Below are 56,185 nucleotides of genomic sequence, written 5' to 3'. Positions count from 1 at the left end.
GGGCATCGAGCCTTTGAACATCACACGCTTCCTTTCATGTCTGGTATCGCCGGGATCGGCGGAGGATCGCGACCCCAAGGGCCGTCGCCCGCCTATTGCCAAGTATGTGAGTTGCAAGCAAGGGCTGAGGCCCTATCCTTGTAGGATAGTTTGAAACCGGTGATCCGATGCGACAATTTCTATTTGCGATTTTCCTTACCTGCGCGCCGCTTCCCGCGCTAGCGACGCCCGAGGCCCTGGCTGACGCCATCGAGGCGCTTGGCGACCGGGACTACCCGTCTGCTGCCGCGGCACAAGCCCGCGTGACCGACCCTGCCGCTGCCGATGTGGTGACATGGATCAGGCTCAGGCAGGGAGAAGGCGATCTGACCGAGTATTTCGATTTCCTGGCACAGAACCCCGACTGGCCCGGCCTGCCCTACCTGATCCGTCAGGGCGAACGGAATATCGAAGAAAACACATCGGCTAGCACCGTCATTTCCTATTTCGAAGATCAACTGCCCCAGACTGGGTGGGGGTCTTTGCGCCTTGCCGCCGCCCTGTGGGAGTCGGACCGCCGCGAAGAGGCAATGGCAGAAGCAATCCGCGCATGGACCACCATGTCGCTGTCCGAGGCGGAACACGACCAGTTCATGATCGACTGGCCCCGCACCCTGCGCACCCATCACGAGGCCCGGCTGGATCATCTGCTGTGGGAGAACGAAGCCACACAGGCCCGGCGCATGTACCCGTTGGTTAGCGAAGGCTGGCAGCGGCTGGCCGAAGCACGGCTGTTGCTGCGCGCGCGCCGCCCTGGTGTGGATGCGGCGATTGATGCTGTCCCCGCCGCACTGCGCGCTCATCCCGGCCTGGCATATGAACGCTTTGTCTGGCGGATTCGCGAAGGATTGACCAGCAGTGCCACAAGCCTGATTCGAGAGACCTCCAGCTCTGCCGAGGCCCTTGGGCGGCCCTCGGAGTGGGCCAATCGCAGGCGGGCCCTGGCCCGCGATCTGATGCGTGATGGTGAATTTCAGGCCGCCTACAGTGTGGCTGCGAACCATCACATCGACCCCTCCGTCGACTATGTGAATTACTCGGATCTGGAATGGATCGCCGGCTACACCGCATTGCGTATGGGAGATGCCGCAACGGCGGCCGAACATTTTTCTCACTTCACCGAAGCCGTTGAATCCCCGATTTCGATGGGGCGGGCAGGATATTGGCTTGGCCGTGCACAAGAGGCACTTGGCAACCGCGATGCGGCGGCTGAGGCCTATGCCCTGGGCGCGCGGTTCCAATCCAGTTTTTATGGACAGTTGGCAGCCGAGCGTGGCGGGTTGCCAACCGATCCGGCCTTTCTGGGGCGAGAGGATTTCGGCGACTGGCGGCAGGCATCTTTCGTTCAATCAAGCGTGTTCCGGGCTGCTTTCCGCCTGCTGGAGGCGGGTGAGATTGCCCTCGCCGAACGCTTCTGGACGCACCTGACCGAAAGCCTGACCCGGCAGGAGGCCGGACAGTTGGCCGCAATGGTGCTGGAACTGAATGAGCCGCATATCGCCCTGATGATTGCCAAACGCGCCGCCACAATGGGCCACGAAATCATGCGCGCGTATTATCCCCTGTCGTCGGACCTGATGGCCTATGACTTGCCGGTGTCTGACCGCTTGGTGCATTCCATTGCCCGACGCGAGAGCGAGTTTGACCCAAGCGTGGTCAGCCATGCGGGTGCGCTTGGGCTGATGCAGGTGATGCCACGCACCGGGCGCGAAATGGCGCGACGCCTCGGCGTGTCATTCAGTGAAACCCGAATGCATGACGACCCGGAATTCAACGCCACGCTCGGTGCGGAGTATCTGGATTTTCTGATCGAAGAGTTCGGTCCAAACCCAATTCTGATCGCCGCCGCGTATAATGCGGGCCCCAGTCGAGCAGAGCGCTGGATGGAGGCCTTCGGTGATCCGCGCGACCCGGATGTGGACGTGGTGGACTGGATCGAGTCGATCCCCTTCCGGGAGACGCGGAACTACGTGATGCGCGTGACCGAAAGTATGCGGATCTACGATGCGCTGCTGACCGGACGGCTGCCGGACCAGACCCTGACCGAGCTACTGCGGCAGCGCTAGCTCAGGATAAGGCATTTCAACGTGCCGTCGAGATGTCGACCGGCGCGGCCCGTCTGGCCAGAGGCAACGGCGCGCAGGTCGCATCAGGTGCTCCTCTCAGGCGCGTTCCCAATAGAACACGCCTCTGAGAAGCATTTGAACCAAGAGGAACGGATCAGGAGGCTTCCGCTTCGCGCGCCCGTGCCCGCCAAAGAGTGAACAGCCCCGCCGCAACAACGATTGTCGCGCCAAGGACAACATTCCACTCGATCCCTTCCCCGAACACCACGATCCCGAGGGACGCTGCGAAGACAAGTTGCAGGTAGGCGAAGGGCTGGACCGCGCTTGCCTCGGCCACCTCGTAGCACTTGATCAGAGTGAAGTGGCCCGCCGCCCCTGTAATACAGAGCAATCCCATCCACGCCCAATCCGAGCTCGTCATCGGCTCCCAGAACCAGATGCCAACAGCCGTCATCGCCACTGATCCAACCGTGCCGGTCCAGAAAAAGCTGGTCGCCGCGCTGTCCTTGCGGGCTGCAAAACGGGTCAGCAGACCATAAAGCGCAAACATCAGGGCCGACGCCAATGGAACGATCGCGCGCGGATCGAAAACACCGAAACCGGGTTCAAGGATGATGATCACGCCAATGAAGCCAATCCCGATCGCCGCCCATCTGCGCCAGCCAACGGATTCACCCAGGACCGGCCCGGATAGCGCCGCGATCAGCAGCGGATAGCAGGCAAACACGGCGTGGCTTTCAACCAGGCCCAATAGCGTAAACCCCAGAACCATCACGCAGATTTCCGTCACAAGCAGAATGGCGCGGAAACCCTGCAGGAAAGGTTGCTGCGTTGCCGCCGCAGCCCTTAATCCGCCCGCCTTGCGTGAGGCCACCGTCATCACGAAGGCTGCGAAGAACCAGTAGCGGATCATCACCACCATGAGCACGTTGTATTCCCCCGCCAGGTGACGCGAGATTCCGTCCTGCATTGCGAAGATGAAGGTTGTCAGCACCATCAGCCAGATGCCTGTCCGCGTGTTCTGCTCGCTCATGTCAGCCTGCCCGTACTCATGTGCCTCTTGCGGCCGTAGCCGGATGCGCGGGTCACGTCGAACCCGGCAGCGACAAGTGCGCGTCGCACATCGCCTGCCGCAGTATACGTGGCAAAGCTTCCACCGGTCGCAGTGTGGCGGCCAACCTCCAACATCAGATCAGCCCCCCAAAGTTCCGGGTTCTTTGCGGGAGAGAAGCCATCAAGGAACCATGCGTCCGCCTGCCCATCCCACGCGGGAAGGGTGGCGCGCGCGTCTCCCACGATCAGGTATATCTCTATATCCTCACGGATCAGCGGGCGCTTTGGATCAGCCAGCAATGTCGCAGTGTCCTCGGCAAAGGCTGCGGCTTCGGGGAAGGCTGCCAGCGCCTGAAGCGCGTCCTCGGGCGGCATCGGGAAAGCTTCAAAACTGGTGTATCGAAGGGGCCCCGATATACCTGCCTCCCGCCAGGCCAAACGCGCTGCAATCAAGTTCAGCCCGGTGCCAAACCCCAGCTCTGCGATGTGAAACCCCGGTGCAAAGCGCGCGGGCAGGTCATTGCCTTCAAGAAACACATGCCGCGTCTCTGCCAGACCGTTGTCGAGCGAGTAATAGGGATCGTCAAAGCGTTCCGAGACGGGCACGCCATTGTCTTTCCACAGGGTCCGGTCTGTCTGGGCTTTGGTCATGTGCTGACCTATGAAGGGTTCTGTCAGGTTCGGCAAGCGGGGGCAGACATGGTGGATGTGACGGTCAGAGGGGCGGGTATCTTCGGGTTGTCCGTGGCCTGGGCCTGCGTATCGCGCGGGGCGTCTGTCCGGGTGATCGACCCAAATGGCGTTGCGGCCGGGGCATCGGGCGGCCTTGTCGGCGCGCTTGCCCCGCATACACCCGAACGTTGGAACGACAAGAAAGAGCTTCAGTTTCAAAGCCTCGACATGGCCGAGGCGATGTGGGCCGAGGTGGCAGAAGTTGGCGGCGAGGACCCAGGCTACGCCCGCACCGGTCGCATTCAACCTGTCGGAGTGCTGGAAATCGCCACCGAACGCGCCCGCAATGCCGAGGAACTGTGGCGCGGCAAGTACAGATGGGAAATCCGCGATGTGCGCGACTTCGGCCCATTCGCGCCGGTCACGGCCTCTGGCCTTGTAATCCATGATACGCTGACCGGCCGCGCCCATCCGCGCAAGGCAACATCCGCCCTCGCTGCAGCCCTGCGCGCAAAAGGGGTGGAGATCACGGATGATGCAAAAGAACACGGCAAGATTGTCCACGCCACCGGCGCTTCGGGGCTGATTGCCCTGTCCGAGGAACTGGGAAAACCCGTTGGCACCCCCATCAAGGGCCAGTCCGCGATTTTCGACTATGACGCACGGGAATGCCCGCAGATCTTCGTCGATGGGTTGCACGTCATTCCTCATGCCGATGGCACCACTGCCATTGGTTCGACAACAGAACGCGAATTTGCCGACCCCTCCCGATGCGATGGCGGGCTGGACGATATTCTTGGACGCATCATTCGGCTTGTCCCGGTTTTGCGCGAACGCCCGGTGCTGGAAAGATGGGCCGGCCTGCGCCCACGCGCCCGGTCACGCGCGCCGATGCTGGGGGCCTATCCCGGTCGGCCGGACCACTTCATCGCCAATGGCGGCTTCAAGATCGGCTTCGGCATGGCCCCGATCGTGGGCCAATTGATGGCCAACCTCATTCTCGACAAAGAAGACACCATTCCCGAAAGCTTCCGGGTCGACGCCTCAATGCCAGGCACCTGATCCTTCTTCTTTGCCCAAATACTCCAGCCGGAGGCAGTCCGCCCCCACCACCGGGCCACCACTCGGACCCGGTGAACCGACCTCTTCACTTGCCCGTGGCAACACGGCTCTTCGAGGCCTCCCGCGCAAGCGGGGGGTTGAGAAGGGGCGTTCGCGGGTCGGCGTCGAAGACGACGAAACCGCCGGGATCAAACCCGCTCAACGTCCTTTCGCAGCTCCTCCATTAGCTCCGTCAGAACCGCCTCGTAGCGCTCATTTATCAATCGCCCACCCTCATCGAACTGGCCCGAACAATTGCCCACCAGAACCTCCGGGCCCGTCAGCAGCCTCGGGCGAAACGGCGTCAGGCACAGGCGCAACGTCCATTGAGTCCGCTCCCCGCCGGCCCGGCCACCCGTCGCCGCCATGATCGCAATCGGCTTGTCCCGCCATGGGCTCCCCTTAGTGCGGCTGACCCAGTCGAGCGCGTTTTTCAGAACGCCGGACAGGCCCTTGTTATATTCCGGGCCCGAAATCACCACCGCATCCGCACCGGCAATCTGATCGGACAGTGCCTGAACTGAAGCGGGAATGCCTTCTCCCTCCTCAAGGTCGCCATCATAAAGCGGCAGACGCAGATCAGCCTCCACATATTCCGAGGGATCGTAAATCCGCACCGCCTCTCTCAGCAGTTTTCGATTATAGGACCCCGCCCGCAAAGACCCACAGATGCCCAATAGCTTGCCCGATGCCATGCTCGATACTCCAACTGATCAATACATCTTCCATGCAGAGTATCTAACGCGCAGGCAATGAATAGCCACAGGAACGCACAGGTACCTTGCGCAATGTCACTGGGCCTCAGGCAGCATCCGCACTTCACGCTGTGGGAAGGGGATGGAGATGCCATGCTCATGGAACGTGTCCCACAGGGCGAGGAACACATTGCCCCGGATATTGGTCAGCCCGCCGGTCGGATCCTGGATCCAGAAACGCAGCACGTAGTCCACCGAGGAATCGCCGAAGCCCACAATATGACAGACCGGCGCCTTGATGGTCAGCACCCGATCCACGCTCTTCGCCGCATCAATCGCCAGTTGTCGCACCTTGTGGGGGTCGTCGGTGTAGGACGTTCCAAAATGGATGTCGAGCCGCACATAGGCATCGGAATGCGACCAGTTCACGACCTGGTTGGTGATCAGATCTTCATTCGGGATCAGATATTCCTTACCATCCCGCGTCACCACGCTGGCATATCGGGCACCAAGCGTATTGATCCAGCCGAACGTGTCGCCCAGGCTGATCACGTCCCCGGGTTTGATCGACTTGTCCAGCAGGATGATGATGCCGGACACCAGGTTTGACACGACTTTTTGCAGACCAAAGCCAAGCCCAACACCAATCGCACCGGACAGGAAAGCCAGCCCGGTCAGGTCCACGCCAACAGCGTTCAGGCCAACGAACAGGGCAGCGCCGTAGAGCAGCACCTGCACCGCCTTGACCACAAGAACCCGCATCGAAGGCGATATGTCCTCGTTTCTCTGGATCCGCGTCGCGGTGGTCTTCGACAGGAACCGCGCCCCTATCAGCAGGGCCGAGACCAGCACGAAGCCCTGAACAACCAAGAGCAAGGACAGTCGCATCCCTTCGCCAAGGTCAAATCCGATGCTGTCCAACAGCGTCGCCGCCTCATCCGTCAGGCTGGTGATCGACAGCGTGACATAGATCCACGCTCCATAGCGCAGAATCGTTCGCATGATCGGGGAATGCACAAAGCGGGTCACAAAGGTAACGATCAGCCAGGCAGTGGCCAGCCGTGCGATAATGCCCAGAAGATAAGACCGACTCGGCCAGGTCATCTCTCGCATGATCCAGACGGTTGCCCAGATCAGCAGGACAAAGAAGATCCCCATGATCCGTTTGTGGATGAAGGCAAGGATTCGCATCCGCCACATCGGCCAGCCCTGTCGCGCTGCCATCCAGGCGCGAATCCGCGGCCCGAACACCTTGCGCAGCAGCCACGCAGCCAGCAAAAGTCCCGCCGCAATCGCCAGCTGATACGCATTCCAGGGGCGCAGCAGGCTTTGCAGGAACTCGTGCAGTTGTTCAATCAGGTTCAGCCCGATGTCGGTCACGCTGTCAGCCGCCACTGCCGGGGCGTCGTTGTCCGGTGTGGCTGGCAATGGCGGAACGGTTTCCTCGGGCTCCATGCCTGTCCTTTCTTGTTTGGGGAATCATGGGGCTTTGCGGCGCTTGGGGCAAGTGGAACACTTGGCAATTGGCGGTCCGGGGTGTATCTGCCGATGCGATGACACGGATTTTCGACATGGACGACCGGACACGCCTGCCCTGGCGGTTTCACGGTCTTTGCGCTTCGGGGCGGATCAGCGGCCTATCCGGCCTGTGACCCCCTTCCCCTGAACCGCAGTCCATACCCGTAAGAGAGATACCCAAATGACCGGCAAAACGCTCTACGACAAGATCTGGGACGCCCACCTGGCCCATGAGGCCGAGGACGGCACCTGCCTGCTCTATATCGACCGCCATCTGGTACATGAGGTGACCAGCCCCCAGGCCTTCGAGGGCCTGCGCATGGCTGGTCGCAAGGTGCACGCGCCCGACAAGACAATCGCCGTTCCGGACCATAATGTGCCCACCACCCCGGGCCGCGAGAACCCCGAGAACATGACCGAGGACAGCCGCATCCAGGTGGCCGCGCTTGACAGCAACGCCAAGGAGTTCGGCATTCACTACTACCCGGTGACCGATATCCGTCAGGGCATCGTGCATATCGTCGGGCCTGAACAGGGCTGGACCCTGCCGGGCATGACCGTGGTCTGCGGTGACAGCCACACCGCGACCCACGGCGCGTTCGGTGCGCTGGCCCATGGTATCGGCACGTCGGAAGTGGAACACGTTCTGGCAACGCAGACGCTGATCCAGAAGAAATCCAAGAACATGAAGGTGGAAATCACCGGCAAACTGCAGCCGGGCGTGACCGCCAAGGACATCACCCTTGCCGTGATTGGAGCAACCGGCACCGCTGGTGGCACCGGCTACGTGATCGAGTATTGCGGCGAGGCAATCCGCGACCTGTCCATGGAAGGCCGCATGACCGTCTGCAACATGGCGATCGAGGGCGGCGCACGCGCGGGCCTGATCGCGCCGGATGAGAAGACCTTCGAATACGTGAACGGCCGCCCCCATGCACCGAAAGGCGCTCAGTGGGAAGCTGCTCTGGCCTGGTGGAAGACGCTCTATTCCGATGACGACGCGCATTGGGACAAGGTCATCACGTTGAAGGGCGAGGATATCGCCCCCGTTGTCACCTGGGGCACCAGCCCCGAGGACGTGCTGCCGATCACGGCCACCGTGCCGAACCCAACCGACTTCAAGGGCGGCAAGGTCGATGCTGCGGCTCGCTCTCTGGAATACATGGGTCTGAAACCCGGAACCCCGCTGTCGGAAATCGAAATCGACACTGTCTTTATCGGCTCCTGCACCAATGGCCGGATCGAAGACCTTCGCGCCGCGGCGGCAATCCTCAAGGGCAAGAAGATCAAGGACGGCATTCGCGCCATGGTCGTGCCCGGTTCGGGCCTCGTCCGGGCACAGGCCGAGGAAGAGGGTCTGGCCGATATCTTCAAGGAGGCCGGTTTCGAATGGCGGCTTGCGGGCTGTTCCATGTGCCTGGCCATGAACCCCGACCAACTGGCCCCTGGCGAACGCTGCGCCGCGACCTCGAACCGCAACTTCGAAGGCCGTCAGGGCCGCGGTGGACGCACCCATCTGATGAGCCCCGGAATGGCCGCAGCCGCCGCCATCACCGGCAAGCTGACGGATGTGCGCGAGATGATGTAAGCCGCGTCCCGATGGAAGAGTAAGAAAACGCCACCCCCACGGGTGGCGTTTTTCATTGAGCACCCGCATCTCGCCCCTGCCCTGCACAAAATCGACAGCTTGCGTTCTTTCTGGTACCATCCGCGACGGCCTTACCGCCCAATGGAAAGGATGACGGCCATGCAGCAACTCTTTCGAATTGTCCTATTCGCAGTCCTTTGTTTTTTTGGGCATGGCAGCGCCGCTGAGGCGCAGGCGCAATTGGTTCAACGCGAATGCAGGCCGCAGGTGGTCAATACGCTCTCTTTCTCGATGAGCGTCCCGATCTTTCCCGAACTGTATAACGCATCCGCCGAAGAGGTTGCCTGATGCGACAGCGACGCCAGCAACGCCTTCACGGCGGGCTCAATCTATGTTCGGGTAGATCCAGGCCGGCGCGCAAGCGATCCACCGATCATTTGCGACGCCGGGACCGGGACATTGGTGGCAACCGATATCGCTGGCCCGGCCGCCCGCGACGGCGCGCCCTCCAGCTGGCCGACATACCGGCAGTCTATGTATTTCATGGCCGTTGACCGGCTGGCCGGGTGGGACGGGCAAACATTTGTCGGTGTTCAGCGGGGGCAGATCATCGAATATGCCTGCTCGGAAACGAATACCCGAAGCCTCAGGGTTGCGCTATTCAATTGCCCTTGCGGCGTGAACCCTGCGGGCCACTGCGAACCTCGCCCGTCCGGTCCGGGTGTCGTGCAACCTCCGACGGGGCTGGCGCCGGGACAGATTGGACAGGGACAGAGGCCGGGAAATGTCCAGCTGGTTCCAGGAAGCCCGATCGACCCCAATCGCTGATCCGAACCGGGCCTCGCAGGCATTTCGTCCATTGGGGCAACATACGAAAACAAACGGACTACCCGATTGGGTAATTGGCGCCATTTCCCATTTGCATAAATGAACCAAGGGTCCGGCATAAAAATGCCAGGTTTTCTTGTTTAATGGGGGTCGTCAATACAGACGCGGTGCCATTAACAAGACATGTCGAGCAGATCATGAAGAAAGTTGAGTTCTGGTTTTCAATAGGCAGCCCCTATACCTACCTGTCGGTCATGCGCCTGCCTCGGATCATTGCAAAGACCGGATTGCAGGTTGATTGGCGCCCGTTCTCGGCCAGACAGATCATGAAGGAACACGGCTTTCACCCCTATACGGACAAGCCCGTCCGCACTGCCTATATGTGGACGGATATCGGGCGGCAGGCAAAAAAGCTCGGGTTGTCCCCGCACCTGCCTGCTCCGTTTCCCATACTAGGATATGAAATTGCCAACCGTGTCGCAGTGCTGGCCGCTCAGGAAGGATGGGTCGCGGATTATCTGGTCCGGACTTACGCACACTGGTTTCATGACGGGCACCCTGCGGGCCAGGAACCCAATCTCAGCAAAACCCTGAGTGAACTGGGGCAAGAGCCCGAGCGTGTTATTGCCCGGGCTGAGGGCGCGGTGATCGGTCAGGCCTTCGAAGCCGCGACCGCAGAGGCGCGGGAAAGAGGCGTTTTTGACACCCCAAGCTTCGTGGTCGACGGCGAGGTCTATGTCAGCGATGACCGAATGCCCGATGCCTTGCGCCATGCCATTCCCGACCCGCGGGCACGGGTGATGAAGAAACCACCCGCCCCGGTCTCGGCTGCCCGCAGATCGGCCTGATCAGAAGAACACCCGCTCGATGGTCCACCATGCTCCGATCAAGCTGATGATGACCGAGCCGACAACCGACACAGCACGGTACATCACCTGCGTTTCCCGCACTGGCTGTTCCTCGTCCGGCAAGGGGGCCAGCGCAGCCAGGCGCGTTGCGATAAGGATCAGGGCAAGCGCCACAAAGATCACTGCAAGCTGACCGAATTCCACGCCGATGTTGAACCCGATGAGCGCCGCCGCGAAATGGCTTGCCGTGATCCCGAAGTCACCAAGCACGCTGGCAAAGCCAAGCCCGTGCAAAAGACCGAAAGCAAAGACAAGCGCCGTGCGTGCCTTCACATTCGTATGTCCGCGAATGTTCTCGACCCCCACATAGACGATCGACGCTGCAATCAGCGGCTCAACGATACTGGGCGATACGGTGACGATGCCAAGGCTTGCCGGGGCCAGCGTGATCGTATGCGCCAGTGTGAACGAGGTCACCTGAAACAGGATCGGCCGAAGATGCAGCGAGAAGAAGAACAGCCCCAGAACGAACAGAATATGATCGATGCCAAGCGGGACGATATGTTCGAAGCCAACCGGAATGTATCGCAGGAACACCGCCCCCGCGCCTTCGGTGCGGATCTCGATGCGAGACAGGGGCTCGGACAGGTCGCCGTCTGACAGGAAGGCCGTATAGGCATCCTCACCGCCGCCCGCCTGCCGCACGACAAGATCACCATAAAGCGCCGCCCACCCAAAGCGGACTGGGGCGTCGCCTTCCGGTAGGTCTGCGGCGATTGTGATGGTCGAGGTGCGGGCAAGCTCGAAATTTCCAACTTCGGGGATTGAAACGGCTGTTAGCTCTGGAATGATCCTGTCGCCGTCCACCTCAATGACAATCCGACGTGCCATGCGCGGCCAGAACTCGTCCAGGGCGATCCGCAATGCATCCGGCCCCAAGGCACGATACTCATCGTAGATCTCGGCTTCGGGCGCCAAGGTTGTGTCGGTAATGGTGGCAAGGTCCATCTCGGATAGGATAGACTCAAGCGAGAGTTGAATATCGATCGTTACCCGATCCGGTGTCACGGAAATATCGGAAATCGCCGGGTCGATCTCGTGTGCAGGGGCCTGCGGGGCCGCCATCACGAAAAGGAGAATTGACAGCGTGGCCAGTCGCGCCACCATCTTTGGAAACATATCGGAAAATCTCATGCATCACCTCATTCGCACCCTGTTTGCCCTAAATCTGGCTCTGCTTCCAGCCGTTCCAAGTGCCGCACATGAATTCTGGATCGAGCCGCTGGAATTTGCAGTGGGCCCGGACGATACGCTGGAGGCCCGGCTGCGGGTTGGGCAAGAGTTCGACGGCGTATCCATGTCCTACCTGTCCCGCAATTTCACCCGGTTCGAATTGGCCTTTGGTGCGGATATTACACCGGTCGAGGGACGGCTCGGGCAAAATCCGGCACTGTCTGTGGAGGACCATGGGCAGGGTTTGGCCGTCGTCCTGTATGAAACCACGGACAACACGCTGACCTATGACGAATGGGATCGCTTCCTGCGCTTTGCGGCGCACAAGGATTTCCCCGATATCGAGGCCCGGCATCTGGGTCGCGGTCTGCCTATGACCGGCTTTACAGAAAGCTACAGCCGCCATGCAAAAAGCCTGATTGCCGTAGGCGATGGTGCGGGCGAGGACCGGGAATACGGCCTGCGGACCGAGTTCGTGGCCTTGGCAAACCCGTATACCGATGATCTTTCTGGCGGGTTTCCGGTGCAGCTCTTCCTGGACGGGGAACCACGCGCCGATGCCCAGGTCGAACTGTTTGACCGCGACGCGGACGGTGAAGTGACGATCACCCTGCACCGCACCGACGCTGATGGCCGCGCAGTTCTGCCCGTCACGCCGGGCCATGCCTATCTGGCCGATGCCGTAACCCTTCAAGAGGTCACGCCGAACGACAACAGCAACGCCGTCTGGCACACTCTCTGGGCTTCCCTGACCTTCGAAGTGCCTGCACAGTAAGGCGCGTCTTGTGTTGCCCCGGCATTGCCGCTATGCCCCTTCGCGGACGTGAAGGAGACCCGGACCCATGGACAAGTTCACCAAGCTGACCGGCATTGCCGCCCCGATGCCCCTGATCAACGTCGACACCGACATGATCATCCCCAAGCAGTTCCTGAAGACCATCAAACGGTCTGGCCTTGGGGTGAACCTGTTCGACGAGATGCGCTATGACGATGACGGAAACGAGATCGCGGATTTCGTGCTGAACAAGCCCGCCTACCGGAATGCGGAGATCCTTGTTGCCGGTGACAATTTCGGCTGCGGTTCGTCGCGCGAACATGCGCCCTGGGCGCTGTTGGACTTTGGCATTCGCTGCGTGATCGCGCCGTCATTTGCCGACATCTTCTTCAACAACTGCTTCAAGAACGGCATTCTGCCGATCGTGCTGCCGCAGGAAGAGGTCGACAAGCTGATGGACGACGCAAGCCGTGGTGCCAATGCGACCCTGACCGTGGATCTTGAAAACCAGACGATCAGCGGCCCCGATGGCGGAACAATCAGCTTCGAGGTCGATGCCTTCCGTAAGCACTGCCTGCTGAATGGGCTGGACGATATCGGCCTGACGATGGAAAAATCCGCCTCGATCGAAGCGTTCGAGACCAAGGCCGCCCAAGCCCGCCCTTGGGTCTGATTTTCCGCTGACAACAAGATGTAGCCCCTCGGCCCTGCCGGGGGGTTTCTTTTTTGCTCGGTGATGCAATCGGGCGACAGTCAGCATCCCAAAATCGCCACAGTGATTCCTCACGAAGAGTCAGGTACTTGCGAATTGGGACGAATATGGGCAAAATCGTGGCAATTGAGGCAATCCGATGGCAGTCGGGTCAAGACCGGAATAAGGGCCACAAAAAACAGGTCCGTCCAGGTTGAGGGTTTGAGGCAGTGATCGCACAGCTTTCCAGCGCTGTGGTGCGGGCGATTCTTGTAATGATCGTCATATCCACACCGTCTTTGCTCCTTCCGGCAGCTTCGCCGGACGGAACGCAGGTCGTGATGCTCATTGCGCTGTTTGCCGCCGGTTTCACATTCACCGAATACGCCTCTACCTATCCCGGCCTGATCGAGTTCCGAGATGCGCCGCCCTTCAACCGTGTGCGCATCATCGGAATTTTCATCACGCTGTTCCTGCTCAGCCTTGTGGCTGGCTCACCCGAAGGCTCGGGCAGCCTGACCCTGATCGTGAATGCCACCGGGCTTGTTCTGGCCCATGCACTGGATTTCACCTACAGCCCCATATGGCTGTTGCAAGTGTTCCTGCCCGAAGGCGCGACGCAAGCGGATCTGACCATGCTGCGCACCATGGGTGGGCTGAGCTTTCTTATCGGTCTGGTCACGATCAGCGTTTTCGCCATCCTGATGCGGCTGAAAAGCTGGCCCAACCGCAACACCAGTTTCAATGTCTGGGTCAACCTGCCCACATTCGACCCCACGGCGGGCGGAGATGTTGTTGCCAGGTTGATCCGCGATTCCCGCATTAACCTGATCTTAGGATTCTTCCTGCCATTCCTGATGCCTGTACTGGCGAGCTACGGGATCGGCAATCTCGGCATTTCCCTCGGGGCCTCGCCGATTACGCTGGTCTGGATGGTCACCTTATGGAGCGTTCTTCCCGTTTCCCTGCTGATGCGCGGCATGGCCATGGGTCGGATCGCACATATGATCACGGAACGGCGCAAGAAGCTGGTCCGCGACATGGCCGAACAAGGCGAATTTGCTGCGGCCTGATCCTGTCCTGCCTGCTGGCCAGCTTGCCTGTCCACGCTGATACGATCCGCATCGCCACCTATCACACAGAGCTTTACCGTCAGGGACCCGGACTGTTGCTGCGTGACATTCTGCGCGGGGATGACACGCAGGTAGAGGCCGTTATCGGCGTCATCTCCCATGCGAATGCCGACATTCTGTTGATGCAAGGGTTCGACCACGACCTGGAAGGGCACGCACTTGCAGCATTTGCCGATGCCTTGGCCCTGTCCGGGGTGGACTATCCCTTTCGCCTGTCCCTGCCGCCAAATACCGGGGTTCCCACGGGGCTGGACATGGACGGTGATGGCCGGCTTGGACGGGCGCGCGATGCGCAAGGCTATGGGCGTTTCACCGGGCAGGGCGGTGTTGCGTTGTTGTCGCGGTTGCCCATTGGTCATGTCAGGGATCATTCCCGGTTTCTGTGGCGCGATCTGCCGGACAGCCAGGCCGGGCTGGTTCTGCCCCCGAGGCCCTGGCCGTTCAACGACTGGCCAGTGTTGCCACCTGGGACGTGTCGATAGACACCGACAGCGGCCCCTTGCGGCTGCTAACCTTGCATGCAACTCCTCCGGTGTTCGACGGGCCAGAAGACCGTAATGGCCACCGAAACGAGGACGAACTTTGGTTCTGGCTGCGTCAGCTCGATGGATGGTCGCCCAATGGCGCGCCCTTGCCAGAGCCACCTTTTGTGCTGTTGGGGGTGCTGAACGCCGATCCCATGGATGGAGAGGCCCGGCGCGGCGCTCTGTCGGCGGCTCTGGAGCACAGTTTGCTGCAAGACCCCAGACCGTCTAGCGCCGGTGGCGCCGAAGAGGGTGACGCCACCGACACAGCCGACTGGACCGATCCCGATCCGGGTAATCTACGCGCGAGCTACATCCTGCCGTGGTCCGGCCTGACCGTGACCGGATCAGGTGTGCTGTGGCCCGACAGGGATGATCCCAACCGGGCGCTATTGGGTGGATCAGACGGCAACGGCGCGTCGCGTCACCGTCTTGTCTGGGTCGATCTGGTGTTGGAGAGCCCGGGCGAGCACTGAGGTCAGTGGTGTCCGTTGGCGATCTGGCAGAACAGCATCCAGAGCCGTTCCATCCAACTGATGCGGGGTTTCCCATAGGTAGCGCATTTCCAGCAGATGCTTCGCTTCCCTCCAAAATGGTCTGGCAAGATGAATGGGCAACCAGTTCATCCTTTTTGCCACTACAGGACGATGCAGCGCAGCCCCACACGCGGCAGCCAGTTCTTCGCCAGTCAGGGTGTAGCCCGGAAAGGCAAGGTCCGCGAACCGGGGCAGCGTGGCGCGGTTTTTGGCCAGCCCAACCATGGCGGCTGCCACATCCGGCAACCAGGCCCAGGCATGCGGCAAATCCAACGCGCCAGGATAGGTGAGACGCCCCTTTGCAATCGGTTTGGCCAACACCAAGTCAAACCAGTTGCCACTGGCTGCTTCGTCCAGAAAATCACCGGCGCGCAGGATGATCGTCGGCACACCCGCATCGCGATAGGCGTCTTCCAGATTGCGACGGATTCGGCCAAGCGGATGCTCTGCCAGATGTGCCACGCCGGGCCCGATAACCGGAGGCATGTCCGGCCCGTAGACATAGACATTGCCCGGAATAATGACCGTGGCACCGCTGTCCTTTGCCGCAGCAATCACCTGCCGGGTCAAGTCGGGCACAGATGCCTGCCACTGGCTGTAGGGCGGGTTCCAGCCATTCACGATAACATCGGCACCGCGCGCGGCCTGCATCAGATCATCCTTTCGACGATCGAACTGGCGCACGGCCCAACCTGCGTTAGAGAAGGCTTCGGCGGCGTGGCGTCCGAGACGACCTGTGGCACCGAGTATGAGGGCGGTCTGAGTCATGGGTTGATCCTTTTCATGGTCTGACCCAAAGCTAATCTATTCACTTTCAGATGTTTATTGCCCCGAAACGTAGATATGATATTCATTATTGAATGGATAGCTTACCTCTCGACTGGACGCTAATTCGATCCTTCCTGGCTGTGGCCGAGACCGGATCGCTGTCTGCGGCCGCGCGGGAACTTGGGCAGAGCCAGCCGACCCTTGGTCGCCATATCCGAATGTTGGAAGATCAGGCCGGAGGGCCACTTTTTGACCGACACGCACGCGGTTTCAGCCTCTCAGATCTCGGAAAGGCCCTGCGCCCCGGAGCAGAGGCGATGCGGGACGGGGCGCGTCAGGTTGCGTTGGCGGCCGCCGGGCGAGACGAGCGCGAAGCCGGGCCAGTCAGGATCACGGCCAGCGTCTTCGTCTCGGTCCTGCTGCTGCCACCGATCATTGCGGATATCAGGGCACATTTCCCCGAAATCGAGATCGAACTCGTGTCTTCGGATCGAACCGAAAACCTGCTGTTTCACGAAGCCGACATTGCGGTACGCATGTACCGGCCCAAGCAGCTGGACATGATTACCCGCCATCTGGGCAATCTGGAATTGGGCCTCTTTGCCGCCCCATCCTATCTTTCGCGGCACGGCACTCCGTCCGGCTTTGCCGATGTTCTGACCCACGACGTCATCGGCTATGATCGCGACGACCGGATAATACGCGGCTTTCGCGAGGTCGGTCTGGAGGTGACGCGCGAAAGCTTTCCCATCCGCACCGACGACCAGGTTGCCTACTGGGAACTGGTGTGCGCAGGTGCGGGGATTGGCATCGGGCAGATCGCCGTCGGTGCCCGCGACCCGCGCGTCACCCGGCTCCTTCCTGACGCGCCCATGCCGTCCTTGCCTGTCTGGCTAACGGCACACGACTCTTTGCGTCACACCCCTCGTGTTTCCCGCGTGTGGGACGCTTTGGCCGAAGGGCTTTCCCCCTTCCTTTCTTGACCCTCGGGCGCACACCCGTTACGCGGATGCGACCCTAGATCAAGGATGGACGACCCCATGAGCAACCCCTCGCTTCTTATCCTGCCCGGTGACGGCATTGGCCCCGAAGTCATGACCGAAGTGCGTAAGATCATCGATTGGTACGGCGCCAAGCGCGACATCGCCTTCGACGTGAGTGAGGGGCTCGTCGGCGGCTGTTCCTACGATGCGCACGGCACGCCGCTTACCGATGAAACCATGGCCAAAGCGCAAGAGGTGGATGCGGTTCTTCTGGGCGCCGTGGGTGGCCCGAAATATGACAATCTCGACTTCAGCGTAAAGCCGGAGCGCGGCCTGCTGCGCCTGCGCAAGGAAATGGACCTGTTTTCCAACCTTCGCCCTGCACAGTGCTTTGACGCACTGGCCGATTTCTCGTCGCTGAAGAAGGATGTTGTCGCCGGGCTCGACATCATGATCGTTCGCGAACTGACCTCTGGCATCTACTTCGGCGAGCCGCGCGGCATCTTCGAAGAGGGCAACGAGCGCGTTGGCATCAACACGCAGCGTTATACGGAATCAGAGATCGAGCGCGTGGCCCGGTCGGCCTTTGAACTGGCCCGCCGCCGCGGGAACAAGGTTTGCTCGATGGAAAAGGCCAACGTGATGGAATCGGGCATCCTGTGGCGCGAAGTGGTCCAGAAGGTCCATGACGAGGAATACCCGGACGTAGAGCTGTCGCACATGTACGCCGACGCCGGCGCCATGCAGCTGTGCCGCTGGCCCAAGCAGTTCGATGTGATCGTGACCGACAACCTCTTCGGCGACCTGCTCTCGGATGCCGCCGCGATGCTCACCGGCTCGCTCGGGATGCTGCCGTCTGCCTCGCTCGGCGCACCGATGGCCAATGGCCGCCCCAAGGCGCTGTATGAACCGGTGCACGGCTCGGCGCCCGACATCGCGGGCCAGGGCAAGGCCAACCCGATCGCCTGTATCCTCAGCTTCGCCATGGCGCTGCGCTACAGCTTCGATCTGGGCGAGGAAGCCGATCGGCTTGAAAAGGCCGTGGAGCAGGTTCTTGCCGACGGGGTGCGCACCGCGGACCTTCTGGGCGAAGAGGGTGTAACGCCTGTCAGCACCAGCGAAATGGGCGATGCCATCGTCGCCAAGCTGGATGCCAGCCTCTGAAAGTAACTTCTGCCTCGACGCAGCCTTATGGCCTAGGATAGGTTTCCCCTATTCCTAGCCATAAGGTGTTTCATGAAACGATCTCTCTTAGCTTTTTTCCTTTGCGCCTCACCAGCCTTGGCAGACGGTGTTCAGATCCTGGACGGGTATTCTGATTTCCGGGTTCCCGAAGTCACGAGCTACGATCAGCCGATGACTTTGGTCTCCGATTGGGTGTTGGGATTTCCTGAGGAAGGCGAAGGCCGCCCTGCGTTGAACCTGTCTTCCGCTATCGGCGATGATGGACATCTCACCATCGAGATTACGGAAACTGGCCTGGCCGATGACTCGGTCTCCGCCGTCCAGCGCAGATATGTTCTGGAACGAACGGAAACAGGCTGGACACTGGTGGGCTACGGCCACCGCCAGCAGTGCTGGCGTGGTGAAACCAGCGAATGGACCGCCTCGGCCTGTTCATGAGACATGAAAGGCGCCCTTAGTGGGCGCCTTCTTCGTCCGGGATCAGGCGGCCTGGCATCGGACGATCTGACGGCGAATGCTCAGCCAATGCCGCATAGAACAGCGCCCGGTCCGCGTTATGCGAACTTCGCTGAAGCCAGCGCATAGCATCGGTCAGTTCAAACACTTCAGGCACGCTTACAAGCCCCGCATGTTCCCGCAACAGTGCAGACCGGCGCAGGTTCCGTGCACGCCCGGCAATCAAAGACGCAAGACGGGTCATCTTGGCCGCGCCAGGCGTGTGATCGGCATCCGCAAAGCGCCGAAGGGCGGCGCCAAAGGCCAGCGCCGGGCGGCGCAGACCGGGATCAGACAGCAAAACCGGCAAAAGCTCCTCCGCCACCAGCTGATGCGCCAACCTGTTCAGGTGGTCATACATATGCAGAAGCGCGGCATAGCGATTGGCAACGCCGGTCTCGCCGTCTGGAAGGCGTATCTTGGTCAGGTAGTGTTGCAGGTCGTCCAGAGCCCCTTGCAGCAATGCAATTCGAGGGGCGGGCAACGGACCTTGGACCGGGCTGAAGTACGCACCCGCGGCCGCAAACTCGGCCCGCATGATCCTTTGCGCCGTTGTCCGGGCCGCATCCATCGCGGCACTCGGGTCATTCAACAGGCGGCGATCCAGTGCGTCGGTCAACGCGCTTTCGCGACCCGGAACCAGCCGTTCGATCAACCGGGCAAAGGAGGTCGTGAAGGGTAGCATGATTGCTGCGCCTGCTACGTTGAACAGGGTGTGGAACACAACAAGGGCCGTGGTTTCATCCTGCGGAAACGCCGTTGAAAGCGCCCGCACAGACGGCACAAGCAGCGAAAAGACAATCACTCCGGTAGCTATGTTGTAGATGCTGTGGGCAACGGCGGTGCGCAACATGTCACGAGATCCGCCGATTGTGACCAAGAGCGCGGTAAAGGTCGTGCCCACATTCATTCCAATGACAAGCGCGGCCCCCTGCCCCAAGCTGATCGACCCTGCCGCCAGTAGAACCAGTGTCGCTGCAAGGGCCGCACTGGAGGACTGGACAACGATCGTAATCCCCGCCCCGATCAAAACAAGCAAGACCCGGCCAACAAAGCTGTCACCAGGCAAGATGTCGGCGCTTAGCCAGTCCTGGAACCCTGTAACCGCATCTTTCATCATATCAAGCCCGATGAAGATCAGGCAGAACCCAGTCACCGCCCGTGCAGTCCGGGCGACCTGACCGCGTGTAAACAGCGTCACCAGAACCGCGACCAGCAAAACGGGCAGCGCGATGGTACCAAGGCTAAGCTTCAGCCCGAGCAACGCCACGATCCAACCGGTAAAGGTGGTGCCCACATTGGCCCCGTAGATCACCCCTATCGCTTGCGGGAAGCTCATCAGCCCTGCCCCAACAAACCCGATCACAGTGACCATGGTGGCCGAGGACGACTGGATCACGGCAGTGCTGGCAGCCCCGGTCAGGGTGCCGGTCAGTGGAGACGTGGTAAAGCGCGCAAGAAATGATCGCAGATGGCGACTGGCAAGGGCGCGCAGGGCTTCGGTCATGATCTCCATCCCGACAAGGAAGAGACCAACGCCACCGGCCAGAACGAGGATTTCAGCTGTCATTTGTCAAACCACCCTCTTGGTGGTAGTGCCACGGCAGCCGGTCTGCGTCCATGCGGTCCGATTGTCGCCCATTGCGGGTTGCCAGCCACACCGATCCATGTTGCTGTTGCCCCGCCCCGGAACCTGGATACATTTTTGCCATGCAACTGAAAGGCGCCCTCTTCGCGCTTCTCGCCTTTGCCGTTTTCGCCACGCATGACGTGGTGATCAAATTCCTTGGCGGCAGCTATAGCCCGATTCAGATCATCTTTTTCACGGTCCTGTTCAGTTTTCCAATGCTGATCTTCGTGATGATCCGAGACTCTCAGGACGGCGGATCCCTTTTACCCGTGCATCCGTGGTGGACTGCAGCGCGCACAATCAGCGGTGCATTCGGCGCCGCCTGTGCCTTCTATGCCTTTTCGGTTCTGCCCCTGACGCAGGTCTACCCCATACTGTTCGCTATGCCTTTGCTCGTAACCGTTCTGGCAATCCCGATGTTGGGAGAGCGCGTAGGCATTCACCGAGCGTTGGCCGTGGCCGTTGGGTTGGCAGGCGTGATCGTGGTGTTGCGCCCCGGCAGTGCCGACCTGTCGCTTGGACACGCCGCTGCTTTGCTCGGGGCGGTGTTCAGTGCCTTCAGCTCTATCATCATGCGCAAGATCGGCCGGGCAGAGCGTACCGTGGTTCTTCAGCTTTACCCCCTGCTGGTGAATTTCGTGGTGATGGGTGCGCTGCTGCCCTTCGTCTACGTACCCGTTGAACTCATTGACCTCGGCGCCTCGGCCGTGGTGGCGTTGCTTGCGCTGATCGCGATGGCCAGCCTGGTGACCGCCTACCGCTTGGCCCCGGCCGTCATCGTGGCGCCCATGCAATATTCCCAGATCATCTGGGCCAGCATCTTTGGCGCGATCTTCTTCGAGGAGACACTTGACCAGATGACCATGATCGGCACCGGGATCATCATTGCATCGGGATTGTACATCGTGCTGCGTGAAGACAGACGCAAGGACAGCTCCAATCAGCCGGTTCTTCGGTCACGGTCACGCATCGGCACGCCAAGCGCGCCACGCGTCGCATCTTTCCTGAACAGGGATCGCCGGAAAGACGAGGACTAAACGCGGCAGTCAGGGAACCGGCGAAATCCCCCTTGCAAAGGCGCGATTCCCCGGCTATCCCGCCCCGCACGGTCGGAGTGTAGCTCAGCCTGGTAGAGCACTGTCTTCGGGAGGCAGGGGTCGGAGGTTCGAATCCTCTCACTCCGACCAAAAAACAAGGCCCCTCACGGGGCCTTTTTTAATGTCCTGGCGGCATTCGAATTCATCTGTGGAATGGACGCAAGACCCCTGGGGCACGCTTTTGCAGCTTGCATGGCTTCTGTCGAAAAAAACCCGGCGAGTATGCCGGGCCAGTCCAACAGGGAGGTTAGGTGTTTTACACCATACATCAACTATCGGTTGATCTCGCCAAATAGTCAACATTTTGTGGCCAACTCAGGCCAACAGACGATATCCACCACTTTCTGTGACCAGAATGCGCGCATTCGAGGGGTCCGGCTCGATTTTCTGGCGCAGACGATAGATATGCGTTTCCAGTGTGTGCGTGGTGACCCCGGCATTATAGCCCCAGACCTCGTGCAGCAGCACGTCGCGGGCGACGACGCCATCCTGGGCACGATAGAGGAACTTGAGGATATTGGTTTCCTTCTCGGTCAAGCGGATCTTCTTCATATCCTCGGTTTCCAGCATCTTCATCGCAGGTTTGAACGTGTATGGCCCAAGCTGGAACACCGCGTCTTCTGACTGTTCATGCTGCCGAAGCTGTGCGCGAATACGGGCCAGAAACACGGGAAACTTAAAGGGCTTGGTGACATAATCATTGGCGCCAGCATCTAGTCCAAGGATCGTGTCGGCATCGCTGTCATGGCCAGTCAGCATCAGGATTGGGCACTTGACGCCCTGCTTGCGCATCAGGCGACACAGTTCGCGGCCATCGGTATCCGGCAGGCCCACGTCGAGGATCACCAGATCGTAAATCGCTTCCTTGGCCTTTTGCAGGCCTTCGGTTCCGTTCCCCGCTTCGAACACGTCGAAATCTTCGGTCATCACCAGTTGTTCGGCCAACGCCTCGCGCAGGTCTTCGTCATCATCTACCAGCAGAATTTTTTTCAGATTGGCCATTTGGGTGACTCCCCTCTCTTGGTCTTCACTGGACATGTCGCGTGAACACGCTTGTGACAAGGGGAGCGAAAAACTTCTCACGCAGCCGTGTCAGACAGCGAGCAAATGTTTCAAATCGCTACAGGGCAGTCTACATGGGGAAGGTAACCGCCATTCAGGACCATGTGATGCCGCTTCTCCCCACCCCATCAGAGCTTGTCGCTCGCGCCCGCGCTGATTTGCGTGTCGGGCTGCCGGTGGTGGTTGGCGGGTCAGCAGGCGTTGCCGTTCTGGCGGCGGAAACATTGACCCCCGCGCGCCTTGCGGCGATCCGAGAGATTGGGGCGCCGGTTCTGGTGATCACCGACCGGCGAGCCGAAACGCTCAAGGCCCGCGCCTATGACGGAGATATCGCCCGCCTGCACTTGCCCGAGGATGCCGACGCCGCCTGGATACGCGCCGTCGCAGATCCGGCAGATGATCTGCGGATGCCGATGAAGGGCCCCCTTTCCGCACAACGTGAAGGCGAGGCCGGGCTTCACAGGCTGACCATCGCCCTGGTGAAGTCGGCGCAACTGTTACCTGCCGCGCTAGTGGTAGAGCTGTCTGACGCGCCTGCCTTCGCCACGACGCGAAATCTTACACTGCTATCGGCCGAGGCCACGCACAGGGATCTGCTGATCCACCACACGCTGAACCCGGTTGCCGCCGCCCGGCTGCCGCTGGAAGCAGCAGAGGCTGGCCGCCTGCACATTTTTCGTCCCGACAATGGCGGCACCGAACATTACGCCATCCAAATCGGACGCCCGGATCGAGACCAGCCCGTTCTGACACGGCTGCATTCTGCCTGCTTCACAGGTGATGTGCTGGGATCGCTGAAATGCGATTGCGGACCGCAGTTGCGCACCGCACTGGCTGAAATGGGCAAGGCCGGAGCTGGCGTTCTGCTTTACCTCAATCAAGAGGGTAGAGGGATCGGGCTCGCCAATAAGATGCGTGCCTATTCCCTTCAGGATCAAGGCTTTGATACGGTCGAAGCCAACCATAGGCTTGGATTTGAAGATGACGAGCGTGACTTCCGTCTTGGGGCCGATATTTTGCGGCGCATGGGATTCTCGGCTGTGCGGCTTATGACGAACAACCCCCGCAAAGTGGCGATGATGTCAGACGAAGGCATACGCGTTGCCGAACGTGTCCCTCTGGTGACGAAAACCAACCGCCACAACGCCCATTACCTCGACGTAAAGGCGAAGAAATCGGGGCACTTTCTGTGACCCCCGCCGATCTGGTTCTCACCCCGATGGGGTTGTGCTTTCACGGGCGCAGATTTGCATGTTCTATTGGGCGCGGCGGTTTGAGCGGCGACAAGCGTGAGGGGGACGGCGCAACCCCGCGCGGCACTCACACAATTGTTGGCGGGTATTATCGCGCTGACAGAATCGCGCGCCCCGCACCCTGGCTGGATCCCATCGGGCCCGGCGATCTGTGGTCTGATGACCCCAACAGCCCCACATATAACAGCCATGTCCGCGCGCCCTACAGCGGCAGTCACGAGAAACTGTTCCGGGCTGATCGACTCTATGATCTGGTGCTGGTGACAGACTGGAATTGGCCCCGGCCAGAGCCCGGCCGCGGATCTGCGATCTTTCTGCACCGCTGGCGCAAGCCGGGCCACCCGACCGAGGGCTGTATTGCATTGGCCCCACACCATCTTCTCTGGCTCACCCGCCGCTTGCAGCCGGGCTGCCGAGTGATCGTGGCCTAAGCTCTTTCATCTCGGTCCGATTATGTCCGCCGGGGGCCTCGACACCATGCTTCGCGCGTAGCAGAGACGCCGTAACACTGCGGATGGAACTCTATCATGGCAATGCGGTTCGAGGAGGGCTCCACAGGAGCCTGACGAGGACCGCCTCCGAGTCGACACCGGCAGGTGGCGAAACCACTATCAGCCGGAAACGCGATCTCCAAAAATCGCTGATCCCACACGCACACAGGTTGCGCCCAAGGCAATCGCTGTCTCGAAATCCGCGCTCATCCCCATGGACAGCTCAGCCAAACCATTGCGCTCTGCAATCTTCGCCAATAGCGCGAAATGCAGCGCGGGTTCCTCTTCGACCGGCGGAATGCACATCAGCCCTTTCACCGGCAAATCCATTGCGCGCACCTCGGAAATGAAGTGATCCGCATCCCGCGGCAACACACCGGCCTTCTGCGGCTCCTCGCCGGTATTCACTTGAATCATCAGATCGGGGCAATGGCCCATCTCTTGCGCCAAACGCGCCAGCGTTGTGGCCAGCTTGGGCCGGTCCAACGTGTGGATGGCATCGAACAACTCCATCGCCTGCCGTGCCTTGTTGGTTTGCAGGGGACCAATCAGATGCACCGCGACCCCATCGAACCGTTGCTTGAGATCCGGCCACTTCCCGGCCGCTTCCTGAACGCGGTTCTCCCCGAACAGGCGATGCCCTTCCTGCAAAACTGCTTCAACCCGTTCCAGCGGCTGAACTTTGGACACTGCGATCAGACGAACAGATCCGGGCACCCGCCCTGCGGCGGTTTCGGCCTGCGTGATGGCTTTGGATATCTCTGCAAGTGCCATGGATGACTGTCCTTCTGCACAAAAGAAAAGAGCGGGCATAAAGCCCGCTCTTCCCTACCAAATAATCCGGTTGGATTAGAAGGACATTGCCAGGCCGAGCGACCAGGTGTCTGCGCCACCGTCGGTCGAGCCGTAGCCGAGGTGCAGGCCAGCGCCGCCACCCAGGTCGTAGGCTGCTGCAACACCGAAGCCGGATGCGCCGGTGTCGAATTCGCCGTAGTTGGCGTGCAGCGAGATCGCGCCGGAGGAGTAGCCGAGGCCGATGCCGAGGTGCGAGTTGTCTGCGCCGGCAACACCGCCCACGTCGGACCAGTCGCTGTACTGGATGCCTGCGGAGAAGCCGCCCATGAAGGAAGCAACAACCGATGCACCAACGACGGTCTGGTCGTTCGGGGAGCCGAAGTCGGTCGACTGGTAGCCGAGGCCGAGGCTCAGGTCCACACCACCAGCGGAGGTGGAGTAACGCAGACCCAGGGCAACGTTGCCGTTGGTGTCGCCAGCTTCAGCGGCGGTTGCGGAACCACCACCAACGGTGTCCTGCTCCATGGAGACCGCGAATGCGAAATCGCCGAAGGAGTAGTCGTAACGCAGAACCTGACCGTCAGAGGTGCCTTCGCCGTACGAACCGTTGTAGCCGCCGTGGCCGGTTTCGTCATCCGCCAACGAGCCGGGGTTGCCGATGTTGCCGGCTTCGGTCAGGGCCCAGTCCAGTGCGCCGTCGGTGTCACCCATGGTCAGGGTGCCGAAGTTGCCGGAGATGAACACGGCGTAGCCTTGATCATCGGAGGTCACGGTGCCAGCGCCGGCGGTGCCGCCTTCGTCAAGCTGAACGGATGCGCCGAAGCTCAGGCCGTTGTCGGTGGTTCCGGACATGGTGAATGTGACTTCGATGTCCTGATGGAAGTTGGTTTCCATCATGTCGCCGCCAACAAGACCCATTTCCGCGTAACCGGAAACGGTAACGTCTGCAGCTGCGACGCCCGCGGTGGCGACGAGTGCAGTCGTTGCGAAGAGAACCTTTTTCATGGTTTTTCCCTCGTTTGATAAAATCTCCCCAACCGGGGAATCCGCGTTGGGTATACCTCTCTCTCAACTTTCGGCGGTCTGAATGCAAGAAAGCGCGTCGAGGAACTGGTATCTTGGCCCGGTGATGGTGCAGACATGCCACAGTGACGGGGCGGATCGCTTGGGCGCACGGCTTTTAAGACACTTGCCGCGCTATTGGCCCTGCGATACCAAGGGCCAAGCGGATTTACGACAATATTCCGGAAATAAACGGGACGGGAGCGCATAATGATCGGACGTTTTAGCAAAATCTTGGTGATATTGCTTGCGCTCACGGCGCTGACAGCTTGCGGTGGTCGTTTCGGCGGGCTGAATAATGAAATGAGCGACGAGACCCGCGCGCAACTCATTCAGGGCGGGGCGCTTCCAGACCCGAACCGCAACACGATCTGGGATCTGTTCTCAAACAATGACGACCCGAACGTGACTGTTGAGGTGAACCGTTACCTGTGGAACGCCTCGCTGGAAATTCTTGATTTCATGCCGATCGAAGCGGCCGACCCCTTCTCGGGTGTCATTGTATTTGGATACGGCACGCCCCCGGGTGGCGGAACCGCCTATCGCGCGACAGTATATGTCACAGATCCCGCGCTGGATGCCCGCAGCTTGCGTGTTGCCCTGCAGTCGCGCGGCGGTCCGGTCAGCCGGGAGACGCAGCGCGCAGTGGAAGACGCGATTCTGACCCGTGCGCGCCAGATCCGTATCCGCGAAGGTGACCTCTAGATTCTGCTCCGCAACACTTCTAAACACACGCCGGGCCCTCGTGCCCGGCGTTTTCGTATGACAGACGACAAGGACAGCACATGGCCCGCTACGACCCCAGTGTGATCGAACCGAAATGGCAATCCGCCTGGGATAAGTCCGGCACGTTCCTCGCCAAACGCGATGAGACGAAGCCGAAGTACTACGTGCTGGAGATGTTCCCCTACCCGTCGGGCCGCATCCATATCGGCCATGTGCGCAATTACACGATGGGTGACGTCATCGCGCGCTACAAGAAATCCACGGGTCACAACGTGCTGCATCCCATGGGGTTCGACGCCTTCGGGATGCCTGCTGAGAATGCCGCCATGGCCTCGGGCGGGCACCCCAAGACATGGACCTATGAGAATATCGACACGATGGTCGAGCAGATGAAGCCGCTCGGCTTCGGTATCGACTGGTCGCGCATGTTCGCCACCTGCGACCCGGAATATTACGGCCAGCAGCAGGCGCTGTTCCTCGATTTCCTCGAAAAGGGTCTGGTCTACCGCAAGAACGCCATCGTCAACTGGGATCCGGTGGACATGACCGTTCTGGCCAATGAACAGGTCGAGGATGGGCGTGGCTGGCGGTCTGGCGCGCTGGTTGAACGGCGAGAGCTGACCCAGTGGTTCTTCAAGATCTCCGATTTCTCGGGCGAGTTGCTCGACGCGCTCGATACTCTGGATGACTGGCCCGCCAAGGTACGGCTGATGCAAGAAAACTGGATCGGCAGATCGCGCGGTCTGCAATTCTCGTGGGCGCTGACCGAGCCTTCCCATGGCATCGAGTCGCTGGAGGTCTACACCACACGCCCCGATACGCTGATGGGCGCGTCCTTCCTGGGCATCTCCCCCGACCACCCGCTGACCAAGGCGCTGGAGGCCGAGAACCCCGATCTCGCCGCCAAGGTGGCCGAGATGCGCAAGGGCGGCACCACGGAAGAAGCCATTGAAAAGGCGGAAAAACTGGGGGCCGATACCGGGCTGCGTGTGCGCCATCCGCTGAACCCGGACTGGGAGATTCCGGTTTGGGTCGCCAACTTCATCCTGATGGATTACGGGACCGGCGCGATCTTCGCCTGCCCGGCGCATGACCAGCGCGACCTCGATTTCTGCCGCAAGTATGACTTGCCGGTGATTGATACTTTCGTGGCGCTGGATGATCCCGCGCCGGTCGAGAAAGAGGCCTTCGTGCCGCCGAAGACCGAGAAAGTGAAATGGATTGACCATTTCGCCGGGCTGGATGAGGCCAAGGGGCAGGAGGCCATCGACACCACAATTGATTGGATGGAAGCCAAGGGCCTTGGCACCGGCGTCACCAAGTTCCGCCTGCGCGATTGGGGCCTCAGCCGTCAGCGCTATTGGGGTTGCCCGATTCCCGTGGTGCATTGCGATGCCTGCGGCGTGGTGCCCGAGAAAAAGGAAAACCTGCCCATTGAGCTGCCCGAGGATGTCAGCTTCGACATTCCCGGCAACCCGCTGGACCGTCACCCCACATGGCGCGACTGCACCTGCCCGTCCTGCGGTGCGCCTGCGAAACGCGAAACCGACACGATGGATACCTTTGTCGATTCGTCCTGGTATTTCGCCCGCTTCACCGCACCGCGCGCCACGACGCCCACGGATATGGCCGAGGCCGAATACTGGATGAATGTTGACCAGTATATCGGCGGCATCGAGCACGCGATTTTGCACCTGCTTTATTCCCGCTTCTTCGCCCGGGCCATGCACATCTGCGGCCACCTGCCGGAGAAATCCAAGGAGCCGTTCGATGCGCTCTTCACGCAAGGGATGGTCACGCACGCGATCTTCCAGACCCGCGATGCGAAAGGCCGCCCCGTTTACCATTACCCCGAGGAGGTGGATCTGCGCGACGGCAAGGGCTTCCTGAAGGATGGCACCGAGGTGGAAATCATCCCCTCTGCCAAAATGTCCAAATCCAAGAACAACGTCGTCGACCCGATGAACATCATCGCAGACTACGGTGCCGACACCGCGCGTTGGTTCGTGCTGTCCGATTCCCCGCCGGAACGCGACGTGGAATGGACCGCCGCCGGGGCCGAGGCCGCGCACAGGCATATTGGCCGGGTCTGGACCCTGTGTGACCGCATCGCCGCGATGGACCCCAATGCAAAAGGCGAAGGCGACGAAGACCTGCTGCGCGAGATGCATAAGGCAATTCGCGACGTGACGCTCGGCATTGAAAGCTTCGGCTTCAACGCGGCGATTGCCCGGCTTTATGCCTTCACCAACACGCTGGCCAGATCCAAGGCAGGCGCGGCGGCGCAGAAACAGGCCATCATGACGCTGGCACAGCTGATGTCGCCCATGACCCCGCATCTTGCGGAAGAAATCTGGGCCCATCAGGGTGGCGAGGGCCTGCTGGCCGACGCGCCCTGGCCGGTGGCGGATGAGGCGATGCTGGTGGAAAACACCGTGACCCTGCCCATCCAGATCAACGGCAAACGCCGCTCGGAAATCACCGTGCCCAAGGATATGGCGAAGGAAGAGGTTGAAAAGATCGCGCTGGCAGACGACGCTGTGGTCAAGGCGCTGGCCGGTGGTCAGCCCAAGAAACTGATCGTCGTTCCGGGCCGTATCGTCAATGTCGTCATCTGACCGCCGCCATTTCCTGTCCCTTCTGGCCGTAGCCCCGCTTGCAGGCTGCGGCTTTGCGCCGGTCTATGCGCCGGGCGGGGCGGGTCAGGTGTTGCGCGGGCAGGTGCTGGTCGCTGCCCCGGACACACGGCTCGGATTTCAACTGGTATCCCGGCTGGAGGAACGTCTCGGGCTGCCAGAGGCCGAAACATATCTGCTCGGCTACACGATCGAAACGTCGGAAACGGACCTCGCCATCACCGGAACCAACGACATCACCCGCATCAATATCGCAGGCACGGTCCGGTTCACCCTGACCGAAACCGCAACAGACACGGAAGTGCTGGCCGATTCGGTTTCGACTTTCACCGCCTATTCCACCACCTCGACCGCCGTCGCCACCGCCGCCGCCCGCCGCGATGCGCAAGACCGGCTGATGATCGCGCTGGCCGATCAGGTCATGTCGCGCCTGCTGGCCTCCTCGCTGCGCTGGTCATGAAGCTTTCGGCCCGCGACGCCAGCGCTTATTTCGCCAATCCCGACCAATCTGCCGCCGGGCTTCTGATCTTCGGGGCCGACGCGATGCGCGTGGCCATCAAGCGGCAGGATGTGATTGCCAAACTGCTTGGCCCCGGCGCGGAAGAGGAAATGCGCCTGTCCCGCATTTCCGCCAGTGAGCTGCGCAGTGAAAAGGCGCTGCTGCTGGATGCGGTGAAGGCGGTTGGCTTCTTCCCCGGCCCGCGTGTGGCCTTTGTCGAGGACGCGGCGGACGGGCTTGCCCCCGTCATAGCCGAGGCACTGAAAGACTGGCAGCCGGGCGACGCTCAGATCATAGTGACCGCCCCGCGCGCCTTGCCAGCCAAATCTGCCCTGCGCAAGCTGTTTGAAGGCCACAAGCAAGCCTATTGCGTCGGCATCTACGATGATCCGCCAAGCCGCGCCGAGATCGAGGAAACTCTGGCCAAATCCGGCGTCACCCAGCTTGACCGCGATGCCTCCGCTCAGCTCACCGCATTGGCCATGCAGCTCGACCCCGGCGATTTCCGTCAGACTGTTGAAAAACTGGCGCTCTACAAGATCGGCGATCCCACCCCGGTCAGTGTGGCCGATGTGACCGCCTGTGCACCCGCCACGATCGAGGCCGGGATGGACGACATCATCCACGCTGCAGCCGAAGGCCAGATCGCCCAGATCGGCGCGTTGATGCAGAAACTGACGGGTCAGGGCGTTGCCCCTGTGACACTGACCATCATGGCCCTGCGCCATTTCCGCACCCTCCACGCCGCTGCAATCCACCCCGGCGGGGCCTCTGCCGGCGTGGGCGCCCTACGCCCCCCCGTCTTTGGTCCACGCCGCGACAAGATGATCCGTCAGGCAAGCATGTGGGGATCGGACCGTCTGGAACAGGCGCTTCAGGCGCTGATCGAGCTGGACCTGACCCTGCGATCAAGCCAGCACGCCCCGCAGGACGCCCTGTTGGAACGGGTGCTGATCCGGCTGGCGACGGTTGCGTCACGGATGCGCTAGGACAATCGGTCAGCGGCAGATCGGCAATTCGAGTGGCGGTTGTTCCGGCAGGGAATCCCGCCACTCGTCAATGATCGGACGAAGGGTTTCCCGCGTCCAGAACATTGGTGTCTCGATCTCCTCCAGGCAGGTCGCGTTCCAATAAAGCCCCTCCTCAGAAAGGCTCCGCTGCCCGTGCACGGCATCCGCCACCGCATTGATGTCGCCGGATTCCGGGTAGATGTAGAGCGTTGTCGGATCCCCCTCGACCAACGAAATGATGTCGCCAGCCACCTCCTCCGACCAGGTCGTGCAACCATTGCTCCGCCCCCCATCATAGTTGATCAGCTGCCCGAACGGGACATAGCCATCTTCGTCCGCGAAAGGGCTTTCAGGGTCACTGTAGCGGCACTGCCAGCGCAGGAACATCGCGACGTGACCGCCGATTTCCCTCTCTCGCGCATTGTCGGTTTCGCCCATGCCATCGAACAGAAGAAAGGTTCGCTCAAACGGCACCCTGTCATCGGAATCGCTGAAATACCCCTTGAAGGAGGTCCGCGTCTCTGCCGTCACATAGGCCCCGCCCATGGTCAGGTTAGATCCCTCTGCGTTGCTGAAATGCCGCGCGCATTCCCGTCCATTGCGGAAGTTTGCCTGCGGCAGATCACGGCCGCTTCCATAGCCTGACGACACTGCGCGGAACGACTCCTCAGCCTCGCAAATGATATAGAAGCGTTCCCCGGGTTCACCGATGGATGATGTGCTCGGGCGCGTTGCATCCATTGCAAGGTAACAGGGGTTTGTCAGTCCGACTTCGTGAACCTGCTCCTGATACAGTTCTCGCGCTCTTTGCAGAACCACAAGAGCGATCTGTCCCTCACCCGTGCCCACATGCTGCTGCAGCCATTCCGGAATATCTGTCGCCCCGGGCGGTGTCTGGGCCAACATTGGAGTCGCCGAGGCCAAAGCAAACACCGAAGCGAGCCGTAGGTGCCGTGACCAGCGATGCATCGGATATCTCCCGCGCGATTGATCCCAACACCAGACTAGCACAAACAAACCGCCAGCCCCACGCCTCTGGACGCCCCCGCCGTCCCGTGCAAGCCTGCGCCGACGCATCAGGAGCTCGACCCATGTACAAAGTGATTGGCAAAACCCAGACCCGCACCCTGCGCGTGCTGTGGACGCTTGAGGAACTGGGGCTCGACTACGACCATGTCCAAGCCCCGCCCCGCGATCCGTCCGTCATTGCCGTGAACCCTGCAGGCAAGGTGCCGGTTCTGATCGCTGACGGTGTCCCGATCACCGATTCACTCGCCATCATGACCTATCTGGCCGACCGCCACGCGGCGCTGACCTTCGCGCCCGGCACCATCGACCGCGCCCACCAGGATGCGCTCACCCATTTCGTGAACGAAGAATTTGACCAGATCCTGTGGATGGCAGCCCGGCACAGCTTCGTCCTGCCCGAAGAACACCGGTTGCCCGCGATCAAGGACAGCCTGAAGTGGGAGTTCGAGCAGAGCCAGCGCCGCTTGCTGCCGCGCATGTCCGAAACCGGCCCCTTCCTGATGGGTGAGACCATGACGATTGCCGATATCCTGCTGGCTCATTGTCTGAGATGGGCTGTTGGCGCAAAATTCCCCGTCGTCGATGACCGAATCCATGCGTTTGGCGCGATGATGTTCGACCGCCCCGCCTACAAGAAAGCCGCGGCCGCCTGACGCGCGCCAGCTCCTTCTTCTTGGCCCAAATACTCCCGCCGGAGGCGTACCTACAGCGCCGCCAGTGAATCGTGGAATGTCAGGAACAGCCCGTGCGGCCTTCCGTGGCAACGCGGTCCAAGGAGGGCCCCGGAGGGGCTTGACGCGGGCCGCTCTCGCCGCGATCCGGGCTTGGCCCGGAGCGCAATCATCCGCGCCACGCTCCTGCATGTTGCCCAGCCCACAACCCTGTCGCCAGGCATCCAGTCAGCAGATAGCCGCCAGTGGGCGCCTCCCAATCCAGCATCTCTCCGGCCACGAAGATCCCTGGGACGGCCCGCAGCATCAAACCGTCATCCACCGCAGCCCGCGTCACCCCACCACCCGTGGAAATCGCCTCGTCCAAAGGCCTCGGACCCGCCAGCGGCAGCTCCAGGCCCTTCAGCCGCAAGGCCAGAGCTTCCCCTTCGGGGAGGGGGCGTGCCAGCTCATTCACCAACGCCATCCGCGCGCCTTCCAAGCCGAGAGCCTTGCGCAGTTGGTTGGTCAGGCTTGCCTTTCCTCTTGGGCGGGCCAAACGGTCCGCCAGCGCGTCCTCGGACAGATTCGGGAATAGATCCAGGACCAGCGCCGCGCCTTCGCGCAGTTCCCGGTAAAGTGCATAGATCCCGCCACCTTCCACGCCACGCGCGGATATGACGAACTCTGCCCGAACGCTCCGAGTCCCGGCGGACAGGGCACAGCCCTTAACCGGTGCCCCGAACCAGCGCGCCATATGCGGGGACCACGCCACCTGGAACCCCATATTCGCCGGGACAATCGGCGCAATCTCTGCGCCTGCCTCTTTCAGCCAGGGCACCCAGGCCGCATCCGACCCAAGCCGTGCCCAGGACCCGCCACCAAGCGCAAGCACCGTGACCGCGGCCTGAACCCGCCGTTCCCCCTGTGGCGTGTCGAAACTCAGGGCATTATCTGCGAAGCCTGTCCAGCGCCACCTGAGTCGCATTTGCGCACCAATCCGCCCAAGCAGTCCCCGTAACAATGGCGATGCCTTCATCGCCTTCGGGAAGACCCGCCCCGACGATCCGGTAAAAACGGGCTGCTCCAGCCCCTCGGCCCAGTCTTTCACGGCGTCCGGCCCAAATGCCCGCAGCATCGGATCCAGCCAATCGGCAGCCTCGCCATAGGCTTCTAGGAACCGATCAATCGGTTCATCCTTGGTCAGGTTCAGCCCCGACTTTCCCGCCATAAGCAACTTGCGCCCCGCGGATGGTTTGGCCTCCATCACCACAACGGACCGGCCAGAGCGCGCCATCGCTTCGGCGGCCATCAGCCCCGCTGGCCCCGCTCCGATCACAACTGCGTCCAGTCTCTCAGCCTGCATCCGCCCCTTGCCTCGCCCTGATTTTGCACCATCCTAAAGGGCGGCGCAGCGCAGGACCACAACAGACATGGATGACCACCCGATCTGCCCCCTCTGCGGCCGCCCGATCCCGCCTCGGGCAAGGCAAAGTCTCCATCACCTGATCCCCCGCCTGCGTGGCGGCAAAGGTGGGCCCACGGTCCTGCTCCACCAGATCTGCCATAACGAGATTCACGCAACCCTCTCGGAAACGGACCTCGCGCGCGAGTTCAACACGATCGAGGCGCTCAAGGCTCATCCAAGATTGCAGAACTTCATTGCCTGGGTCCGGAAACGCCCCGCCGACTTCCACTCCAAGACCCCCGGCGCCAGGCGTGGTTGGAAACGACGATAGGCTCACCCTTTCGTCATGGCATGGTCTCCTCTGAGACGTGCCGCCTGGCGACAGGGCCAGAACCCTCCTTCGCGGCCCGGAACGGGCCGCGCGGGTCGACGCCGAAGGCGGCGAAACCGGTCAGATCATCCACACATCGCTTTGATCTGGCGCAAAACGTCCGGTTTTCCCTCCAACGACGCCTGTGCCAGATCCCGAGCCACCCCGATCAGGTCTTCCGCCGGCACCACACGCTCGACCAGACCCCATGAAAGCGCCTCTTCCGCCCCGATCTTCTGGCTGGCCAATAGGATCATCTTGGCGCGCGCGGGCCCCAACAGCGACACAAGGCGCCCAGGATCGGAGGGCTGCGGCAAATAACCAAGCCGCGCCACCGGGTAAAAGAACTTCGCCCCCGGCACCGCAATGCGAATGTCGCAGGCCAGCGCCATGCCAAAAGCCCCACCCGCGAGCGTTCCGTTCAAGGCAGCGATGGTCACACAGGGCAGAGCAGCGATCGCACTTGACACTCTTTCCCAAAGTGGTGACACGGCCAACCCCGCCTTTGCCGCGTCCAGATCGGCACCTGCTGAAAACACCCGGTCGCCTGCGCCGGTCAGCACAAGGGCCCGCAACCTGTCGTCTCCAGCACCTTCTTCGGCGATCTCCGCCAACCGCTCCAGCATCTCGGCAGTCAGGGAGTTGGCCTTGTCAGGCCGGTTCAGCGTGATGGTCCACAGCCCGCCGTCCTTGGTCAGATCAATCACGCGATCACCCCGATCCGGCGGCGAATGCTATCATCACGCAGGGATATCTCTTCGCCCATGAATGCGTCTGCATCAGATCCGCACATCCACAAAAGGCACTTTGCAGGCCAATCCGCGGGGATGTGATCCTCCCAGTTCAGCTCGCTGACCGGGTTGACACCACTGGCCTTGATTTCTCGCTGCATCTGGGTCGCAACCGTGCCCGGTGACAAGCCGATGGCCCGTATACCTTGCGCCGCCCCTTCCTTATGGGCGCATTTGGTCAACATCGCGACGCCAGCTTTCGACGTGCAATAATGGCTCCACCCGTCCAACGCGTTGTGAGCGGCACCTGAACTGATGGTCAGGATGGACCCGCCACCACCCGCAACCATCACCGGCATTGCGGCGCGCATCCCGTAGTAAACGCCCTTGAGGTTGATATCTATGACATGCCCCCACGCATCGGGGTCAGAGCCCATCATGTCAGAGATGGGCTCAATCACACCTGCATTGTTGATCAGGATATCAAGCCCGCCGAACGCCTCGACACAGGCATTCACAGCGGCCTCGACCTGCCAGTAGCGGCTCACATCGCAGGGAATGGCCAGGGCCGCCTCGCCAATCTCACCTGCGATCTGAGCAATCTCGTCACGAGATCGCGCCAGCAGGCAGACTTTGGCGCCCTCTTCCGCGAAAAGCCGCGCAGCTGCTTCGCCGATCCCTCGGCTTGCCCCGGTAATCATTGCCACCTTGCCGTCTAAACTGCCCATATCCGCAATCTCCCGCCGAAAAACCGTTGAAATCCAAGGTCGTCATATCCAGACCTTGACGCCCGCCCTTGCGAGGCGGACATTCTTATCAGCAATTCACATTTGGAAGGTCGTTATGTCAAAGATGAAATCCCTTTCGCTCAGCTTGTCTACCGCCGCGTTGCTGGCAGCCACCCCCGCCATGGCCGACATCAATGCCGAACAGCTTTGGGCGATCTGGCAGGAACAGGCCACCGAATTCGGCTACACCCTGACAGCGCAGGCAACCCCCAATGGCAGCGGCCTGACGCTGACCAACATCACCAGCACCATGATGATTGAAGACGTGTCAGTTTCCGGCACCATCCCGCAGGTCACGCTGACCAACCAGGCCGACGGATCCGTCATCATTTCAGCAGCTGATTCCATGACGTATTCCATCACCGGTTTTGACGATGCGGACGCGCCGGATGCCGTGAACATTCAGCTCAGCCTTCAGGGTCTCGGCGGCTTTGCCACGGGCAGCCCGGAAATGATGACGCTGAACAGCGGGTTCGAACGTGTAACCGTTGAAAGCATTGATTTCGTCGGCGGCGATCCGTCCGAGATCCCTGAAATCATCCACAACATCTCGCTCGACGGCTATGGCGCCAGCGCGACCTATGATTTCACCAATCCTGCAATGCTCGGTTTCACCTCCAGCGGCACACTTTCCGGGCTGACCTTCGACGTCGAGATGTTCGAGCCCGCCAGCGGCGCAGAACCCGAACTGGTGCCTGCCCCGCAACCCAATATGCCCGCCCCGGGCAAGGTCGTGACCCCCGCCGCGCCTCAGCCCACCCCGTTGCCAGCCCCGACAGGCGGTCGTGGTGACGGACATCTGAACCTATCCATTGCCCTTGCAGGAATGGAAAGCACCAGCACCGGGACCATGCCGCGTGGCATCGACTGGATGACTATTGATACCTTCCCCGCAGGCTTCTCGATCAGCGGCGATGCCACCTACAACTCAGCTTCGGCTGGCTTCATGTTCGTGGACACCTACGAGAACGTAGATTTTTCGGCGTCGAACACTGGCGGATCGATCGGCTTCGGGGTGTCTGAGGAAAACCTCCGCTATGCGCTTGCAGCCACGGGAGTGACCCTCAACCTCGCCACAAATGAGATGCCCTTCCCCGTTGCTGCATCGGCAGATTCCACGGCCCTGTCCATCGACATGCCGTTGGCGCAATCGGCCACCCCGTCGCCGTTCTCGGCCACGATTGCCTATCAGGGCGTCGCGGTGGAAGAATCGCTTTGGGCGATGGTTGACCCGGGCCAAGCCATTCCGCGCACACCTGCGACGGTCATCGTAGACCTGTCAGGCACCGTGCAGCTGTTCGTCGATCTGATGATGATCGACCCTGAAAGCATGATGGCCCCTCCGGGTGAACTGCGGGATCTGACACTGAACAATCTGCAAGTGTCCTTTGGTGGGGCAGAGTTGACCGGATCAGGCGATGTCGACTTCGCCCCTGGCCAGATGATCCCGATGCCGGTTGGCGCCGTGAACCTCAGCCTGACCGGTGCGAATACCCTGATCCAGTCGCTGTCCGAAGGCGGTCTGCTTCCGCCGCAGCAGGCAGGCATGGCGCGCGGGATGCTGGGAATGTTCGCCATCCCCGGCGCAAGCCCCGACAGCTACACCTCGACCGTCGAGTTCCTTCCGGGCGGAGGCATCACCGCGAACGGCGTGCCGCTGCAATAAGCACGACACTGCAAGAATCCACCCTCGGGCTGCCTCTCGCAGTCCGGGGGTTTTTTCTTGCCACCTTGTGCGTCTGACAACAGGGCACTAGGTCTGGAACTCAGTTCTTGCATAGGATGACCGGACCATGACGCAGACCCCCGAAACCCTCGCCCATGCCCTTCTGGACGCCGCCCGCAGGGCCGGGGCCGATGCGGCGGATGCGATTGCGGTGCAGGGCACGTCGCTGTCCATTGATGTGCTGAATGGCGCGTTGGAACATGCCGAACGCTCTGATGGCGTGGAAATTGGTCTGCGGGTCCTGATGGGACAACGGCAAGCCTGTGTGTCGGCCTCGGACATCCGTCCTGAAACCATGCAGGAAATGGCAGAGCGCGCCGTTGCCATGGCCCGGCTCGCACCCGAGGATCCGAACATCGGCTTGGCCGAACCTTCTCAGCTGGCCTCAGGCTGGGACATTGCGGCCCTCGATATGATCGACCCGTCACCAGAGCCCGATCCCGCCGATCTGGAAGCCCGCGCGCTGGAAGCCGAGGCCGCTGCACTGGCCGTGGATGGCGTCAGCCAGGTCCAGTCCACCAGCGCCGGATATGGACGCCGCACCCGCCACATCGCCGCGACGAACGGCTTTTCCGGCGGCTATACGCGCACCGATCATGGCCTGTCCTGTGTTGCCATCACTGGCGAAGGGCTGGGAATGGAACGCGATTACTTTGGCGATATGCGGATGCACCGTTCCGACATGATACCCCCGGCAGAGGTCGGCCGCATCGCCGCCGAACGCACTGTCGCCCGCAAAGGCGCGCGTAAACCCGCGACCGGGGCCTTTCCGGTGCTGTTCGATGAACGCGTGTCCTCGTCGCTGATCGGGCACCTGTTACAGGCCGCCAACGGCTCTGCCATCGCGCGCGGCGCGTCCTGGCTGCGGGACGCGCTTGGCGAACAGGTGCTGCCTGAGGGGCTGTCGCTGATTGAACAACCGCTGCGCCCCCGCGCCAGTGGATCGCGCCCGTTCGACGCCGAGGGCCTGCCCACGGCAGAGCGCGCCATCATCGACCAGGGCGTACTGACTGGCTGGACACTGGACCTTGCCACCGCCCGCAAACTGGGCCTGCAATCGACGGGTAACGCCGCACGCGGCACCTCGTCTCCGCCTTCGCCCTCAGTGTCCAACGTTGCGCTAACTCAGGGCACAGCCAGCCGCGAAGATCTGCTGCGCGACATGGGCACCGGCCTGCTGATCACCTCGATGATCGGCAGTTCCATCAACCCAAACACGGGCGACTATTCCCGTGGCGCATCCGGTTTTTGGGTGGAAAACGGCGAACTGGCCTATCCAGTCAACGAATGCACCGTCGCGGGCAACCTGCGCGACATGCTGCGTACAATCGTGCCCGCCAATGACGCCCGCACGCATTTAAGTCACGTTGTGCCATCGCTTCTGGTCGAGGGACTGACGCTTGCCGGGGCCTGATCTTACCCTTCTGATCGACGCGGCACTGGACGCGGGCCGGATCGCCGAACGCCACTGGACACGTGATCCGCAGATCTGGGACAAGCCGGGCGGCCACGGTCCCGTGACCGAGGCTGATCTGGAAATTGACGCCATGCTGCGTGAAAACCTGACCACCGCGCGACCCGGCTATGGCTGGCTGTCCGAGGAAACCGAGGACGGAGCGGATCGGCTGTCACGCGATCACGTCTTCATCGTCGATCCTATCGACGGCACGCGGTCTTTCATCGACGGGCAAAAGAACTTCGCCCACTCCCTTGCCATCACCCGTCAAGGGCTGGTGACGGCAGCGGTGGTGTATCTGCCGTTGCTGGACCGGATGTTCACGGCAGAGCTCGGGAAAGGGGCGGCGCTGAACGGCGCACCCCTCTTGGCGTCGCGTACAAGCGAAGAGCCTCAGGCCACTGTTTTGGCCTCTCGTCCGAATTTCCGGCCGGATCACTGGCCGGGGGGCGTGCCCACGGTTCGCCGAAGCTTCCGTCCCTCGCTTGCCTATCGGCTGGCGCTTGTCGGACAGGGCCGCTTCGATGGCATGATCACCTTCCGCGACAGCTGGGAATGGGATATCGCCGCGGGCGCCCTGATCGTGTCCGAGGCCGGGGGGCGAATTTCAGACCGGGACAATCGGCCACTGAGCTTCAACAACCCACACCCGCTGCTGCCCGGCGTGATTGCGGCCAACCAGCCGATCCACGCAGCCTTGATGGCGCGCCGTCAACCGATCTGAGCCCCTGAAACGCAAACACCCGCCCGGATGGGACCGGACGGGCGTTCGTATTCGGTATCAGGCTGCGTTTAGCGGCGGATGCCGAGACGCTGGATCAGGCTCTGGTAACGAGCTTCATCCTTGGCCTTGGTGTAGTCCAGCAGCTTACGACGCTGAGCAACCATCATCAGAAGACCACGGCGAGAGTGGTTGTCCTTCTTGTGGCTTTTGAAGTGCTCGGTCAGCGTGTTGATGCGGCTGGTGAGAATCGCGACCTGCACTTCGGGCGAACCGGTGTCGCCTTCTTTGGTTGCGAATTCCGCGATCAAGCGGGCTTTTTCTTCGGCAGTGATCGACATCGGGGTCTCCTTTTCAGGTTCAAAGTGGACGGCGCAGGCCGGGATGTCGTCCAGCAAGGCCCGTGGAGAGTCATCACCCCGTCAGGGGCGATTGCGGGCGTATAGGGGATATTCTCTACAAAGGGAACCCCCCTTTTCCCCTTCCAAATAAGGCAATTCTGCCGGGATTGGGGCAGTTGGGCATTAACCAACTGAGTAAGATTTTATTGAGCTTTTTATCAAAGACTCTGAACATAGGGACAGCAAAAGGCGCTTCATTCACGGTTCGGAAACAGCGCCACATTTATTCCACAGGAAAACCTTGTGGTGGCCGGTAAATGACCCAACGACCGGCGCAGGATCATCGTCAACTATATGAAAAGGCTCAACCCCCGGGGCCCTTCGTTGAGGCAAAAGGAACGAAAATGATTGCAGCGGGTGGAGTAATGTTGCTGATGCTTCTCGGGTTCGCGCTCGAGGGGCTGTTTTCCAGCGACGATGACCAGAACAGCACAGGCGCAGGATCAGACGCGTCGGACGATGGCCGCGGCGATGGCGGCTATGACGCGTCCGTCTATACCTCTGATCTGCATGATCTTCTGTTCGGCACTGACGGCATGGGCAATCCCGGAACATCCTCTGATGAGGGGGCCGGTGAAGCGACCATGGCCGGCGGCAATCTGTTGGATGATCTATTCGGTGATCAAAGCGATCAGTCCGAAGACGATTATCAGACCGACACCAGCCAAGATCCGGAGCCGCAGATTCGATTCGGCACCGCCGGCAGTGATGTTCTGACAGGCGATCTAGGCGACGATGAACTGTACGGCGAAGAAGACGATGATCTTCTGTATGGCGATGACGGCCAGGATACACTCGATGGCGGCGAAGGGGCCGATACGCTGGACGGGGGCGACGATGACGACACTCTGATTCTGGGCGATGGCGATATCGTCACCGGCGGCGAAGGGGCTGATGTGTTCCAGACCCGCGACGATGTTCCCGAAGATGTGCCGATCCTGACTGATTTCATCTCCGGTGTAGATACGATTCTGGTGCGCTACGATGGTGACACCCCGCCTGAAATCACGCTGGAACCGGATGAAGAGATGGGCAGCACTGCTGTCTTCTCTGACGGTGTTCAGATCCTGCAACTGGATGGCACCACTGATGTCACGCTGGATGACGTCGTGCTTGAACAGGAAACGCTGGAACCGACGGACGGCGATGATTCCCTGACCGGCACCGATGACAACGACACAATTGATGGCGGTGCGGGTGAGGACACGATCAACGGTCTTGATGGCAACGATCTGCTGAATGGCGGCACCGGTGACGATATCCTTCGCGGGCGCGCCGGAATGGACGAACTGTTCGGCCAGCAAGGTGCTGACGCCCTGACGGGTGGCGATGGTGGCGATCTGATCTCTGGTGGCACTGAGAACGATCTCGCCTTTGGCAACGAGGGCGATGACACCTTGCTCGGCGACGAAGGCAACGATGAGCTTTACGGCGATCAGGGTGCGGATGTTCTGTCGGGCGGCACCGGCCATGACCTGTTGCATGGTGGCGAAGATGACGACAGCCTGTCCGGAGATGATGGCAACGACCTTCTGTTTGGCGCGGACGGCGACGACGAATTGCAGGGCGGAGAGGGCAACGACTATCTGCTTGGCGGCTTCGGCTCGGATGACATGTCTGGTGGCGACGGCAATGACACGCTCGACGGCACATTCACCAGCGGCGACAGTGATTTCGGTCCTTATGATGAGGACAGCTCCGATACGCTGGTGGGCGGCGATGGCGACGACCACCTGTTCCTTGGGGCGGGTGATCTTGGCATTGGTGGCCTTGGCGCGGACCTGTTTGAAGCCGGCAGCTACATCGAATCCGATGCAGAGGCTGCGATTGTTACCGATTTTGACCCTGACGAAGATCAGATCCAGGTCAGCGTTGATCTTGAAGCCTCGCCAGAACCGACTGTCTCGGTGATAGATTTCGACGACGGCACCGGCGCAAGCATAATGGTGGATGGCACAGTTGTTCTGCACGTAACCGGTGCGCAGGGGCTCGATCCCTCGGCCATCCTGATCCGCGACATTCGCCTGGACGATCTGGCCGAAACTGCCTGACCGGCGGGCTAACCCGCCACAAAATGTGGGCGAACTGTAGTCAGAATGGCTTCGGGCACTTCTTCCATCGCGAAATGACCGGTTCCGTGAATTTCCTCCCCGGTGACGGGCAGATCACACCAAGCTTGCCAGATCGCTTTCGGATCCCCTGTTTTCGCCGGAAACCCGGCGCTGGCCCAGACAAAATGCAGCGGGGCCGCAATCTTGTTGCCCGCGAGCCGGTCGGCCTCATCCAGCGCGCGGTCAATGGTTGCTCCCGCGCGATAATCTGCACACATCGCATGTACCCTCGCCGGGTCCGACGCTTGACGCCGATAGCTGTCCAATCCGGCCCCTTCGAAGGGCGCGAGGCTTCGGCAATGGGTCCAGCTGGATAATGTCCAGTCATAATAGGCCACCGGATCAGCAGCGATCATGCGTTCAGGTACAGGCGCGGGTTGAGCCAGAAATGTCCAGTGATACGCCTTCAGCGCCAGTTCCGCGTTCCATGACGCCCAGAAATCAGCCGTCGGAACCACCTCAATGATCCCGAGCCGATCCACCCGTTCGGGATGATCCAATGCAAGGCGGTAAGTCACCCGGGCACCACGGTCATGGCCAAGGATATGGGCCCTCTCCAGCCCCATGAAATCCATGATCCCAATGATATCCTTTGCCATCTCGCGTTTGGAATAGACGTGGTGGTCCGCGTCATCCGGCGGCGCATCGCTGTCCCCATAGCCGCGCAGATCTGGGATGATCACGTGGAAGTCGCGCGCCAGATCGGGCGCGATTTTGACCCAACACATATGGTTCTGCGGATACCCATGCAGGCAGATCAGCGGCGGCCCTTCCCCTCCCTGATGCACCGACAGGCGAACCCCATTGGTCTCGATAAAGCTTTGCGTGAAACCCGGAATATCCGACATGGCACGGCCCTCCCTCTGCTCACCCTGCGCGCGCAGGCAGGCGAGGTCAACGGGCAGGCCAGGCCTGCGGCTGTGTGGCATAGGCGATGTAAAGCGGGTGGCGTGGATGCCCGGCCTTGGAAAGACCCAGACAATGCAGATCCACCCCTGCCCCGCGCAACAGCACTTCAACTTCCGGACCGCGATTCAGGTGTTCGCCATGAACGCCCCACCCCGCAATGACCGTGTCGGCCCATCCCAATCCATCAAGCAGGAGCCTGTCGTTGTCAGCCCCCACGGGATCAGGCGCGGCGCGCAGAAGGCGCGGGTCGGTTTCCCGCCATGCAAAGATATTCATCACCCGAAACCCGCCAAACCCCAGCACCCGCGCGCGCCGCTCGCAGCGTTCCACGGTGGGATCATTCTGCACCTCGGTCGCCTTTGATGGGTTCAGCATGATGAACAAAACGCGCGGCTCGGCCTCGTCCCAGACCCGGCTGAGCGAATATCGATACCGTTCACAGTCAGAATAGACCGCAACGCTGGCCGCATCGCCCTTTTGATGCGTCCGGATGATCACAGGTTGAAAACGCGGGACGGATGAACCTCGCCGCCGCGATAGATGCCAACGGCCACAGGAGCGCCCTTGTAAGACACCCAGACCTCCTCGCCATATTCGGCGGTGCCCAGAACCTGCCCCGGGTTGCCGTTTTTAAGCCGGGCAAACCCCAGATCATTGGCGCGCAGTTCCGGCAAATCATCAAGCCCAACCTGCAAGGGCAGCAGATGCGCGTCGAGCTCGGGGTCTTTGGCCCCCTCCTCGATCAACGAGAATGCCACCGCATCTTCAACATCGAAAGGCCCTGACCAGACGCGGCGCAACTGCTGGACATGGCCCAGGCAGCCAAGCACCTCACCCAGATCTCGCGCGATCGAGCGGACATAGCCGCCCTTTCCGCAGACCATCTCCAACTCGACATGATCGGCATCAGGACGGGACAGCAGGGTCAGGCTTTCCACATACAGGGGCCGCGCGGCGATCTCGAATTCTTCGTCATCGCGCGCCAGTTTATAGGCGCGTTCCCCGTCGATCTTCACGGCGGAAAACTTCGGCGGCACTTGCATGATGTCGCCTTCAAACCCCTTCAGAGCCTCAATAATCTGATCATCCGTCGGCCGCAGGTCGCTTGTCTGGACCACCTCGCCCTCGGCATCATCGGTATTGGTCGCGGCCCCAAATGTGACGGTAAAGACATAGGCCTTCATGGCGTCGGTGATATAGGGCACAGTCTTGGTCGCCTCACCCAAAGCCACCGCCAACACCCCCGTGGCATCCGGGTCCAAAGTGCCCGCATGGCCTGCCTTCTTCGCATCGAATGCCCAACGAACCTTGTTGACCACGGCGGTCGAGGTCAGCCCGGCGGGCTTGTCCACCACCAGCCAGCCGTGAATGTCGCGTCCCTTGCGCTTGCGCCCCATGCCGTGGGCCTCCGTTCAAACCGTCCCAGAAAGGCGATGCTGCTAGAGGGACTTGCCCGCCTCGTCAACAACCGTCCCAAGGATGGGGCCCAGTTGAAACCCGAAATCGTCGCGACCCAAGTCAGGCGCATAAAGCCGCGACACCCGTCCATCGAGGTAGAGCGCATTGGGCGTTCCCAGATGATCGCGGAAGAGCCGCCCGAAATGGTCGAAATTCACCGCCCGGTCTGAAATCGCGAAAATCGCACGGGTACCCGTCGCATCGACCCCAACCCCGTTGCGAATGTTGAGCGATGTGCTGTCGGGCAAAAACCGCGGATGCAGTGCTCCGTCGATCACCAGCATCGGCCCCGATTGGGTGGCGTAGCGGCAGTCAGGCGGGTTCGCCGCATAAGCGCGACTTTCAATGACCTGCGCGCGGCCATCCTGGATGCAGAACACCCCATTTGGCAGCAGTCCGAAGTTGCCTGGACCGTCCGAGGTGATGATCCTCATCTCCTGCTGGCCATCCTCGATATAGAGCCCCACGGGCCGCCTGTCGTCATGGAACATGCCCGCATTCACGGCAAATCCGAGCCGCTGACCGGAAGCAAGGCTGCCCTCCACACGAGAGAAATTGCCCAGGATGTTGCCCGCATCGTCGCGCAGGAACAGTCTCAGATCCTCGCGGCTAAGGTCCACCTCGCAGATGGTAAAATCGGACCCGTCAAACTGGTCCTGCCGGCATTCGGTTGCCTGCGCCGAAGGGGCGGCCAACATCATCAGCGAGAGGATCAGCGCACGCATCTTATTCCTCGTCGCCATCCTCGGACCGGTCCAGATCCTGCCGCACCTTGTCTTGGTTAAACAGCGCGCGAGTCTCATCCATCTTGTCGAAGGTCTCATCAATCAGGAACCGGAAGTCAGGCGCGTATTTCAGGTTCATCTTCTTGGTGATCATCCGGCGCAGTTCGCCCTTGTTGCGCTTCAGCGCTTGAATGGCCTCCTGCCGCTGGCCGCCGCCAAGGGGCAGCACGTAGACGGTTGCAATCTTCAAATCGGGCGAGGTCCGCACTTCGCTGACTGTGATCGACATGGCGTTCAGTTCAGGGTCGTGAATATCCCCCTGCATCAGCACATCCGACAGGGTACGCCGTATCAGTTCGCCTACCCGCAACTGCCGCTGCGAGGGCCCCGGTCCGTCGTGAAACTTGTTCTTAGCCATAGCATCATCCTTTCCTCCCCACTTATGGGATCACCCGTTCACCCGCAAGCAACGGCTTTAACCCGCGTGCCGGGTGCGATAGAGCGATGGCAGGAATATGCCAAAGGATCGAGACCATGCAGGGCAGCACCGGAATCGCAGTAATGGGCGCATCAGGCCGAATGGGGCAGATGCTGATCAAACTGGTGAATGACAGCGATGCAGCGCATCTGGTCGCGGTGACAGAGCGAGCGGGCCATGACTGGTCAGGACGCGATCTGGGGGAATGCATGGGGGGGGCGGCGACTGGCGTCATTGTCCATGCCGACCCAATTGACGCGATTGTCAATGCGCAGGCCGTGATCGACTTCACCTCGCCCGACGCCACAGTGGCGCACGCCCAACTGACCGCGCAGGCCCGCTGCGTGCATGTGATCGGCACCACTGGGATGGATGACAGCCATGACCAGGCCCTGACCCATGCCAGCCGCCATGCGACGATTATCCAGGCCGGCAACATGAGCCTCGGCGTAAACCTTCTGGTGCAGATCACCAAGCAGGTTGCCGCCGCGCTTGACGAAGATTTCGATATCGAGGTGATCGAGGCCCATCACCACCACAAGGTCGACGCCCCCTCCGGCACTGCCCTGATGCTGGGCCAGGCCGCAGCGGATGGCCGGGGCATCGACCTCAATGTCGCAAAGGACTCGGGCCGCGACGGTATCACCGGTGCCCGCCAGCGCGGCCATATCGGTTTCTCCGCCATTCGCGGCGGTGATATTGTGGGCGAACATGACGTGCTTTTCGCCGGTCAGGGCGAACGGATCGTGCTGCGCCATGTCGCCACGGATCGCGCCATCTTCGCGCGCGGCGCCCTCAAGGCCGCGCTCTGGGGCCAGGGCAAAGGCCCCGGGCGCTTCGACATGCTCGATGTCCTTGGTATGCGCTAAGCCCTTCTTCTTGGTCTAAATACTCCCGCCGGAGGCATCCCGAACCCGCAACGCGCGCTGCATTCGAGGCAGGGTCACCACCGTCTAAGATTTCCCGTGGCAACACGCCCTGCCGATGCCCCCGCGACGCGGGGGTTGAGAAGGGGCGTTCCCCGGTCGACGCGCGTGCGCGGCGAAACTCTCAAAAATCGACCGCGATGCCCTTCTTTTCCCAATCGCCATAGCGAACCGGTTCCGGGCCGTCGCGCCCACCCAGTTCGATTGGCAGGTCCAGCGCTTTCGCCGCCTTGCGCCGCTCCTCGGCCTCGGCCAGCGCGCGCTGTGCGGCGGGTGGCAGGTCGGTACGGGGCTTGGCGATGTCGTCGGACATGGGTCGCGATCCTTGTGCGGTCTGAGCCTTTGATATACCCCGCGCGGGTTGAGTGACAAGAGGACCACCCATGTCAGATACTGGCTCAGATACCGGCCTTACCGCCCGCCGTGCGGCATTGGACCACCTGCGTGCGGTGATGATGGATAATCGGATGATGTCCCATCAGCCGACGCCACCGGGCCTGTCACCGCAGGATGTCGCCCGAGCCCAGCGCCTGGCGCTGACGGTCATGCGCCACATGGGCCGGATCGACGCCGTTCTGCGCCCCTATCTGACCCGACGCCCGACACTAGCGGTGCAGAACCTGCTGCGCCTTGGCGCCGCTGAACTGCTGGTGGACGGGTCCGAACCCCATGGCGTCGTCGCCTCGCTGGTTGAAATCGCCAAGCGCCACCCCAGCTGGTCCCGCGCCTCTGGCATGGTGAATGCTGTGCTGCGCAAGCTGGACGCCGAAGGGCGAGAGTCGTGGGCGAAGACACCCCCGCAAGCGCTGCCGATCTGGCTGCGCAAACCTCTGCACAAGGCCTATGGGGTTGATGCCGTCGCCGCCATCGAAGCCGCACATGAACGCCCCGCGCCCCTCGACATCACACCGAAACCCGGCGTCACCATCGACGGGGCAGAGACTCTGCCGACCGGCTCGTTCCGGCTGATGCAAGCACAGGTCACCGCCCTGCCCGGCTATGACACCGGCGACTGGTGGGTGCAGGACGCCGCCGCCGCGCTGCCCGTGAAACTGCTTGGGGACGTCACCGGCCAGCGCGTGCTCGACCTGTGCGCCGCACCCGGAGGAAAAACCATGCAGCTGGCCGCAGCCGGGGCCGATGTGACGGCGCTGGACCTTTCTGGCCCGCGCCTGAAACGCGTCGAGGAAAATCTTGCCCGCACTGGCCTGTCGGCCACCCTCGTGACCGCCGACGCACTGACCTACGAGGCGGAGCCATTTGATGCCATCCTGCTCGACGCGCCCTGTTCCGCAACCGGCACTATCCGCCGCCACCCTGATCTGCCTTTCGTCAAAACCTCCGCAGAAGTCGAATCACTCACCCGGCTGCAAATGCAGATGATCGACCATGCGCTAGGCCTGCTCAAACCTGGCGGGAAATTGGTGTACTGCACTTGCTCACTTCTGCCCAATGAGGGTGAGAATCAGGTCAAAGCCGCGCTGAAACGCCATGCAAATCTGACGATTATCCCCGTCGATCCAACGCCTCTTGGCGGTGATACAGCTTGGGCCAGCCCCGAAGGCGGGTTGCGTCTGCGGCCCGATTTCTGGGCGGAAAAAGGTGGCATGGACGGGTTCTACATGGCCCTTTTGAAACGCGCCTGATCCCTGCTATCCTTGCGGCCACAAAAACAAGAGCAGCCCGCAACCGATGTCAGAAGCCCTCTCCCCCGCCCCGGTCGCGCTCCGCGAGCGCCCCGGACGGCTCAGCCGGTTCGCCAACCGGTGGGCGGCGTGGCGGGCTGGCTTTGCGCCAAAGCCCAAGGGCTTTACCTCGCAACCGGAGCCGCGGTTAATTGGGTCGGATGCGCGCGGGCGGCAGTTGATGGCCGGAAACCTGCTCTTCGCGGGCGTTCTTGTGCAAATGCCCAAGGATCTGCCTTGGGTACTTTCACCGCCCTCCGACGCGTTCGAGGATGAACTGCACGGCTTCGAGTGGCTCGATCATCTGGCCGCTGTACCCGACGGATCAGCAAGACCGATGGCGCAGGACTGGCTGGCCGGATGGCTGACACGCTACGGCACAGGCAAGGGGCCGGGCTGGGTGCCTGACCTGGTGGGCCGCAGGCAAATTCGCTGGATCAGCCACGCTCTTTTTCTCATGAACGGGCAGGAGGCCAGCGAAACCCGCGCTTTCTATGCGGCCCTCGGTCGGCAGGCGGATTTCCTTGCACGACGCTGGCGCAGCACATCGCACGGGTTGCCGCGATTCGAGGCGCTGACCGGCCTGATCTATTCGGCCTGTTCGCTCATTGGTGTGGCCCATCACCTGAAACCGGCGCTAAAGGCGCTGGCGCAGGAATGCGCAAGAGAGATTGACGCATCGGGTGGGATCGTCACCCGCAACCCTGAAGAACTTTTGCAGGTCTTCACCCTGTTGACCTGGACCGCCGCCGTTCTGGCAGAATCGGGCAAAAGCCCCGACCCCGCCGTCAACACTGCCATCATGCGCATCGCCCCCACCCTGCGCAGCCTGCGCCATGCTGATGGTGGGCTTGCCCGGTTTCAGGGTGGTGGACGTGGCCAATCGGGGCGGTTGGATCACGCCCTGGCGCAATCTGGCGTGCGGCCAGCCACCGTTTCCGGCCTTGCCATGGGGTATGCGCGGCTATCTGGTGGGCGCACTTCTGTCGTGGTCGACGCGGCCCCGCCGATGATGGGACCCTCGGCGTTCAACGCCCATGCTTCCACACTGGCGTTTGAGCTGACCTCGGGCCACCGCCCTGTCATCGTCAATTGTGGCTCTGGTGCCGGGTTCGGGGCCGACTGGCGGCGCGCGGGCCGGGCAACCCCATCACATTCCACCCTGTCTATCGAGGGATACTCCTCGGCCCGGCTTGGTCCTCGTTCCGCATATCATGGCGTCGTGAAACAGGCGCTTCTGGAAGGCCCAGAAAAAGTCGAAATGCAGGAGAGCGACACCGGGGCGTCCCGGTCCATCGCCTTTTCCCATGACGGCTATCGCCGTACCCACGGCCTGATTCACCTGCGCAGTCTCAGCCTGGAAAATGACGGGCGGTTGCTACGGGGTGAGGACGGGCTCGCAGCTCTGACCGACAAAGACCGCGACACCCTGGATCGGGTTATGGCGCGCCTGCCCCTTGATGGCATCCCCTTCACCGTCCGTTTCCACCTGCACCCGGATGTAGAGGCCGAACTGGATCTTGGTGGTGCTGCGGTATCGTTGACCCTGCGGGGCGGAGAGATCTGGGTTTTCCGCCACGGTGGAGAGGCCGAATTGACCCTGGAGCGAAGCGTTTATCTGGAATCTGGCAGATTAAAGCCACGCGCGACAAAACAGATCGTTCTATCTTCCCGCGTAACCGATTATGGCAGCGCCGTAAGCTGGAGCCTCGCCAAACCCACCGACGCCCCGCGCACACCGCGTGCGCCTGCGTCCGATGTGCTCCGGTTGTGACAAGACACAGGAGACACCATGACCAACCTCGTGCCGCTGCGCCGCGCCCTGCTTTCCGTATCCGACAAAACAGGGCTGATCGAGCTTGCCCAGGCCCTCGCTGCGCGCGGGGTTGAATTGCTCTCCACCGGTGGCAGCGCCAAGGCGATGCGCGACGCAGGGCTGGAGGTCAAGGATGTGGCCGATGTCACCGGCTTCCCCGAGATGATGGATGGCCGCGTCAAAACCCTGCACCCCAAGGTCCACGGTGGGTTGCTGGCGCTTCGCGACAACGACGCCCATGTCGCCGCGATGGATGAGCACGGTATCGAGGGCATCGACCTGCTGGTCGTGAACCTCTACCCGTTCGAGGCGACGGTCGCGAAGCGCGCGGACTACGATACCTGCATCGAGAACATCGACATCGGCGGCCCCGCGATGATCCGCGCGGCAGCCAAGAACCATGCCTTCGTGAACGTGGTGACCGATCCCGAGGACTATGCTGCCCTGCTGGCGCAGCTCGATGAAAACGATGGCGCCACCTCCTACGCCTTCCGCCAGCAACTGGCGCTGACCGCCTACGCCCGCACTGCCGCCTATGATGCCGCCGTATCCGCCTGGATGGCGACAGCCCTGGGTAACGAAGCCCCGCGTCGCCGCGCTTTTGCAGGAACGCTGAAACAGACCCTGCGCTATGGCGAGAACAGCCACCAGAAGGCGGCCTTCTATCTGGACGGTTCTGGTCGCGAAGGCGTGGCCACAGCGGTTCAGCACCAAGGCAAGGAACTGAGCTACAACAACATCAACGACACCGACGCGGCCTTCGAACTGGTGGCCGAGTTCGGCACCGACACGCCTGCCTGCGCGATCATCAAGCACGCCAACCCCTGCGGCGTTGCCGTCGGTGCAACACTGCTCGATGCCTACAAGTCGGCATTCGATTGCGACCGCACCAGCGCTTTTGGCGGGATCGTTTCGCTGAACCAGCCGCTTGACGCTGCAACGGCCGAAGAGATCACCGGCATTTTCACCGAGGTGGTGATTGCACCCGGCGCATCCGATGAAGCGAAAGAGATCTTCGCCGCAAAGAAAAACCTGCGCCTGCTGACCACCAACGGCCTGCCCGATGTCCGCGCAGGCGGTCTGGCCTATCGTCAGGTTGCGGGCGGTTTGCTGGTTCAGGACAAGGATAACGGCTTCGTAGGTATGGATGACCTCAAGGTCGTGACGCAAAAGGCCCCGACCGAAGACCAGATGCGCGACCTGCTGTTTGCATGGAAAGTGGCCAAGCACGTCAAGTCCAATGCCATCGTCTATGTCAAAGACGGCGCCACCGTCGGCGTCGGTGCGGGCCAGATGAGCCGGGTGGACTCTGCCCTTATCGCCGCCAAGAAAGCCGAACGCATGGCCGAGGCGCTTGGCCTTCCGCAGCCCTTGACCATCGGGTCTGCCGTGGCATCAGACGCGTTCTTCCCCTTCCCCGACGGGCTGATGGAAGCCGCTCAGGCGGGGGCCACATGCGTGATCCAGCCCGGCGGTTCGATGCGAGATGATGAAGTGATCGCAGCCGCAGACGAAGCAGGTCTGGCCATGGTCTTCACCGGTATGCGCCACTTCCGCCACTGAGGGGGTTGAAACCTGCTATCCCCCCTTTCATCTTGGTGAAAATACCTCGGGGGGTTCGGGGGGCAGAGCCCCCCGGCGCGACGCGCGGAACGCGCGGCGAAACCTGGCCCCGCAACGCAGCAAGGACCACGACAGATGCGTCTTACCCTTCTCTCCGCGCTTTTCTGGTTCGCACTGGACCAGATCAGCAAATGGGTTGTCCTTTATCGCATGGACCTGCTGAACATCGGCCAGATGGAGGTCTTCCCACCCTATCTGAATTTTCATATGGGCTGGAACACCGGCGTCAATTTCGGGTTGCTGGCCAATGACGCAGATGCCACCCGCTGGCTGCTGGTGGCGCTTGCATTTGTCGTGTCGGCCTGGATCCTGTGGTGGGCGCGGTCGATGCAGCGTCGCGTGGCCTTGCTATCAGCGGGTGCGATTGTCGGTGGGGCCATTGCGAATGGCTTTGACAGAGTCATTTACGGCGCGGTGGCGGACTTTTTGAACACCAGCTGCTGTGGCTTCCATAACCCTTACGCGTTCAACATTGCCGATATTGGCATCTTTGTCGGTGCTCTAGGCTTGCTGATCTTTGCCGATACGAAGAATATGACCCCGTGACGGCGGCGAAAACATGCGCTAAACCGTCCGAGAGGAGAGACTGGATGAGCAGGCTTCGCACGGCAATCAGCTTGGGACTGGTGCTTTTGGCACTTGCGGCATGCGGTCGAAACGACCCGCGGCTTCTGAACCTGCGTGCCGACGGTGCAGGCCCCGATGAATTCGGCATCCTTCCCACCCGACCGCTCCAATTGCCGGACGATCTGCAAAGCCTGCCCACCCCATCGCCCGGCGGTATCAACCGCGCCGACCCGGACCCAGAGGCCGATGTCGCAGAAGCCCTCGGCGGCAACATTGATCGGGCCGGTGGCGGCAGCCAGGGCATGATCAGCTATGTCACGCGTTTTGGCGTCGGACAGGACATCCGAGATACGCTCGCAACCGAGGATCTGGAGTTCCGCCGCCGCAATGACGGGCGTCTCCTGGAACGTATTGCCGCTGTGAATGTCTATCACCGCGCCTATCGCTCCATGTCGCTGGACCGTTACGCGGAACTGGAACGGATGCGCGCTGCGGGTATCCGCACCCCCGCCGCTCCGCCGCAGGAAATCGGCAATATTGACGAGTGATCGCTCTTCCGGGTCACTTCATCGGGGTGGTAGGGGCGACATTGGCAAGGTGGCATGATCCAGGGATATCCCACTGCATGATAGGAGGTGGCCGAGGTCGCCGTGCAAGTGGTTCCTTTCTTCACGTCAGCCATTTTCATCAAGAAGCCTAGTAAAACGGATCGATCCACTCACATCCGCGTCAGCGCGCTTGATGCCGACGCCAAACCCCGTATCTGTTGACGGGACATGTTTTGACTCAAGAGGTTCGTGAATGCTGCGATTTGCGCTGGCCGCCTGTGTGGCCCTGCTGCCCATGGTTCCCGCCCAGGCTTCTGCCACTGAAGTATCGGAATTCACCCTCGACAATGGGCTACATGCGGTTGTCATCGAAGACCACCGCGCCCCGGTGGTGGTTCACATGCTGTGGTATCGCGTCGGAGCGGCGGATGAGCCCCCCGGCCGGTCCGGCATCGCGCATTTTCTAGAGCATCTGATGTTCAAGGCCACCGAAACCCTGGAAAGCGGCGAGTTTTCCGACATCGTCGAGGCCAATGGTGGGTCCGACAATGCCTTTACCAGCTGGGATTACACCGGCTACTTCCAGCGCGTTGCCTCTGATCGCCTTGGCTTGATGATGCAGATGGAAGCCGACCGGATGCGCAACCTGCTGCTGACGGATGATGACATTGCGACAGAGCGCAGCGTGATACTGGAAGAACGCGCACAGCGGACCGATTCAAGTGCCGGTGCGCTTTTCAACGAACAGTTGCGGGCGTCGCTCTATCTTGCTCATCCCTATCGCATTCCGATCGGCGGTTGGCGGCATGAAATCGAGACGCTGGACCGCGAAGACGTGTTTTCCTTTTATCACGACTACTATTCGCCCGATAACGCGATCCTGATCGTCGCGGGGGACGTGACGCCCGAAGAAGTCCGCGCGCTGGCTGAGGAGCATTACGGCCCGCTGGAACCCTCCGGTGTCGAGCCGCGCCAGCGCCCCTCCGATCCGCCTCAGATCGCCGACCGGCGCATCTACTACGAAGACCCGCGCGTGTCCGACCCCTACGTGGTCCGCAGCTATATCGCGCCTGAGCGTGACCCCGGCAATCAACGAACCGCCGCTGCCCTGACGTTGCTGTCAAACGTACTGGCAGGATCTGGCGCCACCGCCGTGCTGCCCCGCGTGCTGCAAGTGGAAGAGGCCCGTTCGCTCTACGCCGCTGCCAGCTATTCGGGCACCAATCTGGATGACACGGTCTTTTCGGTGTTCAACGTGCCAGTGCCCGGTGTCTCGCTGGAGGAGGCCGAGGCAGATCTGGATCGCGTTATCGCGCAGTTCCTCGAAGACGGCATCGACCCCGAGCAATTTGCCCGCATCCAGTTCCAGTGGGAAGCCGAGATGATCTATGCGCAGGACGATGTGGGGGATCTTGCCCGCATGTATGGCGTCGGTCTGACTTCTGGCCTGACCGTTCAGGACATTCAGGACTGGCCTGATATCATCGCTTCGATCACGCCAGAGGAGGTGATGGACGCCGCACGGATGATCTTCACCGAAACCACCTCGGTCACCGGCTATCTGACCGCCCCTGGCCTGTGAGGAGACAGCCCATGATCCGCATTATTGCTTTCGTCGCTCTCTTCTTTGCTGCCACCCTTCCCGCTCGTGCGCAGGTGAACATTCAGGAAGTCACCTCGCCCGGTGGCCTGACCGCATGGCTGGTCGAGGATCATTCCATTCCTTTCGTCGCGCTGGACATCCTCTTCGAGGGCGGAACCTCTCTCGACGCGCCCGGAGCCCGCGGTGCGACCTATTTGATGACCGGTCTGCTGGAGGAAGGTGCCGCCGACATGGACAACGCGGAATTTGCCGCCCGGTCTGAGGCGCTTGCCGCCTATTTCGGTTTCGACGCCTACCGCGATTCAATCAACATCACCGCCCGGATGCTGACCCAGAACCGGGACGAAGCCGTTGACTTGCTGCGCGCGGCACTGGTGGAGCCTACGTTCGAGCAATCCGCCATAGACCGGGTTCGCACGCAGGTTCTGTCGATCATCGACAGCAATCAGAACGATCCGTCGGACCTTGCGTCCTCGGCGCTCTATGCTCAGACATTCGGGGATCACCCCTATGGCTCGGACCAGGAGGGCACGGCCGAAAGCGTCCAGGCCCTGACCCGCGACGATCTGATCGCCGCCCATCAGGGCGCTCTTGCCAGAGACCGGGTGCATATCGGTGTGTCGGGCGACATCACGCCCGAGGAACTGGGCCTGTTGCTGGACCGTCTTCTTGGCGATCTGCCCGAAACCGGGGCCGAAATGCCCGGCGACGCGCCCTATAATCTGACCGGTGGCATCACCGTCATCGACTATCCCACACCGCAATCCACGGCCTTCTTCGGTCATGCCGGGATCGAGCGTGATGACCCCGATTTCTTCGCGGCCTATGTGTTGAACCAGATCCTTGGCGGCGGCAATTTCCGGTCCCGCCTGATGCAGGAGGTTCGCGTAGAGCGTGGACTGACCTACGGCATTTCCACCTTCCTTGTTCTGTTTGACCATGGGCCAATGATGCTGGGGCAGTTTTCCTCCTCCAACGATCTGGTGGCAGAGGCCATTGAAGTTCTGCACGACCAATGGGCCGATATGGCCGCCAATGGTGTGAGCGAAGAGGAGCTGGAGGCCGCTCAGACCTACCTGACCGGTGCCTATCCCCTGCGCTTTACCGGCAATGCTACGATTGCTGGCATCCTGTCCGGAATGCAGATCGACGAAATGCCGATCGACTACATCAACACCCGCAACGATCAGGTCATGGCCGTGACGCTGGAAGACATCTCGCGCGTTGCCGCTCGGTTGATGGACCCGGACGGGCTGCATGTGGTGGTGGTTGGCCAGCCCGAGGGGTTGGAAAGCGGGCAATAAATACACCGGCCAAGGCCGCCCCGGAAGATGGGCGGCTTTGGCCACAACCTCTGCCGCGACGTCAAAGCCCATCGCAGTCCGGTCTGTCTGACGTCAGCGCCTATGGGACAGATTTGAGGTTTTCGTAACGGAGGTTTTCTGGTTCATCGCAGCCAATATG

At 61.4% G+C, this 56,185-nt stretch carries 55 protein-coding genes, 1 tRNA gene and 1 pseudogene (1 of these 57 cut by a window edge); 35 read left to right on the top strand and 22 right to left on the bottom strand.

Annotation, left to right across the window (positions count from 1 at the left end):
- A protein-coding gene (dapA, locus tag ACROHD_RS06605; protein ID WP_432676589.1) for a 4-hydroxy-tetrahydrodipicolinate synthase crosses the window boundary here: on the bottom strand, positions 1-21 show its 5' portion. 855 nt of this gene lie to the left of the window's left edge; the window shows 21 of its 876 coding nt (coding positions 1-21); it begins with the start codon at positions 19-21; its stop codon lies beyond the left edge, outside the window.
- Positions 22-167: 146 nt separating this feature from the next.
- On the opposite strand from dapA, the gene ACROHD_RS06600 reads away from it, so the two are divergent.
- The gene (locus tag ACROHD_RS06600) at positions 168-2,105 is read left to right on the top strand and encodes a lytic transglycosylase domain-containing protein (protein WP_432676588.1); all 1,938 of its coding nucleotides are present in this window, start codon (positions 168-170) and stop codon (positions 2,103-2,105) included.
- Between the two features lie 154 nt (positions 2,106-2,259).
- Here ACROHD_RS06600 and ACROHD_RS06595 read toward each other — a convergent pair whose 3' ends face one another.
- Positions 2,260-3,138 (bottom strand): DMT family transporter, encoded by an 879-nt coding sequence (locus ACROHD_RS06595; protein ID WP_432676587.1) that lies wholly within the window; start codon positions 3,136-3,138, stop codon positions 2,260-2,262.
- Positions 3,135-3,809 carry a tRNA (5-methylaminomethyl-2-thiouridine)(34)-methyltransferase MnmC2 gene (mnmC2, locus tag ACROHD_RS06590; protein WP_432676586.1) on the bottom strand — a complete coding sequence of 225 codons (675 nt, stop codon included), beginning with the start codon at positions 3,807-3,809 and terminating at the stop codon, positions 3,135-3,137. Before mnmC2 ends, ACROHD_RS06595 begins: the two co-directional genes overlap by 4 nt.
- On the opposite strand from mnmC2, the gene ACROHD_RS06585 reads away from it, so the two are divergent.
- Entirely contained in the window at positions 3,810-4,892 is a 1,083-nt protein-coding gene (locus tag ACROHD_RS06585; RefSeq protein ID WP_432676585.1) for an NAD(P)/FAD-dependent oxidoreductase, read from the top strand.
- Between the two features lie 188 nt (positions 4,893-5,080).
- Here the strand turns inward: ACROHD_RS06585 and ACROHD_RS06580 are convergent, their stop codons facing one another.
- Positions 5,081-5,626, bottom strand: a complete 546-nt coding sequence (locus tag ACROHD_RS06580; protein ID WP_432676584.1) for an NADPH-dependent FMN reductase — start codon at positions 5,624-5,626, stop codon at positions 5,081-5,083.
- A 96-nt stretch (positions 5,627-5,722) separates the two neighbouring features.
- Entirely contained in the window at positions 5,723-7,081 is a 1,359-nt protein-coding gene (locus ACROHD_RS06575; protein WP_432676582.1) for a mechanosensitive ion channel family protein, read from the bottom strand.
- Positions 7,082-7,107: 26 nt separating this feature from the next.
- Between ACROHD_RS06575 and ACROHD_RS06570 the strand changes: the two genes are divergently transcribed.
- From ACROHD_RS06570 to ACROHD_RS06555, 4 genes are all read left to right on the top strand, one after another.
- On the top strand, positions 7,108-7,278 hold the full coding sequence (locus tag ACROHD_RS06570) for a hypothetical protein (RefSeq protein ID WP_432676581.1): 171 nt from the start codon (positions 7,108-7,110) through the stop codon (positions 7,276-7,278).
- Positions 7,279-7,325: 47 nt separating this feature from the next.
- A complete protein-coding gene (gene leuC, locus ACROHD_RS06565; RefSeq protein WP_432676580.1) occupies positions 7,326-8,732 on the top strand; it encodes a 3-isopropylmalate dehydratase large subunit in 1,407 nt (468 codons plus the stop codon).
- A gap of 42 nt (positions 8,733-8,774) precedes the next feature.
- Complete coding sequence (locus ACROHD_RS06560; protein ID WP_432676578.1) at positions 8,775-9,080, top strand: hypothetical protein; 306 nt, start codon at positions 8,775-8,777, stop codon at positions 9,078-9,080.
- A 677-nt stretch (positions 9,081-9,757) separates the two neighbouring features.
- Complete coding sequence (locus tag ACROHD_RS06555; protein WP_432676577.1) at positions 9,758-10,408, top strand: 2-hydroxychromene-2-carboxylate isomerase; 651 nt, start codon at positions 9,758-9,760, stop codon at positions 10,406-10,408.
- On the opposite strand, the gene ACROHD_RS06550 is transcribed toward ACROHD_RS06555, so the two are convergent.
- Complete coding sequence (locus ACROHD_RS06550) at positions 10,409-11,602, bottom strand: HupE/UreJ family protein (protein WP_432676576.1); 1,194 nt, start codon at positions 11,600-11,602, stop codon at positions 10,409-10,411.
- Between ACROHD_RS06550 and ACROHD_RS06545 the strand changes: the two genes are divergently transcribed.
- The 4 genes and pseudogenes from ACROHD_RS06545 (at position 11,601) to ACROHD_RS06530 (ending at position 15,240) form a co-directional block, all read left to right on the top strand.
- Entirely contained in the window at positions 11,601-12,416 is an 816-nt protein-coding gene (locus ACROHD_RS06545) for a DUF4198 domain-containing protein (RefSeq protein WP_432676575.1), read from the top strand. The genes ACROHD_RS06550 and ACROHD_RS06545 overlap by 2 nt on opposite strands.
- Positions 12,417-12,483: 67 nt before the next feature.
- Positions 12,484-13,089 carry a 3-isopropylmalate dehydratase small subunit gene (gene leuD / locus ACROHD_RS06540; RefSeq protein WP_432676574.1) on the top strand — a complete coding sequence of 202 codons (606 nt, stop codon included), beginning with the start codon at positions 12,484-12,486 and terminating at the stop codon, positions 13,087-13,089.
- Positions 13,090-13,337: 248 nt separating this feature from the next.
- The gene (locus ACROHD_RS06535) at positions 13,338-14,180 is read left to right on the top strand and encodes a hypothetical protein (RefSeq protein ID WP_432676573.1); all 843 of its coding nucleotides are present in this window, start codon (positions 13,338-13,340) and stop codon (positions 14,178-14,180) included.
- A 23-nt stretch (positions 14,181-14,203) separates the two neighbouring features.
- Positions 14,204-15,240 (top strand): annotated as a pseudogene (locus ACROHD_RS06530) (endonuclease/exonuclease/phosphatase family protein).
- Here the strand turns inward: ACROHD_RS06530 and ACROHD_RS06525 are convergent.
- Complete coding sequence (locus tag ACROHD_RS06525) at positions 15,166-16,068, bottom strand: Rossmann-fold NAD(P)-binding domain-containing protein (RefSeq protein ID WP_432676572.1); 903 nt, start codon at positions 16,066-16,068, stop codon at positions 15,166-15,168. The pseudogene ACROHD_RS06530 and the gene ACROHD_RS06525 overlap by 75 nt on opposite strands.
- Positions 16,069-16,160: 92 nt before the next feature.
- Between ACROHD_RS06525 and ACROHD_RS06520 the strand changes: the two genes are divergently transcribed.
- From ACROHD_RS06520 to ACROHD_RS06510, 3 genes are all read left to right on the top strand, one after another.
- Positions 16,161-17,051, top strand: a complete 891-nt coding sequence (locus ACROHD_RS06520) for a LysR family transcriptional regulator (protein ID WP_432676571.1) — start codon at positions 16,161-16,163, stop codon at positions 17,049-17,051.
- A 57-nt stretch (positions 17,052-17,108) separates the two neighbouring features.
- The gene (gene leuB, locus ACROHD_RS06515; RefSeq protein ID WP_432676570.1) at positions 17,109-18,215 is read left to right on the top strand and encodes a 3-isopropylmalate dehydrogenase; all 1,107 of its coding nucleotides are present in this window, start codon (positions 17,109-17,111) and stop codon (positions 18,213-18,215) included.
- A 72-nt stretch (positions 18,216-18,287) separates the two neighbouring features.
- Positions 18,288-18,674, top strand: coding sequence for a hypothetical protein (locus ACROHD_RS06510; protein WP_432676568.1), 387 nt, complete (start codon positions 18,288-18,290; stop codon positions 18,672-18,674).
- A 16-nt stretch (positions 18,675-18,690) separates the two neighbouring features.
- Here ACROHD_RS06510 and ACROHD_RS06505 read toward each other — a convergent pair whose 3' ends face one another.
- Positions 18,691-20,301: a Na/Pi cotransporter family protein gene (locus ACROHD_RS06505; protein ID WP_432676567.1), complete on the bottom strand. Its 1,611-nt coding sequence runs from the start codon at positions 20,299-20,301 to the stop codon at positions 18,691-18,693.
- Positions 20,302-20,441: 140 nt separating this feature from the next.
- Between ACROHD_RS06505 and ACROHD_RS06500 the strand changes: the two genes are divergently transcribed.
- The gene (locus tag ACROHD_RS06500; RefSeq protein ID WP_432676566.1) at positions 20,442-21,398 is read left to right on the top strand and encodes a DMT family transporter; all 957 of its coding nucleotides are present in this window, start codon (positions 20,442-20,444) and stop codon (positions 21,396-21,398) included.
- A 73-nt stretch (positions 21,399-21,471) separates the two neighbouring features.
- Positions 21,472-21,548, top strand: a tRNA-Pro gene (locus tag ACROHD_RS06495).
- Positions 21,549-21,773: 225 nt separating this feature from the next.
- On the opposite strand, the gene ACROHD_RS06490 is transcribed toward ACROHD_RS06495, so the two are convergent.
- A complete protein-coding gene (locus ACROHD_RS06490; RefSeq protein ID WP_432676565.1) occupies positions 21,774-22,460 on the bottom strand; it encodes a response regulator transcription factor in 687 nt (228 codons plus the stop codon).
- A 167-nt stretch (positions 22,461-22,627) separates the two neighbouring features.
- On the opposite strand from ACROHD_RS06490, the gene ribA reads away from it, so the two are divergent.
- Together ribA and ACROHD_RS06480 are read left to right on the top strand one after the other, a co-directional pair.
- Positions 22,628-23,713 carry a GTP cyclohydrolase II gene (gene ribA, locus ACROHD_RS06485; RefSeq protein WP_432676693.1) on the top strand — a complete coding sequence of 362 codons (1,086 nt, stop codon included), beginning with the start codon at positions 22,628-22,630 and terminating at the stop codon, positions 23,711-23,713.
- The gene (locus tag ACROHD_RS06480; protein ID WP_432676564.1) at positions 23,710-24,204 is read left to right on the top strand and encodes a L,D-transpeptidase family protein; all 495 of its coding nucleotides are present in this window, start codon (positions 23,710-23,712) and stop codon (positions 24,202-24,204) included. Before ribA ends, ACROHD_RS06480 begins: the two co-directional genes overlap by 4 nt.
- Positions 24,205-24,384: 180 nt before the next feature.
- Here the strand turns inward: ACROHD_RS06480 and ACROHD_RS06475 are convergent, their stop codons facing one another.
- Positions 24,385-25,038 (bottom strand): YggS family pyridoxal phosphate-dependent enzyme, encoded by a 654-nt coding sequence (locus ACROHD_RS06475; RefSeq protein WP_432676563.1) that lies wholly within the window; start codon positions 25,036-25,038, stop codon positions 24,385-24,387.
- A 75-nt stretch (positions 25,039-25,113) separates the two neighbouring features.
- A complete protein-coding gene (locus ACROHD_RS06470; protein WP_432676562.1) occupies positions 25,114-26,064 on the bottom strand; it encodes a porin in 951 nt (316 codons plus the stop codon).
- 267 nt (positions 26,065-26,331) lie between these two features.
- Between ACROHD_RS06470 and ACROHD_RS06465 the strand changes: the two genes are divergently transcribed.
- The 4 genes from ACROHD_RS06465 to holA all read left to right on the top strand — a co-directional run bounded on the left by ACROHD_RS06465 (position 26,332) and on the right by holA (position 30,971).
- Positions 26,332-26,826, top strand: a complete 495-nt coding sequence (locus ACROHD_RS06465; protein ID WP_432676560.1) for a DUF3576 domain-containing protein — start codon at positions 26,332-26,334, stop codon at positions 26,824-26,826.
- Between the two features lie 80 nt (positions 26,827-26,906).
- Complete coding sequence (gene leuS / locus ACROHD_RS06460; protein ID WP_432676559.1) at positions 26,907-29,465, top strand: leucine--tRNA ligase; 2,559 nt, start codon at positions 26,907-26,909, stop codon at positions 29,463-29,465.
- On the top strand, positions 29,452-29,943 hold the full coding sequence (lptE, locus tag ACROHD_RS06455) for an LPS assembly lipoprotein LptE (RefSeq protein WP_432676558.1): 492 nt from the start codon (positions 29,452-29,454) through the stop codon (positions 29,941-29,943). The genes leuS and lptE overlap by 14 nt, the downstream gene beginning before the upstream one ends.
- Positions 29,940-30,971: a DNA polymerase III subunit delta gene (gene holA / locus ACROHD_RS06450; RefSeq protein WP_432676557.1), complete on the top strand. Its 1,032-nt coding sequence runs from the start codon at positions 29,940-29,942 to the stop codon at positions 30,969-30,971. The genes lptE and holA overlap by 4 nt, the downstream gene beginning before the upstream one ends.
- A gap of 9 nt (positions 30,972-30,980) precedes the next feature.
- Here holA and ACROHD_RS06445 read toward each other — a convergent pair whose 3' ends face one another.
- A complete protein-coding gene (locus ACROHD_RS06445) occupies positions 30,981-31,898 on the bottom strand; it encodes a hypothetical protein (RefSeq protein WP_432676556.1) in 918 nt (305 codons plus the stop codon).
- A gap of 185 nt (positions 31,899-32,083) precedes the next feature.
- On the opposite strand from ACROHD_RS06445, the gene ACROHD_RS06440 reads away from it, so the two are divergent.
- On the top strand, positions 32,084-32,674 hold the full coding sequence (locus ACROHD_RS06440; RefSeq protein WP_432676555.1) for a glutathione S-transferase family protein: 591 nt from the start codon (positions 32,084-32,086) through the stop codon (positions 32,672-32,674).
- Positions 32,675-32,861: 187 nt separating this feature from the next.
- Here the strand turns inward: ACROHD_RS06440 and ACROHD_RS06435 are convergent, their stop codons facing one another.
- Positions 32,862-34,022, bottom strand: coding sequence for a TIGR03862 family flavoprotein (locus tag ACROHD_RS06435; protein WP_432676692.1), 1,161 nt, complete (start codon positions 34,020-34,022; stop codon positions 32,862-32,864).
- 82 nt (positions 34,023-34,104) lie between these two features.
- Here ACROHD_RS06435 and ACROHD_RS06430 point away from each other — a divergent pair, with 82 nt between their 5' ends.
- Positions 34,105-34,410, top strand: coding sequence for an HNH endonuclease (locus ACROHD_RS06430; RefSeq protein WP_432676554.1), 306 nt, complete (start codon positions 34,105-34,107; stop codon positions 34,408-34,410).
- A 125-nt stretch (positions 34,411-34,535) separates the two neighbouring features.
- On the opposite strand, the gene ACROHD_RS06425 is transcribed toward ACROHD_RS06430, so the two are convergent.
- A complete protein-coding gene (locus tag ACROHD_RS06425; protein WP_432676553.1) occupies positions 34,536-35,156 on the bottom strand; it encodes an enoyl-CoA hydratase/isomerase family protein in 621 nt (206 codons plus the stop codon).
- Entirely contained in the window at positions 35,153-35,908 is a 756-nt protein-coding gene (locus tag ACROHD_RS06420; RefSeq protein WP_432676552.1) for an SDR family oxidoreductase, read from the bottom strand. Before ACROHD_RS06420 ends, ACROHD_RS06425 begins: the two co-directional genes overlap by 4 nt.
- A 115-nt stretch (positions 35,909-36,023) precedes the next feature.
- On the opposite strand from ACROHD_RS06420, the gene ACROHD_RS06415 reads away from it, so the two are divergent.
- The 3 genes from ACROHD_RS06415 (at position 36,024) to ACROHD_RS06405 (ending at position 39,874) form a co-directional block, all read left to right on the top strand.
- Entirely contained in the window at positions 36,024-37,634 is a 1,611-nt protein-coding gene (locus ACROHD_RS06415) for a DUF2125 domain-containing protein (RefSeq protein WP_432676551.1), read from the top strand.
- 127 nt (positions 37,635-37,761) lie between these two features.
- Positions 37,762-39,108 (top strand): TldD/PmbA family protein, encoded by a 1,347-nt coding sequence (locus ACROHD_RS06410; RefSeq protein ID WP_432676550.1) that lies wholly within the window; start codon positions 37,762-37,764, stop codon positions 39,106-39,108.
- Positions 39,095-39,874 carry an inositol monophosphatase family protein gene (locus ACROHD_RS06405; RefSeq protein ID WP_432676549.1) on the top strand — a complete coding sequence of 260 codons (780 nt, stop codon included), beginning with the start codon at positions 39,095-39,097 and terminating at the stop codon, positions 39,872-39,874. Before ACROHD_RS06410 ends, ACROHD_RS06405 begins: the two co-directional genes overlap by 14 nt.
- A gap of 68 nt (positions 39,875-39,942) precedes the next feature.
- On the opposite strand, the gene rpsO is transcribed toward ACROHD_RS06405, so the two are convergent.
- Complete coding sequence (gene rpsO / locus ACROHD_RS06400) at positions 39,943-40,212, bottom strand: 30S ribosomal protein S15 (protein WP_432676548.1); 270 nt, start codon at positions 40,210-40,212, stop codon at positions 39,943-39,945.
- Between the two features lie 425 nt (positions 40,213-40,637).
- Between rpsO and ACROHD_RS06395 the strand changes: the two genes are divergently transcribed.
- Positions 40,638-42,323: a calcium-binding protein gene (locus tag ACROHD_RS06395; RefSeq protein WP_432676547.1), complete on the top strand. Its 1,686-nt coding sequence runs from the start codon at positions 40,638-40,640 to the stop codon at positions 42,321-42,323.
- An 8-nt stretch (positions 42,324-42,331) separates the two neighbouring features.
- Here ACROHD_RS06395 and ACROHD_RS06390 read toward each other — a convergent pair whose 3' ends face one another.
- The 5 genes from ACROHD_RS06390 to rbfA are packed head-to-tail and all read right to left on the bottom strand — an operon-like array spanning position 42,332 to position 45,893.
- Positions 42,332-43,231, bottom strand: coding sequence for an alpha/beta fold hydrolase (locus ACROHD_RS06390; protein WP_432676546.1), 900 nt, complete (start codon positions 43,229-43,231; stop codon positions 42,332-42,334).
- Positions 43,232-43,277: 46 nt separating this feature from the next.
- The gene (locus tag ACROHD_RS06385) at positions 43,278-43,790 is read right to left on the bottom strand and encodes a DUF1643 domain-containing protein (protein ID WP_432676545.1); all 513 of its coding nucleotides are present in this window, start codon (positions 43,788-43,790) and stop codon (positions 43,278-43,280) included.
- The gene (gene truB / locus ACROHD_RS06380) at positions 43,787-44,689 is read right to left on the bottom strand and encodes a tRNA pseudouridine(55) synthase TruB (protein ID WP_432676544.1); all 903 of its coding nucleotides are present in this window, start codon (positions 44,687-44,689) and stop codon (positions 43,787-43,789) included. The genes ACROHD_RS06385 and truB overlap by 4 nt, the downstream gene beginning before the upstream one ends.
- Before the next feature lie 42 nt (positions 44,690-44,731).
- A complete protein-coding gene (locus ACROHD_RS06375; protein ID WP_432676543.1) occupies positions 44,732-45,475 on the bottom strand; it encodes a phosphodiester glycosidase family protein in 744 nt (247 codons plus the stop codon).
- Between the two features lies 1 nt (position 45,476).
- On the bottom strand, positions 45,477-45,893 hold the full coding sequence (rbfA, locus tag ACROHD_RS06370; RefSeq protein WP_432676542.1) for a 30S ribosome-binding factor RbfA: 417 nt from the start codon (positions 45,891-45,893) through the stop codon (positions 45,477-45,479).
- Positions 45,894-46,009: 116 nt separating this feature from the next.
- Between rbfA and dapB the strand changes: the two genes are divergently transcribed.
- Entirely contained in the window at positions 46,010-46,822 is an 813-nt protein-coding gene (gene dapB / locus ACROHD_RS06365; protein WP_432676541.1) for a 4-hydroxy-tetrahydrodipicolinate reductase, read from the top strand.
- A gap of 181 nt (positions 46,823-47,003) precedes the next feature.
- On the opposite strand, the gene ACROHD_RS06360 is transcribed toward dapB, so the two are convergent.
- On the bottom strand, positions 47,004-47,192 hold the full coding sequence (locus ACROHD_RS06360; protein WP_432676540.1) for a DUF1674 domain-containing protein: 189 nt from the start codon (positions 47,190-47,192) through the stop codon (positions 47,004-47,006).
- 70 nt (positions 47,193-47,262) lie between these two features.
- Here ACROHD_RS06360 and ACROHD_RS06355 point away from each other — a divergent pair, with 70 nt between their 5' ends.
- The 7 genes from ACROHD_RS06355 (at position 47,263) to ACROHD_RS06325 (ending at position 56,025) form a co-directional block, all read left to right on the top strand.
- On the top strand, positions 47,263-48,525 hold the full coding sequence (locus ACROHD_RS06355; RefSeq protein WP_432676539.1) for an RsmB/NOP family class I SAM-dependent RNA methyltransferase: 1,263 nt from the start codon (positions 47,263-47,265) through the stop codon (positions 48,523-48,525).
- Between the two features lie 46 nt (positions 48,526-48,571).
- Positions 48,572-50,338, top strand: a complete 1,767-nt coding sequence (locus ACROHD_RS06350) for a heparinase II/III family protein (RefSeq protein ID WP_432676538.1) — start codon at positions 48,572-48,574, stop codon at positions 50,336-50,338.
- Positions 50,339-50,356: 18 nt separating this feature from the next.
- Complete coding sequence (purH, locus tag ACROHD_RS06345; RefSeq protein WP_432676537.1) at positions 50,357-51,943, top strand: bifunctional phosphoribosylaminoimidazolecarboxamide formyltransferase/IMP cyclohydrolase; 1,587 nt, start codon at positions 50,357-50,359, stop codon at positions 51,941-51,943.
- A gap of 135 nt (positions 51,944-52,078) precedes the next feature.
- On the top strand, positions 52,079-52,549 hold the full coding sequence (gene lspA, locus ACROHD_RS06340; protein ID WP_432676535.1) for a signal peptidase II: 471 nt from the start codon (positions 52,079-52,081) through the stop codon (positions 52,547-52,549).
- Positions 52,550-52,593: 44 nt separating this feature from the next.
- A complete protein-coding gene (locus ACROHD_RS06335) occupies positions 52,594-53,118 on the top strand; it encodes a DUF3035 domain-containing protein (RefSeq protein ID WP_432676533.1) in 525 nt (174 codons plus the stop codon).
- A 253-nt stretch (positions 53,119-53,371) separates the two neighbouring features.
- Positions 53,372-54,700: a M16 family metallopeptidase gene (locus ACROHD_RS06330; protein ID WP_432676532.1), complete on the top strand. Its 1,329-nt coding sequence runs from the start codon at positions 53,372-53,374 to the stop codon at positions 54,698-54,700.
- An 11-nt stretch (positions 54,701-54,711) separates the two neighbouring features.
- Positions 54,712-56,025, top strand: coding sequence for a M16 family metallopeptidase (locus ACROHD_RS06325; protein WP_432676531.1), 1,314 nt, complete (start codon positions 54,712-54,714; stop codon positions 56,023-56,025).
- Positions 56,026-56,185 lie beyond the last annotated feature (160 nt).

It is taken from the genome of Nioella aestuarii, from assembly GCF_050896395.1.
Taxonomy (GTDB): Bacteria; Pseudomonadota; Alphaproteobacteria; order Rhodobacterales; family Rhodobacteraceae; genus Nioella; species Nioella aestuarii.
This window is presented reverse-complemented; position numbering and strand designations above follow the sequence as displayed.

Coding starts and splice junctions, on each gene's coding strand:
- ACROHD_RS06600 (WP_432676588.1), top strand. CDS start 168: ATGCGACAATTTCTATTTGCGATTTTCCTTACCTGCGCGCCGCTTCCC.
- ACROHD_RS06595 (WP_432676587.1), bottom strand. CDS start 3,138: ATGAGCGAGCAGAACACGCGGACAGGCATCTGGCTGATGGTGCTGACA.
- mnmC2 (WP_432676586.1), bottom strand. CDS start 3,809: ATGACCAAAGCCCAGACAGACCGGACCCTGTGGAAAGACAATGGCGTG.
- ACROHD_RS06580 (WP_432676584.1), bottom strand. CDS start 5,626: ATGGCATCGGGCAAGCTATTGGGCATCTGTGGGTCTTTGCGGGCGGGG.
- ACROHD_RS06575 (WP_432676582.1), bottom strand. CDS start 7,081: ATGGAGCCCGAGGAAACCGTTCCGCCATTGCCAGCCACACCGGACAAC.
- ACROHD_RS06570 (WP_432676581.1), top strand. CDS start 7,108: ATGGGGCTTTGCGGCGCTTGGGGCAAGTGGAACACTTGGCAATTGGCG.
- leuC (WP_432676580.1), top strand. CDS start 7,326: ATGACCGGCAAAACGCTCTACGACAAGATCTGGGACGCCCACCTGGCC.
- ACROHD_RS06555 (WP_432676577.1), top strand. CDS start 9,758: ATGAAGAAAGTTGAGTTCTGGTTTTCAATAGGCAGCCCCTATACCTAC.
- ACROHD_RS06545 (WP_432676575.1), top strand. CDS start 11,601: ATGCATCACCTCATTCGCACCCTGTTTGCCCTAAATCTGGCTCTGCTT.
- ACROHD_RS06550 (WP_432676576.1), bottom strand. CDS start 11,602: ATGAGATTTTCCGATATGTTTCCAAAGATGGTGGCGCGACTGGCCACG.
- leuD (WP_432676574.1), top strand. CDS start 12,484: ATGGACAAGTTCACCAAGCTGACCGGCATTGCCGCCCCGATGCCCCTG.
- ACROHD_RS06525 (WP_432676572.1), bottom strand. CDS start 16,068: ATGACTCAGACCGCCCTCATACTCGGTGCCACAGGTCGTCTCGGACGC.
- ACROHD_RS06520 (WP_432676571.1), top strand. CDS start 16,161: ATGGATAGCTTACCTCTCGACTGGACGCTAATTCGATCCTTCCTGGCT.
- leuB (WP_432676570.1), top strand. CDS start 17,109: ATGAGCAACCCCTCGCTTCTTATCCTGCCCGGTGACGGCATTGGCCCC.
- ACROHD_RS06510 (WP_432676568.1), top strand. CDS start 18,288: ATGAAACGATCTCTCTTAGCTTTTTTCCTTTGCGCCTCACCAGCCTTG.
- ACROHD_RS06505 (WP_432676567.1), bottom strand. CDS start 20,301: ATGACAGCTGAAATCCTCGTTCTGGCCGGTGGCGTTGGTCTCTTCCTT.
- ACROHD_RS06500 (WP_432676566.1), top strand. CDS start 20,442: ATGCAACTGAAAGGCGCCCTCTTCGCGCTTCTCGCCTTTGCCGTTTTC.
- ACROHD_RS06490 (WP_432676565.1), bottom strand. CDS start 22,460: ATGGCCAATCTGAAAAAAATTCTGCTGGTAGATGATGACGAAGACCTG.
- ribA (WP_432676693.1), top strand. CDS start 22,628: ATGCCGCTTCTCCCCACCCCATCAGAGCTTGTCGCTCGCGCCCGCGCT.
- ACROHD_RS06475 (WP_432676563.1), bottom strand. CDS start 25,038: ATGGCACTTGCAGAGATATCCAAAGCCATCACGCAGGCCGAAACCGCC.
- ACROHD_RS06470 (WP_432676562.1), bottom strand. CDS start 26,064: ATGAAAAAGGTTCTCTTCGCAACGACTGCACTCGTCGCCACCGCGGGC.
- ACROHD_RS06465 (WP_432676560.1), top strand. CDS start 26,332: ATGATCGGACGTTTTAGCAAAATCTTGGTGATATTGCTTGCGCTCACG.
- leuS (WP_432676559.1), top strand. CDS start 26,907: ATGGCCCGCTACGACCCCAGTGTGATCGAACCGAAATGGCAATCCGCC.
- lptE (WP_432676558.1), top strand. CDS start 29,452: ATGTCGTCATCTGACCGCCGCCATTTCCTGTCCCTTCTGGCCGTAGCC.
- holA (WP_432676557.1), top strand. CDS start 29,940: ATGAAGCTTTCGGCCCGCGACGCCAGCGCTTATTTCGCCAATCCCGAC.
- ACROHD_RS06445 (WP_432676556.1), bottom strand. CDS start 31,898: ATGTTGGCCCAGACACCGCCCGGGGCGACAGATATTCCGGAATGGCTG.
- ACROHD_RS06440 (WP_432676555.1), top strand. CDS start 32,084: ATGTACAAAGTGATTGGCAAAACCCAGACCCGCACCCTGCGCGTGCTG.
- ACROHD_RS06430 (WP_432676554.1), top strand. CDS start 34,105: ATGGATGACCACCCGATCTGCCCCCTCTGCGGCCGCCCGATCCCGCCT.
- ACROHD_RS06420 (WP_432676552.1), bottom strand. CDS start 35,908: ATGGGCAGTTTAGACGGCAAGGTGGCAATGATTACCGGGGCAAGCCGA.
- ACROHD_RS06415 (WP_432676551.1), top strand. CDS start 36,024: ATGTCAAAGATGAAATCCCTTTCGCTCAGCTTGTCTACCGCCGCGTTG.
- ACROHD_RS06410 (WP_432676550.1), top strand. CDS start 37,762: ATGACGCAGACCCCCGAAACCCTCGCCCATGCCCTTCTGGACGCCGCC.
- rpsO (WP_432676548.1), bottom strand. CDS start 40,212: ATGTCGATCACTGCCGAAGAAAAAGCCCGCTTGATCGCGGAATTCGCA.
- ACROHD_RS06395 (WP_432676547.1), top strand. CDS start 40,638: ATGTTGCTGATGCTTCTCGGGTTCGCGCTCGAGGGGCTGTTTTCCAGC.
- ACROHD_RS06390 (WP_432676546.1), bottom strand. CDS start 43,231: ATGTCGGATATTCCGGGTTTCACGCAAAGCTTTATCGAGACCAATGGG.
- truB (WP_432676544.1), bottom strand. CDS start 44,689: ATGGGGCGCAAGCGCAAGGGACGCGACATTCACGGCTGGCTGGTGGTG.
- ACROHD_RS06375 (WP_432676543.1), bottom strand. CDS start 45,475: ATGCGTGCGCTGATCCTCTCGCTGATGATGTTGGCCGCCCCTTCGGCG.
- rbfA (WP_432676542.1), bottom strand. CDS start 45,893: ATGGCTAAGAACAAGTTTCACGACGGACCGGGGCCCTCGCAGCGGCAG.
- dapB (WP_432676541.1), top strand. CDS start 46,010: ATGCAGGGCAGCACCGGAATCGCAGTAATGGGCGCATCAGGCCGAATG.
- ACROHD_RS06360 (WP_432676540.1), bottom strand. CDS start 47,192: ATGTCCGACGACATCGCCAAGCCCCGTACCGACCTGCCACCCGCCGCA.
- ACROHD_RS06355 (WP_432676539.1), top strand. CDS start 47,263: ATGTCAGATACTGGCTCAGATACCGGCCTTACCGCCCGCCGTGCGGCA.
- ACROHD_RS06350 (WP_432676538.1), top strand. CDS start 48,572: ATGTCAGAAGCCCTCTCCCCCGCCCCGGTCGCGCTCCGCGAGCGCCCC.
- purH (WP_432676537.1), top strand. CDS start 50,357: ATGACCAACCTCGTGCCGCTGCGCCGCGCCCTGCTTTCCGTATCCGAC.
- lspA (WP_432676535.1), top strand. CDS start 52,079: ATGCGTCTTACCCTTCTCTCCGCGCTTTTCTGGTTCGCACTGGACCAG.
- ACROHD_RS06335 (WP_432676533.1), top strand. CDS start 52,594: ATGAGCAGGCTTCGCACGGCAATCAGCTTGGGACTGGTGCTTTTGGCA.
- ACROHD_RS06330 (WP_432676532.1), top strand. CDS start 53,372: ATGCTGCGATTTGCGCTGGCCGCCTGTGTGGCCCTGCTGCCCATGGTT.
- ACROHD_RS06325 (WP_432676531.1), top strand. CDS start 54,712: ATGATCCGCATTATTGCTTTCGTCGCTCTCTTCTTTGCTGCCACCCTT.